Genomic DNA, 57,671 nt, shown 5'->3' on the forward strand with positions numbered 1-57,671 from the left:
AGACAATGAGAATGAAAAAGAAAGACAGCAACGCGGACACTCAGCCCGGGTGAGCCTGTGGATAAGTTGGACTTGCAGAGAAAGAGGTTGGGTATGGACGTGAGCAAACAGCAAGAGGGGGAAAGCGGGTGCAGGAGCTGTTGATTGCCCCGCTGGATCTGATGGGGCTGACCAAGCCCGGAACCATGCGCAAGGAGCAGTTCGAGCTGATGCGCCGGGAGCTGCGGCAGAAGCTGGCCTATATGAGCCAGCAGGGGCTGATGAGCCTCTGCGAGTGGTGTCAGCAGCATCCGGGCGGCAAGGAGCGGGATCGCTTCCCGATCGCGCTGCATGTGTTGGATCAGGCCCGCCGTATTGAGCCGCCAGAGGCGGGGCCATCGCCATTGATGCTAAAGGTCTTTGCCCACGAGATCGGGCAGAAGGCGATCAGCGAGGGCTGGGCGCCTGAACTGCATGTCTGGCTGAAGGGCAACCGCCAGTGGCCGGGTGCCTGGACGCTGAGCAAGATCCGCGAGAGCGCCGATGAAGGCGTGCGGCGGCTGCGGGACATCGAGAGCCGTCTGGCGCGGGTGGGGGAGGTGAGCCGGGAAGAGGAGCAATTCCGCCAGAAGCGTCGGGCTGCGATCCGCCTCTGCGAGGACATGGTTGCATCATGAGCCTGCAAGACCGAACCGTGGGCACCGAGATGGATTGGTATGCTGTGAAGCTGAAGGCGCGCCAGAATGGCGGGCGTCGGGAGACGCTGCTTGGGGTTGATTATGAGACTTACAAGGCGGGCAATGGCCGGATGGCGCGGCGCAAAGTGAAGGGCTCCGGTCAGCGGGTGTTTGTGCCGGAGCTGGTGCTGCAAAAAGCGGGGTTTGAGGTGTTCCTGCCGGTGAAACGGGAATGGCAGCGGATCAGTCGCTTTCGCCCGGAAAAGGAACTGCGGTCGCGTCCCGCCATGGAGGGATGGCTGTTTGTCGGTTGGCCCGCGGGTCAGGCGCGGTTCCATGAGCTGATGGCTCTGGATGTGGTTGCGGGAGTGATGGGGGCAGGGGGGCGGCCTGTTCGGATCTCGGACGCCAAGGTGCGTTTTCTGATGCGCAAGTTTGGTGGTGGCCGCAAGCGCCGCAGGAGCTCAGATGTCGACCAACCCCGGTTCGCTGCGGGGGATCTTGTTCGGGTTGAGGCCGGACCACTGGAAGGGCAGAAGTTTGCACTTCTGGATGTGACCGGCGGCTCTGCTCGGGCGGTCATGACCCTGCTGGGCAAGGATGTTGAGGTTGAGCTAGAGCAGGAATTTCTGGCTGCTGCCCAATGAGTTAGGTGTAAAGTTGCATGGCTTATTGTTAAGCGCAGAGCGGTGTTAAGCCGAGGCACTTAACACCGAGGCAAGTGAACCGGCAGGATCATCTGAACAGACTGCGTGAACCAGCGCTCGCCAACGGGCAATACGGCAGACTGCGATCTCTGCAAGGCCTCACCGAGACAATCCAGAGCTGATGAAGAGAAAAAGGGACCGTACCACGGTCCCTTTCCATGCGGGTGGGAAACCCCCCGAGGGTTCGGCAGTCTGACCCGCTTTGCAAAGCCTTAACACTTCAAGCCTCACTTAACAAAACGGCTTAACACTTCGATTGGAGGTTTGGCCGGATGGGATGGAGAAAGTTTGGAAATGGCGGCCAGTCAGGCCAGCGGGGAGTGAGTCGCGCTGGATTCACAATGAATCTGCACGAAGTCTCGTCGAACAAGTGGCGGCAGTTAGCCCAAGCTCGATATTCGTGCCAGGCGCAGCGCGCACTCCGCTGCGGGCACGAGTTTCCGGGGCCTCCTTCCCAGAAGCGGACGCTCAACGAGGCGGCGTGGCACCCTTCGATGCCGCGATCAGTGTAGACGTCAGCGACGCGTAGGCAGCTGACTTTTCAAAGCCTCGCGCAATCACCTAAACGGACATCCGGATAGACATTGAGGTGGGTAGCTTGAGCCCTTAGCTGCCGTCGCCGCCTGGCTTGGATGTTGCAGGTGCATTCGGCGGCTTACAGCCCTAAGCCGTCTCTCGTTGGGCACCGGCAAAGAGCCCTTTCCGAAAGCGCTGAAATTCTGCTGCGGGCGCGAAAAGTACGTGAACCCGCTTCGCCGACGATCATTCCATGCTGCGTTGCAACGACAGATTTGGTCATTCCTAAAAGCCCGGGAAGGAATCGACGACCAAAGGCCGTTCGTCGAAGATATTCCTCTGCCACTGGCAACCCGCGTTAACCAGCCGAGGAGGATGTTTTTACGGTCAATTCAGCCCAAAAGAAAAAAACGGCCGCCCCTTCCGGTGCGGCCGCAATGATGTGCCTTTTTGATTACGCCCGCGAAACGTCGGGAGTTTTCAGCACATGGGGAGTGTCATACGCCTCAAGGTCAATTTGATCTTCGGACTTCGCAATGAGCACGGTGCAGGCTGCGTCGCCGGTGACATTGAGCGACGTGCGTGCCATGTCGAGAATACGATCGATGCCTGCAATGATGGCAACACCTTCCAAAGGCAGGCCGACAGAGGTCAGAACCAGCGACAGCATGACCAGCCCGGCCCCAGGAACACCGGCGGTACCGATGGATGCCAGCGTCGACGTCAGAATGATTGTGACATATTCCGACATGCCCAGTTCTATACCAAAGGCCTGTGCAACAAAGAGAGCGGCAACGCCCTGGTACATGGCGGTTCCGTCCATGTTGATAGTTGCGCCGAGCGGCAGGGTAAAGCTTGCGACTGACCGGTTCACGCCTAGGTTCTGTTGAACCGCAGTCATGGTTACAGGTAGTGTTCCCGAAGAGGAGGTGCTGGTGAAAGCCACGATCTGCGGTTCAATGATGCCTTGAAAAAAGCGAACCGGACTTAGGCGGGCGAAGACCGAAACGAGCCCGCCATAGACAAACAACGCATGCAGGATGCAGCCGATATAGAGTGCGGCAATCACCGTCCCCAACGGAAGCAGAAGATCAAGCCCGTAGGTTCCGGCGACCCAAGCCATCAGTGCAAACACGCCGTAGGGGGCGAAACTGATCACTATCTCTGTCAGCTTGAGCACAACTGAATTCAGCGCTTCAAAGAATTCCCGCACCAGCTTGCCTGCGTCGCCAACCAGGTTGATGGCCAGGCCGAACATGATTGCAAAGAAAATGATCTGCAGAACGTTTCCGTCTGCGGCGGCGGCCACCGGATTCTTCGGGACGATTCCGATTAGCTGCTGGATAAAGGGCGGAGACGCTTTGGGTTCCATTGCAGCAGCAGTGCTCAGGTCAATGCCCGCGCCGGGTTGCATCAGCAACCCCAATGCCAAGCCGATCGTGATCGCAAATGCAGTCGTGCCGAGATAGAACACAATCGACTTCAGGCCAATACGACCCATTCGCGCCATGTCGCTGACGGATGTCATGCCGCAGACGAGCGACACGAAGATCAGCGGGACAATCAGCATTTTGATGAGCGACAGGAACAAGGTCCCGATGTTCTTGATCATGCCGGCAATGGCCTGATTGCCGGTCGCGTTCAGCAGAATGCCTGTAATCACCCCAAGGACAAGTGCGATTACGATTTGCTTCCACAAAAGCATGTTTCTCCAAGGTGCCAAAAACCCTGTTTTTTGACTGATATTCGCCATAAGGACCTCCCTTTCCAAGGCAGCCAACCGGATCGGGCTGCCGACAGTCGCAGCATGGTACCAGTTCGATGACAGGCAGCGTCGCGCAAAAAAGGAAAGGGCGTTGCAAACTTTGCAACGCCCTTTTAGCTCCCAGGAAGAAGCCGCATTTAGCCATGGTTAGGACCCTAGGCCTTTGCCAGTTGCACGCATTTACGGGCCAGCACATCGGTTGGATCAACGGCCGGCGCCCCCAGATCGCCGACGCCTGCCGTCACAAGGATAGGGAGTTCCGTGCAGCCGAGAATGACAGCCTCGGCGCCGCGCGTGACCAAGTGGGAAAACGCCCGGGTAATCTGCTCCTTGCAGAGACCTTCGGTATGCCCAGCCTTGACGCCGGCCGGGCCGTAAATGCACTCCATGACCAAGTTTTGATGCTGCTCGTCGGGGACGATGTGGCAAAGACCAGCCTCCTCAAGCGCCTGCTGATACAGGCCGCTTCGGATTGTTCCATCGGTGCCGAGAATCCCGACCGTCCGCGTCCCGGGAGAGCTTTCTCTGATGTGGTCAGTGGCTGCTGACAGAATGCTAATGATCGGTATGCCGAGATGGCGCTGGATACGGTCGACATAGGCGTGGGCGGTATTGCAGGGGATGACCAGAATATCGGCCCCGCCGCGTTCCAGCTTCTTGCAGGTGGAATAGAGGGCGACTGTCGGATCGGTTCCTGATCCCACCAGGTTTTCAGTCCGGTCGGGGATTTGCGGGTTTTGTTCGACCAGCACCTTGATGTGATCCTGATCGCAGGCGGCCTCTGTACCCTTGACCAGCTTGGCTAGAAAATCCACCGTCGCGGCAGGTCCGACACCGCCAACCACACCGACCTTGAACCGGCGCCGGCGGTCTGGTTGCGTCTCCTTCAGCGCATGTTCCGCATAAACCGCCGCCGTGTCGATTGCTGTCATCCCGTCCAGCAGGTCAAGCTGATCAAGCAGCAGGGGCAACTCGGACAGCCCGGGCACAAAAACCGCCGCCCCCTGCTCCGAAAGGCTGGAAAGGGCTGCGTTGATGGGTTGCAGCACCTCCTCCCTGCGGTTGCCTGTTTTGAAGCCGTTGCCGCCATAGACAGCCTCCATCACGGCGCTTTCTAAGTCCGCGGCAGGATAGACAACCTGCACATCCTCGCCGAACAGGTTCTCAAACAGGCCGTTTTCCCTGACAAAAGGCGTTGCGATGACGCCAATTCTGGCTGGCTGCGGATCCAGCCTAGCAACTGCGGCTGCAATTGCCTCCGTCATGCTGACTAGTTTCAGCTCCAGTTCATCTTCCAGTTCATGCAGGAAACTATGCGTGACAAAACATGGCAGAAGTGCCGCATCACATCCTTCCCGTTCCATGCGGGACAGCGTATCAAATACATAGAGTTTACGGTGTGTGGGGCTGTAGTGAGGTTCCTTGGGGGAGACTGGTTCGCGCAGTGGCTTCTGATGGAAAACCAGCTCCCTATGATCCTCTTCCGACCTGACCGGGGTGTTCTGAACAATTCTGTTCAGCAAGTCAGCCCCGGCAAGGGCGCCCAGGCCGCCGACAATTCCCAGACGCAGAGACTTGTTACTGTTCATTGGGCTTCCTCCCGCATCTTGGCCTGAAGATGTCTCAGGGCCGTCTCGGCCAATTCTTCCGGTAAGGCCGGCATTGCAGCGGATTGCAGGCTCAGCCCGTTTGCCTGCGCATATTTAGCAAGTTTGGTTGCGGCCTCATAACCGATCAGGGGGGCGAGCGCGGTCACATGCACAAGACTATTGCTCAGCAGCATCTGGCATCTTTCTTCATCTGCTGCGATGCCGTCCACGCAACGGGTTCGCAGCACATTCATTGCACTGGTTAGAGAGCCCATCGTTTCCAGTACCTTATGGATGATAACAGGCTCCATTGCGTTGAGCTGGAACTGGCCTGCTTCGGCGGCCATCGTCACGGTCAGATCGTTTCCGATCGCCTGGTAGCAGACCTGGTTCACCACTTCCGGGATAACCGGATTTACTTTCCCGGGCATGATGGAGGACCCGGCCTGCACTGCAGGCAGAATGATCTCGCCGATTCCTGCGCGCGGGCCAGAGGACATGAGGCGCAAATCGTTGCAAATCTTGGACAGTTTGATGCCAACCCGCTTAAGCGTGCTGGAAAACATCACAAAGGCGCCGAGATCAGAGGAGGCCTCTATCAGGTCCGGGGCCAGTTGTAGTGGTTCGCCCGTGATGTCCCGCAAGTGCGCAACGGCTGTTTCCCCGAAATGTTCGGGTGCATTGATGCCGGTGCCTATCGCCGTGCCTCCAAGGTTCACTTCGGTAAGAAGGCGGGAAAGGTCGCACAACCGATCGGCGTCCTCATTGATCGTTGTTGCAAACCCCCGGAATTCGGCGCCGAGCGGCATGGGTACAGCGTCCTGAAGCTGCGTACGGCCGACCTTCATAATATGCTGAAACTCGGTTGCCTTTTGGCCGAACGAATTGGTCAGCCCGTGCATTGCCTCGATAAGAGGGGGAATTCGGGAGAGGACAGCCAGACGGATTGCTGTGGGATAAACGTCGTTTGTGGATTGTGAGCGGTTCACGTCGTCATTCGGGTGAAGCCGGCTGTAGACGCCAAATTCCGCGCCAAGCTTTCTAAGCCCGAGGTTAGCAATGACTTCGTTGGCGTTCATATTGGTCGATGTGCCGGCGCCGCCCTGCATCACATCGACAACAAACTGATCGTGATGCTCCCCGGTGATAATCTCATCGCAGACGGCGGCAATGGCTGCCGCTTTCTCAGCAGGCAAAGCACCCAGATCCCGGTTTGCTAGTGCGCAGGCTTTCTTGACCGAGGCCAGCCCAGCGATCAATTCCGGATAGTGGCTGATAGATACGCCAGTTATCGGGAAGTTTATCAGCGCCCGCTGGGTCTGGCTGCCCCAAGCGGCTGCCAGTGGAACTTCCACAAGGCCGTGGCTGTCGGTTTCCATTCTATGTTTGCTCATGATCTGGGGCCTTTCTGCGGTCCGGCTGTACCCGCCTGAAGCGTGGGGCACAGAAACTGGGCTATCGTTCGGGCCAAACCTACTGCCGGGCCGTGCCCGCAACTATGACAACCAACGCAATGGCATTGCTTTTTTTGCAACCAGCCCCTAGCATTTACTCATTTCTTCAAGCGGAGGAGACAGATGGAGATCGACTGGCTGGAAGATTTTTTGGCACTGTCCGCTGCAGGGGTATTTGCCCGGGCCGCCGATGCGCGCAACATTAGCCAGTCCGCTTTCACGCGGCGGATCAAGAATCTGGAGAACTGGACCGGGACACCCCTGTTCGATAGGAGCGTGCATCCGGTCGAGCTCACTGCCGCAGGCAAGGCGTTCAAGCAAACCGCCATCGATACCGTTGCTGCGCTGAAACAAACCAAAAGCGATATCCGCGGCCTGTCCCGCCGGGAAGCCTCAGTGCTGGACTTCGTTGCGCTTCACACCCTGGCAATTTCTTTTTTTCCCACCTGGCTGACAGGTATGTCCAGCCATCTAGGCCCCATCAAGTCCAGGCTGGTCGCGGAAAACTTCTCAGGCTGCGCTGAAGCGATATTGAGCGGCAATGCAGATTTCATGCTGTGCTATTATCACCCGGCGGTGCCTACTATTTCGGATGAAAACCGGTATCCGTCCTCAACGATCGCAAAAGACCAGATAATTGCCGTCAGCTGTGTTGGCGCCGATGGGCGTGTCAAATACAGCCTGGCCGCAGACAACCCGGTTCCGTTTCTGTCCTATCCGCCCGATACTTTTCTGGGTCGGGTCTCCCAAGTTTGCCTGGAACGGGGAAACCTGGGTGACGCAGTGGAGCCCGTTTACGAAAACTCCGTTGCCGAGGCGCTCAAATCCGCCTGCCTTGCCGGGCTTGGCGTGGCTTTTCTGCCAGAAGGAGCCGCAGAACGGGAACTGCAAGACGGCACATTGCACAAGATCAGCAGGCCGGAATACGAATTGGCAATTGAAATCAAGCTTTATCGTTCAATCGAACGGTCAAGGGCAGAACTGGAGCGGTTCTGGATGCTGGCCCAGAACCTCTGAATAACTTGCCGAAACAGCCCAGCAATGTGCTAGCGTGCCGGAACGCCAGCACTTTCTGCTAGCTTCCAGAAGCGCTCAACGGATGGGCGGCTTCTTTCAATCGAGCGGTACAGTTTGATGGACATACTGCGTTCAGAAGCGTCGTCGCTGATGCGCACAAGTTTACCGTCATCTAACATCGGCAGTATTGTCATTCTGGGCAGCCAGGCCACTCCCAGTCCTTCCGCACAGGCTGCTTTCTGAGCCTCAGCCACCGAGTTTTCGCTGCGGATTTCCAGTTTTTCTGCCACCCCAGCCCGCTTGATTGAGATTTCGCTTAGCCGTCCCAGAAAGCTCTCTGGGGAATAGGCCAGGAAAGGCAGTTTACCTTGCTGGTCGAAACGGTAGAGCGCGTTGCCGGATTTGTCGGTGCCGGACACGGCTACAAGCCTGTCATCCGCGATCTTGACCGAAGGGTAACGGTCGTCATTGGACATGGTCGCAATGGACGGATGATCATAGCACAGCATGAAATCTGTAGTTCCGGCCATTAGCGTTTCCACGCAGTCAGAGAAATTCTCAACCGCAAACCTGGTGTTGATCGGGCCTATTGCGGCCGAGATTGTTTTTAGCCACGCAGGGGTGAATGAAATGGCAAGTGTATGCAGAGCGGAAATGTTTATTACGTCACCCGCACGCCTTGTAAGCTGTTTCAGGTCTTCACGGGCAAGGCGAAGGGAACACACAGTCTCATAGGCTGTTGCTCGAAAGGCTTCTCCCGCTGGTGTCAGAACCACCGGATGCACGCTTCTGTCAAAAAGGTCCGCTCCCACCCAGTGCTCCAGGTTTCTGATTCTGCGCGTAAATGCAGACTGGCTGATATTCCTGGCATAGGCGGCCTTAGCAAAGATTCCCGCCGAGGACAGCGCGAGGAAGTCTTCCAGCCAATCAATTTCCATTCCAGTTCTCCCTAGGATGCAATGGAGTGTAATGGCGAAGGAAGATGGATGGCATTGCAAACATTGCATGGAGGTTGCAAAGTTCAATCTGAGGTTTCGCCCTTTGTCCCTTTTGCGGACTAAGGGTACACCTCAAATCGCTTTCTCATTGCTGATGCATGATAGTCGGCTTTTCCAGGAACAAGCGAGGATAACGGCTGCCGCTGGCGTTTCAAGCTCCAGTCAATCCAGATCAGCAACTGATTTCCGGAAAAGTGCTCCGCGCGGATTGGACACATGGGTATAAAGAACGATATCCAGTGGCAGACGGCCGTACTCGGGGGAGAGAATGACAGCATCGCCGGAAATGATGTGGTTCTGAATGAGGGAGTGAGGCACCCAAGCGGCGCCGGTTCCTTCGAGAACCATCTGAGAAATCCCCACCGAAAACGCGCTTTCTACCGTCGACCTACCTATCCAAGCACGTTCAGCCTTGTTTTGATGCAGCGAAACAATCTGCCCGAAGAAACTACCGGAAGGATAATCAATGCAGGGAGCATCCGGCGGCAGTATCTGGCCTTCCAAGAGATCATGCCGCAGCGCGCCGCCGACGACGGGAAGCAGGGTGTCCCGCCGCCAGACATAACGGTCAACGGTATCGTCAAAAGGCACCTGTGGCAGTTCGCGGTACTCATAGCTCACAAGAACATCGGCTTCGTGGCGCAAAAACGTTGACATGGCCGATACCTGGTTTTGCGTCCGCAGCCGGATTTGCGGCGTCCGGCCGCTGGTGCGGAACTTGCGGAGAATCTCTGGGACAACAGACACTGACAGCGAGTGCTGCGTCGCCAGCACCAGCGGCTCACCAGTGCCTTCCGAGTTCTTCAGGTGCCCATGCAATTGCCGCAGATGTGCCAGCAGAGCCCGGATCTGTGGCTCGCTTTGAAGCAAGGTGGGGGACAGTTCTACCCGGTTGGCCTCGCGGATCAGCAAGTTTTTGCCAATCCAATGTTCCAAGGCCCGTATGCGCCTGGAAAAGGCCGGCTGCGTCACGTTCCTTCGGGCTGCCGCGGCAGTCAGGCTGCGTTCTTCCAGCAGGATCAGAGCATCTTCTAGAAGGCGTGTGTCCATACTTACCCATACAACTTGTATGAGCAGCCTGCAATATTTGCATTATTCAGCAGTTCCTGCAGCGGGTAGCCTTACAAAAGATACGCAAAAGGGATTAAATGCATGAACAGCGCAGTGACAGATGACACGACTGCAGCGGATGGCAACCTCATTCTGGTAAAGCGCGCACTTGAGAACTTCACGCGCGTGCGGCTGGGCCATCTGCCAACTCCGCTGGAGCCACTGGACAGACTGAGCGAAGAACTGGGCGGGCCGCGCATCTGGGTCAAACGCGACGATTGCACCGGTCTTGCATCGGGCGGCAACAAGACCCGCAAACTTGAATTCCTGATGGCCGAGGCACTGAAACAGGGCGCCGATACGGTAATCACCCAGGGCGCCACCCAATCCAACCATGCCCGCCAGACGGCAGCCGCGGCGGCCAAACTGGGGCTGAACTGCCATATTCTTCTGGAAGACCGCACGGGCTCCAATGAAGAGGCCTATAATTTCAACGGCAATGTGCTTTTGGACCAGCTGCACGGCGCAACCATCTCCAAGCGGTCCGGCGGCGCCGACATGAACGCAGAGATGGAGATCCTGGCCGATGCGCTGCAGGATCAGGGTCGCAAGATATACATCATCCCCGGCGGCGGTTCAAACCGCGTTGGCGCATTGGGCTATGTGAATTGCGCTGCCGAACTGGAGGAACAGGCCGCGGCGATGGGGCTGAAGATCGGCGCGCTGGTCCATGCCACCGGAAGCTCCGGCACCCAGGCGGGCCTGGTGGCAGGCCTTGCAGGCCTGGCCAGCGATATTCATCTGCTCGGGATCGGCGTTCGGGCACCGCAGGAAAAACAGGAAAGCATGGTCTTTGATCTGGCCTGCAAGACCATGGATTACCTTGGAATGGGGGTTGAAATCGACCGGGCCTCGGTTCGGGCGAATTGCGATTATGTAGGGCCAGGCTACGGGCTGCCGACCGAGGGCATGCGCGAGGCCCTTTTGAAGCTGGCCCGGCTCGAAGGGCTCCTGTTTGACCCGGTCTATTCGGGCAAGGGGCTCGACGGCCTGATCGATCAGGTCCGCAAGGGGTATTTCGACGGCATGGAGAACATCGTTTTCCTGCACACCGGCGGCAGCGCAGCGCTGTTTGGATACCCCGGTATTTTCGGCCTGCCGGGTTTTCAGGGCTGACAAAAGCAATAGACAAATCAACAGGGAGAAAAACATGAAACTACTGAAAACAGTGGCCGCTTTGGCCTTCGCTTTGGCCCTGGCGGCTCCGGCCTCAGCCCAGGACCGCACCGGAACCCTGGCCAAGATCGATGCCTCGGGCGAGATCGTCATCGGGCATCGCGAAAGCTCGGTCCCGTTTGCGTATCTGGATGAAAACCAGAAACCGGTCGGCTACTCGATCGACCTCTGCATGAAGGTGGTCGAAGCGGTCTCTGCGGAACTGGGCAAGGAATTGTCGGTCAAATACGTGCCTGTGAACCCGAAGACCCGGATCGCGCTGATGGCCAATGGCACCATCGATCTGGAATGCGGTTCAACAACCAACAACCTAACCCGCCAGGAGCAGGTGGAATACCTGCCCACCACCTTCATCACCGGAACCAAACTGATGGTGCGCAAAGACTCGGGTATCAGCTCGGTTGCGGACCTGGACGGCAAGGCCGTTGCCCTGGCGCAGGGCACCACCAACGAGCGCGCGGTCAAGGCAGCCATTGAAGAACTGGGCCTGGATGTGAAGGTGCTCCCGGTGCGCGACCATGCCGAGGGCATGCTGTCGCTGGAAACCGACCGTGTGGACGTGTATGCCACAGATCACATTCTGCTGTTCGGGCTGATCGCCAAGTCGAAGACCCCGGACGCATTTGCGGTCGTCGGCGATTTTCTTTCCTTCGACCCTTATGCGCTGATGGTGCGCCGCGACGACAGCGCCTTTGAACTGATCGGCAAAAAGGCCCTGGCCGAAGTGTTCCGCTCGGGTGAGATCAACGGGATTTATGCCAAGTGGTTCGATCCGCTGGATGTTGCTCAGACTGACCTGCTGAAGGCCGCATTCCAGCTTAACGCGCTGCCGGAGTAACGGTTTACCGCACATGCACGGCCGGGCCATCGCAACTCGCGGGGCCCGGCAGCTTCATCAGGGTATTGACTCATGAATTACAACTGGAACTGGGGTGTCCTCTTTGAAGAGGAGTACTTGGGCTGGCTGATATCAGGGCTGGGTTGGACCTTTGCGGTCGCACTTTCTGCCTGGGTGCTGGCCTTGGCCGTGGGTGTGCTTGTCGGCGTCGGGCGCACGCTGCCGTCACGGCCCGTTGCCGCCCTCTGCACCATCTATGTCGAGCTTTTCCGCAACGTGCCGCTTCTGGTGCAGCTGTTCCTTTGGTACTTCGTCATGCCCGAAATCGTCCCCGACGATCTCGGCCGCTGGATGAAGCGGGACATGCCCAACCCTGAGTATGTCACGGCTGTAATCGGCCTGGGCCTCTACACCGCCAGCCGCGTTGCGGAACAGGTCCGCGCTGGGATAAACGCCGTCGGCCCCGGCCTGACCAGCGCCGCCTACGCTAACGGCTTCTCCACCGCGCAGACCTACCGCTATGTGCTGCTGCCGATTTCCTTCCGGCTGATCGTGCCGCCGATGACATCCGAGTTCCTGACCATCTTTAAGAACTCTTCGCTGGCGCTCACTATCGGGCTTCTGGAACTGACCGCGCAAAGCCAGCAGATCGCCGAATACACCTTTCAGGGGTTTGAGGCCTTTACCGCTGCAACCGTCATCTATGTGGTCATTGCGCTTGGTGCGACCGTGATTGCGCAGACCCTGGAAAAATACACCCGGATCCCGGGTTTCGTCGGAAAGGGCTGAGCCATGGGTGATTTTGATCTTTCCGTCATCTGGAACAACCTTCCGTTCCTGTGGCAGGGGCTGCAGCTGTCGCTGTGGCTCACCCTTCTGGCCGTGATCGGCGGCATCATCCTGGGCACCGGCCTCGCCTTGATGCGGCTCTCCGGCATCCTCCCCCTGGCACTGGCGGCCGCAGGCTATGTGAACCTGATCCGCTCGGTGCCGCTGATCCTGGTTATCTTCTGGTTCTACTTCCTGGTGCCGCTGGCACTGGGCCGTCCGATCGGCGGCTTCTACTCGGCGCTGATCGCCTTTGTCATGTTCGAGGCGGCCTATTACTCGGAGATCATCCGCGCAGGCATCCAGTCGGTTCGCCGGGGGCAGGTCCATGCGGGGCAGGCCACCGGCCTCAGCTACTGGCAGATCCAGCGCTATGTGGTGTTGCCGCAGGCGTTCCGCAACATGATCCCGATCCTGGTCACCCAGGGCATCATCCTGTTCCAGGACACCAGCCTGGTCTTTGTCGTCAGCCTGCGCGACTTCATGACCGCCTCCTCCATCGTTGCCCGCACCGAGGGCCGGCTGGCGGAAATGTATATTTTCGCCGCCCTTGTCTACTTCACCATTTGCTTCGCCGGCTCGCTTCTGGTCCGGCGCCTTCAGAAGGCCAGAACCGCATGATCAGCATCGAAAACATTTCCAAACGCTACGGCGACTTCCAGGTGCTGACCGATTGCACCACCCATGTCGCCAAGGGGGAAGTCGTAGTGGTCTGCGGGCCGTCCGGTTCCGGCAAGTCGACCCTGATCAAATGCGTGAACGGGCTGGAGCCGGTTCAAGAGGGCCGCATCCGGGTCGAGGACGTGGAGGTCACCGCCAACGGCACCAATCTGACAAAACTGCGGGCGCGGATCGGCATGGTGTTCCAGCATTTTGAGCTCTACCCGCATATGAGCGTGCGTGAAAACCTGTGCCTGGGCCAGCAGAAGGTCCTGGGTCGGTCGCGCGACGAAGCCAACGCCAAGGCCGAGGCCCTGATCAGCCGGGTCGGCCTGCTGCCGCATATCGAGAAGTTTCCCGGCCAGCTGTCGGGCGGCCAGCAGCAGCGGGTGGCGATCAGCCGGGCGCTGGCCATGGACCCGATTGCGATGCTGTTTGACGAGCCGACATCGGCCCTTGACCCGGAGATGATCAACGAGGTGCTGGATGTGATGGTCGAACTGGCGCAGGACGGCATGACGATGATGGTTGTGACCCACGAGATGGGCTTTGCCCGCAAGGTTGCGGACCGGGTGGTGTTCATGGACGCCGGCAAGGTTGCTGAGGACCGCGCTACTGAGGAGTTCTTCGGAAACCCCGAAAGCGAACGGGCACAAGATTTCCTGAGCAAGATCCTGAAACACTAAGCTTGCCCGGCGAGATTTTACCGGCAGGTGTCTTGAGTTTTTGGGCATGTTCGAACAAGAGACTTTCTGGACAACGTCGTGAGGTTTTATGCAGAAAGGACTACTTACACCTCGTCATTTCCAGACTAGTCGCTGCGAAAAGGCCGGATTTAAGTTTGCACTTTAAGTGACTCTGGAAGACCGCTTTCATGTCAAGGGCTGCAATGCAGCGAGGAGACCGCCGCGTCTACAAAGCGATGCTGCGTCAGCGAACAGGAAGAGCCCAAGGTCGGTTTTGTCCCGCATCATTTCCTTTGACGTGCCGCAGAGTAAACAACGGGAAAGAGCCCTTTGCTGCCATCGCCGCCCAGCCTGGTTACTGCGAGTGCATTTGGCTGCTTACTGCCCGAAGCGGACATGACGCCTTATACCCCTTTTAGGCAAAAGCGGACCTTTGCGAAGACACCCGGCATAGGAGAAGTGCGGGAGCTTGCTTCCGTTTGCTGCAGCTGCAAACGTGGCAATACCCGATGACTGCTTTGCGCAGATAGCGCCCTTTGCAAAACCGAGACAGCCGAACCCCAACCAGAGCGCGATCGGCCCAAAGAGGACATCGGTGAAGTCGATGACCAATGACCGCTCCCGACCCTAACGGCCCGCCTTAGTTTAAGGGCTTTACCTCGAACTTGGTATCGTGAAATCGCGAGGAGGATCGTCTGTACGCTTGGGAGTGAAACAAATCACATGAGCTGGGTTTTGATTTCGTCACGTTTCCGGGTTTAAGTCATGCTCCAGGATCAGGTCGAGTTCTACATCGCCTCGAGCGTGTGGATCAGCCCGTTGTTGATGTGATCTTCGAGAAACTTGATCGCGGTGTCAGGATCCCGGGCAAGGGCTGCGTCCAGCATCCCTTGATGTTCGGCGGCTGCGGCCTCGCCACGAAAGGTGAAGACCAGCATCTGATACCGCAGGTATTTGTCGTAGATCTTGGAATGCAGGGACAGCAGGTTCTGTGAGTTGCACGCGCGAATAAGCGCCAGGTGGAACTCCCAATCGTATCGCTTCCAGGACTCTTTCTCGGTTTCGTCACCGGACTGCATCTGAAGCTCCATGCGGTGCAGCTTGTGATGGGCCGCAACCACATCGCCCTCCCAATCCGTATCGCCGCTTGTGATCGACAGCTGCAGGGCGTGGCGCTCCAACAAGAGGCGAAGGCTCGCGATTTCGCGCAGATCATCCTTGGACACGGGCGTCACGAAGAAGCCGCGTTGTTCCTCGGCGGCGACAAACCCGTCGCTGGCCAACCGGTTGAGCGTTTCCCGCAAGGTCGAGACGCTGGCCGAATACCGCTCTTTCAGACCATCCAGTTTCAGCTTCGATCCGGGGGCGAGCGTGCCGAATATGATGTCGCGCTTGATGCGCTCGAACGTGGAAGAGCCAACTGTGGGCGGCGGTTTGGCCATGGAAGAACCCGATCAGACAAGGATTTTCCTTTGAAATAGCATCTCTTTGATGGTCATACAATTGATCATTATTTATGGTGAAGTGAAAAATATATGATATTATTGATTTGGTCGATCATGGCGACTAGGCTCTCTGAAACGCGCGATTGATTCCCTGTTTGGCAGTGAGATCAGTCCAACTTGGGGAGGTGGCCTTTTGGCGTCATCCGAACACAGCAACGCTGCAAACGCAGCGCGCACGCCCTTGCGTCTGGCCATTGCGGGCATCGGCCTTGTGGGACAGCGTCATGCGGATGCCATTGCGCAGGTGTCCGACACGACCCTGTGCGCTGTTGTCGACCCAAGTGACGCAGGCAAGGCGGTGGCCGAGCGGCTTGGTGTTCCCTGGTTTGATGATCTGCAGGGTATGATTGTTGCACAAGCCCCGGACGGGATCATCCTGTCGACGCCAACCAAACTGCATGTCGAACAGGGGGCGGTGTGCCTGGATGCAGGTATCCCGGTGCTGATCGAAAAGCCGCTGGCAGATGATCTGGGCGCGGCCCGGACATTGGTTGAACGTGCCGAACAGGCAAATGTTGCGCTTTTGGTTGGGCATCACCGGCGTCACAATCCGCTTATTCGCAAGGCCCATGAACACATCAAACGCGGCACGATTGGGGCCGTGCGTGCGGTTCAAGCAACCTGCTGGTTCTACAAACCCGACAGCTATTTTGACGCGGCGCCGTGGCGAAAGCAGGTTGGGGCCGGGCCGATTTCCGTGAACCTGGTGCATGACATCGATTTGCTGCGGCATCTGTGCGGGGAAATCCTCAGCGTCCAGGCGCAGGCCGCTCCTTCGGCGCGCGGATACGAAAACGAAGACGTCGCCGCCGCCTTGCTGAGGTTCGAGAACGGCGCGATTGGCACGATCACCGTCTCGGACAGCATCGTCGCGCCCTGGAGCTGGGAGATGACGGCGCATGAGTACCCCATCTACCCGACAACCTCGCAAAGCGCCTATCAGATCGGCGGCAGCCAGGGGTCGTTGTCAGTGCCTGACCTGACCCTGTGGAGTCACAACGAGTGCCGCGATTGGTGGACACCCATTTCCGCCACCTCGGTGCCGCGGGATACCTCTGATCCGCTGATCAACCAGATGGCCCATTTCGCCGCCGTCATCCGCGGGGAAGAGGCCCCGCTGGTCTCGGGGCGCGAAGGGCTGCGCAGTCTGGCGGTTGTTGATGCGATCCAGAAATCGGCGAAATCCAACGCTCTGGTTCACCTCGAAGAGGCCGACGGGACTGGCATTTGTAGGGGCAAATCCACGAGCCAACTGAAAAAAACAATCGAAACGAACGCGAAAATCGCAAAATAGGCGCGCAACACGTGCCAAACTATCGTCTTGGGAGGACACGAAAATGATCACCAAACTTACACGGCGGGCCGCGCTCGCGTCAGTTGCAGCCTTTGGTCTTGCAGCCAGCATTGCAACAACGGCGAGCGCAGAGGGCATGACCTTCACCATGGCCACATCCGGGTCGGAAACCGATCAACGCTCCGTTGCGCTGGCCGATGTGTTTGCCCCGATGGTTGCGGGTTTTGCGGCATACAAACCGGGCTACAACGGCACGATGTTTGCCCAAGGTGCCGAGCTGGAGGCCATCGCGCGGGGTAACCTGACGATGTCGATCACATCTGCTCAGGAACTGGCGCAGTTCTTCCCCGAGTTTTCGATCTTTGCCACCGGGTACGTTCATCAAGACGCGGCCCATCAGGTGCGCGTTTTCAACGACCCGCTCATGGACCCGTTCAAGGCCAAGGTCGAGGATGAGCTGGGCGTCAAATTGCTGTCGGTGATGTATCTGGGCAAACGCCACGTGAACCTGCGCTTTACGCGTGACGAAAAAGACATCCAGACCCCAGCGGATCTTGCCGGTGTGAACCTGCGCATGCCCGGCACGGATGCATGGCAGTTCCTGGGCAAGGCACTTGGGGCATCACCCACACCGCTGGCCTTCACCGAAGTTTACACCGCCCTTTCGACTGGGGCTGTGGACGGGCAGGACAACCCGCTTCCCACCGTGGTCGACAAGAAATTCTATGAGGTGACAAAGCAGATCGCGTTGACCTCTCACCTGGTTGATCTGAACTATATCGCCTTTTCGAAAGAGACCTGGGACGCTCTGTCACCGGAACAGCAGTTGGTCGTTCAACGTGCCGCTGATGCCGCTGCCGCCTATGGCCGCCTGAAACAACTGGATCAGGAAAACAGCCTGGCCGAGTATATCCGCAGCCAGGGCGTTGAAATCTACACCCCGGATCTGGCAGCCTTCCGCAACCATGTTCAGGCCCAATATGTGGGCTCCGAAGCGGCGGCAAGCTGGCCCGAGGGCGTTCTTGACCGCATCAACGCTCTAGGCAACTAAAGCAGAGCCTGCGGGAGGGTCGACGTGATGAATGCATTGCTTTCCAGGCTCTCTCGCATCGCTGAATTCATCGCCGCAATGGCTTTGGCGGCGGTGTTTGCAACCTTTCTGATCCAGATCTTTTCCCGCTACGCGGCCAAGATCGCCTGGCTCGTCCCTATTCCGCCGATTTCAAACTGGATGGCATCGCTGGAGCCGATCGGCTGGACCGTGAACCTGATTTCGCTGCTGTGGGTCTGGATCGTCTTTTTTGGATGCGCCTTTATCGTGCGTTCGCGGGACCACGTCACATTTGACGTGCTCTATTTGGCGACACCGCGCAAAACCCAACGCATTTTCGCGCTTTTGTCCGCTTTGGGGCTGATCGCTGCCATGCTCTATTCGTTTCCCGCAACCTGGGATGCGATCTTTGGCAACCGATTGATGGAGCTCAAGAAAATCCAAACGCTGAGGATGCCAATCACAGGCGACAAGATCGCAATCAAGTGGCTGTTTGCGGCCTACATCCTTCTCATTGTAGCGACCATCGTCCGCTATGTTTGGCGGCTCTACTGGGTTGCGCGGCACGGCCCCCCGGAAACCGAACTAGAAGAGATCTTGTCCGACACCGCAGGCAAGGAGGATGCGTCATGAGCGTTGAGCTCCTCTTGGGTCTAATTGCCTTGTTTGGCATGGCGGCGATTGGCACGCCTGTTGCATTCTCAATCCTGGTTGGGGTAATCGTCTATTTGGGCGTGGCGGGTCAGGACCTTGCCATCGCCGGGCAGACAACGGTGCAGCGCCTGTTTGATGGCTTTTTGCTGTTGGCAGTGCCGCTGTTCATCGTCTCGGCCAATATCATGAACGCCGGGTCCATTTCCGACCGGCTGCTGAACTTCTGTATCGCAGTCGTGGGACGGTTCCGGGGCGGCATGGGGCATGTCAACGTGGTGGCGTCGCTGATCTTTTCGGGCATGTCAGGTTCGGCCGTCGCGGATGCGGCGGGGATCGGCAAGATCATCATCGAGATGATGGTCAAAAGCGGCAAGTACACATGCGGCTACGCAGCGGCCATCACGGCGGCAACGGCCACCATCGGCCCGATCATCCCGCCCTCGATTCCGATGGTGATTTATGCGCTGGTGTCCGGCGCCTCGATCAAGGACCTGTTTCTGGGCGGGATCATTCCCGGCCTGTTCATGGGGATGGTTCTGATGGGCTTGAATGTATTCATGTCGCATCGACGTGGATTTGGTCGTGAAGACCCCGTTCCTTTGAGGGATCTGCCCAAGTTGACCGTTCAGGCCACGCCCGCCTTGCTGATGCCGTTCATCCTGCTCTTTTGCCTCTACAGCGGCATCACGACCCCGACCGAGGCGGCAGCCATCGCGGCACTCTATGCGCTGGTCATCGCAGCAGGTCTCTACCGCGCGATAAAGCTCAAGACGCTGTATCAGGTCTTTGTCGACAGCGCCCGCGCCGCTGCTTCGGTCGGGCTGGTCATCGGGGCTTCGATGATCCTGACCTACATCGTCGTGCAAGAGAACATCCCCCAGGCGCTCTCGGCAACTCTGGATGGGGCCAATATTCACCCGCTTGTCTTCCTGCTATTGATCAATGTGATGGTCCTGCTGTTGGGATGTATCCTGGATGCGACGGTGATCATTCTGGTCATCGTTCCCCTGTTCATTCCCACCTGCGAAGCGCTTGGGATTGATCTGGTGCATTTTGGCGTTCTGATCGTGGTCAACTCTATGATCGGGTTGATCACGCCGCCCTATGGCATCTTGTTGTTTGTCATCAACGCGGTCACGGGCATCCCCCTGAAAGAAATCATCGGTGAGATCTGGGCTTTTCTCGGCGTTCTGCTCCTGGCCCTGCTTGTCATGATCCTGGTGCCGGACATCGTGCTTTGGCTGCCACGTTTGCTTGGATATCAGGAATGACGGGGGCATTGAAAACCTCGATCGCGACGGTCTCGATCTCGGGCAATCTGCGCGAAAAACTCGAAGCCATTGCCGCCGCCGGGTTTGATGGGATCGAGATATTCGAGGCCGATTTCATCGCGGACCATGGCAGTCCGCGGGATGTGGGAACCCTGGTGCGCGATCACGGGTTGGAGATCTTGCTTTTCCAACCGTTTCGCGACTTTGAAACCCTGCCAGAGCCTGCGCGCTCCAAGGCCTTTGACCGGGCGGAACGTAAGTTTGATGTGATGCAAGAGCTGGGCACCGATCTGGTGCTTGTCTGCTCGTCGGTGCACCCTGCGTCGCTGGGGGGGATCGAACGCGCGGCTGATGATTTCCACGACCTGGGCGAACGGGCCGCAAAACGCGGGCTGCGCGTTGGGTACGAGGCCTTGGCCTGGGGGCGGCACATCAATGATCACCGCGACGCGTGGGAGATCGTGCGCCGCGCGGACCACCCCAACATCGGCCTGATCGTCGACAGTTTTCACACGCTTGGCCGCAAGCTAGACCCTGACAGCATCCGCTCTGTCCCGGGCGACAAGATTTTCTTTGTCCAATTGGCGGATGCACCGCTGATCGAAATGGACCTGCTGTATTGGTCGCGCCATTTCAGGAACATGCCCGGAGAGGGTGATCTGGACGTCACCCGGTTCATGCGGGCGGTCATGGCGACCGGCTATGATGGCCCAATCAGCCTTGAGATATTCAACGACCAGTTCCGCGGCAGCAACCCGAGCACCGTTGCCAAGGATGGTCACCGGTCGCTTGTCGGTCTGATGGATGACGTCAGACGCGCCGAGCCGGAGCTGAGCGTTAGCATGCCTGCGATACCGGCGCGGGTAGGGGCCCAAGGCTTTTCCTTTGTCGAGTTCGCAACCCGCGGCGCTGAGGCGGCGGCATTGAAAACCGATCTGACGTCTTTGGGTTTTGAACAGGTGGGCCAGCATCGCAACAAGGCGGCGGGCCTTTGGCAGCAGGGTGATATCCGTATCGTTGTGAACGAAGAAACCACTGGCCACGCCGCAAGTAGCTGGAACGCCCGCGGGACGTGCGTGTGTGATCTGGGGATTTTGGTGTCTAACGCAAAAGCGGCAGCAACCCGTGCGTCCGCCTTGGGGGCAGAGGTGTTCGAACAACCCGCCGGTGCCGGAGAGCTTGCAATCCCGGCCGTGCGGTGCTTGTCGGGATCCGTGCTGCATTTTCTGGATGACAGCGCTGACCTCTCTCAGGTTTGGCAGGCGGAGTTTTCTGCAACCCGTGCCCCCGCAGGAGCCGGGCTGACCCACATCGACCACGTCGCGCAAACGATGAGCTATGAGGACATGCTCAGTTGGTCGCTGTTCTACACAACGCTGTTTGACATGACCAAGGCGCCCATGGTCGACGTGATCGACCCGGATGGGTTGGTCCGCAGCCAAGCGGTTGAGGCCACCAACGGCTCGGTCAGGGTGACCCTCAACGGCGCGGACAGCCACAGAACGCTGGCCGGGTCGTTTCTGTCCGACAGTTTCGGCGCCTCTGTCCAACACATCGCTTTTGCAACGCAGGACATTTTCGAAACGCTGAAACATGTGACGGCCAAAGGGTTCAAGACGCTGCCGATCTCTGCGAACTACTATGACGATCTGGTGGCCCGCTTTGATCTGAGCGACGACCTAGTCCGCAGAATGCAGGAGCAGGGCGTCTTGTACGATCACGAGGGCGGCGCGGATTTCTTCCAGGCCTATTCGCTGTCGTTTGGTGGAAGTCTGTTCATTGAGATCGTTCAACGGGACCAAGGCTATACGGGATACGGTGCCCCCAACGCGCCGTTTCGCATCGCTGCTCAAAAACGGTTGTCTCGGGTGAAGGGCGTTCCTAGAAGGTGACCCCTATCGGGTTGATCCGGTGCCATCCCGCCTAAGCGTCGTTCGCGAAACACGTGAGGAGTTCGTGGATAGATTGCTTAGTCACCCTTAAGCCTCGCCACCACCCAGCGAAGCTTCAGGTGCCCATTTCAGCGCATAACCGCCGTTGAATCAACTTGCAGCGAATGACAGCTCTCCGCCCCTCTTGCCTAGAGGCTTCGATGCTGCGAGCGCAAAGATCATGTCCGCTTTGGGCTGGCTCGAGCCGATCACGGGTAGCCAAGAACGCTGTCACGGCGGACAGCCCGGCGCTGCGTCGCCGCAAGGCGGCAGTGAGCCCATGTTGACCAATGCTGCAACCTGCACAAAAGGAAGCGCTGCGCAGTCAAGCGGACATGATCAGAATCCCGCTAAGCCTTTAAGCTTGCGGGCGTCTGTGACCATTCGAACCCTAATAAACTCGATATCAAGCGTTTTCACCGAGAACGTGTTTTCAGGGCTAGCCCCATGACTTTACAGCGCGAAGGATCACTTCATTCAGCAGCAACTGGTTTGGACCAGTCTTCCCATTCTGCGCCCGTCGCGAATAGCGGGCCGTCCCAGTTAAAGGGGATTTGGTGAATAATTGTCTCGCGCCCTTGGATCAAAAGGACATGGTAAGCTGGGTCCATGGGGCCGCCCGACAGCAACTTGGGCTCTTTCATATCTGGGTAGGATTGATTGCAGGTCGAGGGCACGCTTGAGAATGGGATGCCGCAATAGGTCCCGTGGATCGGGGCATGCACATGGCCGAAGTGGATATAGTCGATTTTGGCGTTATGGGATTCAAGCAACTCCCGGAATCGTGGTCGATCTTCCGCAACCAGCGCAATCTGATCTTCCGCCGGAAGTTTAATTTCCATCGGGTTGTGATGCAGGAAAATGCGCGCGTGTTCTGCTTTTTCAAGTTCGGCTTGCAACCAAGCGCACCGATCAGCACCAAAGTGGCCCGCATGGGTCTGGGGCTGAGTGCTGTCGAGATAGATAAAAGTGCTGTCCCCAACCACTTCTGAATGGTTCACAAAACCAAACGCATCGGTTTCTTGCTCAGGAAAAACCGACAGGAATGTGTCACGATCGTCGTGATTGCCGATCATCAGTCGCACTGGCAAGGTTTGCTGCAACAACACCTCACGCAGGGCTTCGTATGCCTCACGTTCCGCCCAATGGGTCAGATCGCCTGTAATGACAATGCGTGTAGCGTCGGAGTGATTGTCGTTCACATCAGCCAGTGCTCGGGCCAACCGCTTGTGCGGGTTTAGGCCGCCCATACGCTCGCCGGGAATTGTAAAATGGATGTCTGAAATATGGATTATTTTCATTTGCTCAGGCCCGAAAATAGAATGCGACCGCCAACAGAGGCTGGCGGCCGCTGTTTGAAATTAGCTGTTAGGCAGCAGGTCGTTGACTTCTTCGACCAGCTCTTCTTGCAGCTCTTTCATGTCAGTCGCGTCGCCGGTCACGATACGCTCGATGCCATCGTAAATGACCTGAGTGATCGCCAGACCGTTGTCACCCGGATAGGCCAGCCAGTCGCGCAGCAGCGGCAGCTGATCAACTGCGGTCTGTTTGTTTGGGTTTTGATCGTAGAAATCAGCCAGAATAATTTCGTTGGCAGCTTTGTTTGGCGGCATGTATCCGGTTGTTTTCGCAACTTCTGCAGCTCCGTCACCAGAGGTAATGAACTTCAGAAAAGTCCACGCCGCCGCTTGAACCGCAGGGTCCTCGGACGTGGATGTCAACATCGCCGCATTGCCGCCTGCAGGCAGACCTTTTGGTGTTTCACCCAGCCCAGGGAAAGGGCCTGTTTTCAGAACGAAATCACCCTGAGACCGCTCCACTGCGCCCAAAGCAGACGTCGACCAGAACATCATGCCGATTTCGCCAGCCGAGAAGGAAGACAGAGCTGCTTTCCATTCCAGGTTCTGCATCTCACATTTGGTGAAAATCTCGTGCATCTGTTCCAACGCGATCAGAGCTTCCGGGCTGTCCAGAGTGACTTTGCCCTCTTCGACAATTGCTTTGTCCTGAGACCACATCAGCGCCTGCATGAACCAGTTACCGGTGATGTTCCAGCCCCAGAAAATTGGGTTTTCAACACCGTTTGCGTTCATGGTTTCACAAGCTGCTATCACTTCGTCCCACGTGGTTGGCATTTTGTCGATACCCGCCGCGTTCAGAACGTCCATGTTGTAGTAACCCACCGGCAACGAAACAGAAAACGGCAGGCCGTGAACGTCATCACCGAATGTGGACAGGGACAGCATCGCGTCGTGGTAGCCGTCCTTTTCAAAATCTGCTTCGCCCGCGATGAACGGTTCCAGAGATTTGGCAATGCCTTTTTCAACAAGGATCTGCTGGCGGTTCAGACCCTGCATGGTGACGTCAGGTAGGTTGCCAGAGACAGCTTCGCGCAGAATGGTATTGGTGCCGTCCTCGTAGGACTCGTAGGTTGCCCGGAACTTAACCTCGATGTTTGGGTGCGCCTCTTTGAATGCAGGCATCATCGCTTCGTAAGTGACGTCAAACAGGTGGCTGTAGGGATACGCAAATTCGATGGTCACTTTGTCGTTTGCCAATGCAGCAGAGGCAGACACGACAAGCGCCATTGCGGAAGTTGTGAATTTCATGTTTTCTCTCCAAATGTTGACCGCCTTTGGTTTGGCGACTAGGACGGTCTTCCCAATTCATCCCTGTTGGGATTGCGTTGGTAAGCTGGGCGATTGCCCAGCTTACTTCATTCCGGATAGGGTGATCCCTTCGATAAAGCGGCGCTGCGCGACCAAAAAAGCGACGATTAGCGGTGTGACAATGACGGTGGCCGTAGCCATCATGGGACCAAAGAAGCTCCCGTCGCCATCGCCTTTAAACTCGCGCAACCCCAGAGGAGGCGTGAACAGATCCCGGTTGCCGGTCACAACGATGCGCGGCCAGAAATAATCGTTCCAGTGAGCGACGATCGAGAAAATGGCAAAGGCCAAAAGTGCTGGGATTGCCGTGGGCAGCATGACGCGCCAGACGATGGCGAACTCTCCCATGCCGTCCATGCGCGCCGCGTCAATCAAATCATCTGGCACCGTCATAAAGAACTGTCGCATCAGGAAAATTCCAAAGACAGAGATCGTCCAAGGCACCACAAGCGCAGCATAGGTGTTGGTCAGTCCTAGCTTTGCCAGCATAATATAAAGCGGCAGCGCAATGGCGTGTACTGGGATCAGAAGGCAGAAAAGAACCAAGGAAAAGACCGCCTCGCGGCCCCAGAATTTGAGCTTGGCCAGCGCGTAAGCCGCAGGGAGGGCCACCACAATCTGGATCAAAAAGATCGACGCGGTCACGATCACACCGTTGAGCAAATAGCGCAGCAGCGGCGCTTCGATAAAGGCTTTGGAGTAGTTGAAGACAATCGGGCGCATCTGGCAGTCGGCCACGGCTTCGGCCACCAAAGCATCTCGAATTTGACTGTCCGTTTGGTTTGGGAACCGGGAGGCAGCGGCTGCAACGTCATCACGGTCAGGGTCGCGCAGCTTCACACAGCGTTCGTCGACCATCATCTCTTGGTGACCAAAAAAGCCGCCTTCCCCCCGGTCGATTTCCCCCGGAGATTTGAACGAATAGCTGACCATCATGTAAAATGGTGCAATTACGACGAGTGCGCCCAGGATTAGGATGAGGTGTTTCCAGAGATCGCGTGTCATCAGTAGTGCACCTTTCGTTCGACCAGCCAGCGCTGGATCAGGGTCAGGAACATCACAAAGATCAGGAACATAACAGTGATGGCGGACCCGATCCCGATAAGGTTTTGTTGAATGCCTTTTTCAAAAATCGCGAACATCATCACATAGGTTGACTTGTTCGGCCCGCCGCCTTGGGGCCAGAAGGCTTCGATGGTGTCAAAGACTTGAAAGGCGCGAATGCAGGAAATGGTCACAACAAAAACTGTCGTCGGTCCAAGTGCGGGCCATGTCACCAAACGGAACCGTTCCCAACCGGATTTGGCCCCATCCATTTCAGCAGCGTGATACAGCTCGCGGTGCACACCAGTCAGGCCAGCAAGATACAGCACCATGTTAAAGCCAAACCCCTGCCAGACCCCGATAAAACAGATCACCCAGATCGCATAATCTCGGTCCCCAAGCCAAAGTGGGAAGCGATCCGCACAGCCGTTTTTCAAGAACGGAATGATTTCCAAAACGGTGCCACAGGACATTTCCAGCGTGCGGTTGACCATACCGATTGACGGATGCAGCATGAATTCCCATGCAATCGCCATAGCCAGCAAGGTCGCCATAACCGGCAGGAAATAAATGGTTTTGTAGATGTCGCCGATCCGGCCCATCGAGTTAATCAAAAGCGCAGCACCAAGGCCCAGACCGACGGACAAAGGCACCACTGTAACCACGTAGGTAAACGTGGCGATGAACATCTTTTCATAGGTAGAGCGTGAAAATAGACGGTCATAATTTTTCGCGCCAACCCAATTAAAGCTGTCGTTGCCCAGCGAGTAGTCTGTGAAAGACAGAATGCAAGCGATCAAGACCGGCACTAAAAGGATCAAAACCATCAGAACAAGCGCCGGGGCCGTGAGCCACCATGCAGTGCGGCGCTGCGTTGTTTCTGCAGAGGCACCTTTCGGCGTATGCGTTTCGACGACGGCCATGTTATGCGACTTCGCTTTGCGCAGCGGCCAGCTGCGGGTTGAACACACGCTTACCGTTGGGGCCGAAGAGAAGTGCGGCATTGCCGTCAAAGGCCAAGCCAATGGTTGCCCCGACACGCAGTGAACTGCGCTGAACTGGCGCGGTGCGCATTGTCACGCGGCCATCGTGACCAGCTAGACTGATCTGTGCGAAGATTTCGGACCCGAGGTTCTCAACATGAACGATTTGGCCCGTCAGCACTGCGTCCTCAGCGGCAAGGCGCAGCGCCTCGGGGCGCAGGCCAATCCGAACAGGACCATTCAGCGCCTTGGGCGCGACGGTGGGCAACACCACGTCGCCAAACCTCAGCACTCCATTCGAAGCTTCGACAGGCAAGATGTTGATCTTCGGTGAACCAATGAATTCGGCAACGCGAATGTCCAGCGGGTTGTCATACACTTCGTCAGGCGCGTCGCATTGCAGGATTTCCCCGCCCATCATTACTGCGATACGGCTGGACATTGTCATCGCTTCAACCTGGTCATGGGTCACATAGACAAAAGTTGCGCCAAGGCGGCGGTGCAATTCAGCAATTTCAGTGCGGGTTTGAACGCGAAGCTTCGCATCCAAATTTGACAGTGGCTCATCGAGTAAAAATGCCGCCGGTTCCCGGACCAAGGCGCGCCCCAAAGCCACGCGTTGACGCTGTCCACCAGACAGTTGGCCTGGCTTTCGATCAAGGAGCCTGTCTATTTCAAGTGTCTGCGCGGCGTGTTTGACCGATGCAGAAATTTCTGCGTTCTTGTCACGTGCCCCCGGCATAAACGACCCAACCACCGGAAGACGTTGCAAGGAACTCAGGTGACGCATTCTCAATGGCACCGAAATATTTTCTGCGACCGTCAAATGCGGGTACAATGCGTAGGATTGGAACACCATCGACAGGTTACGGTCTGCCGCGCGAACACCCGAAACGTCCTGTCCATGAATGCGAATAGCACCAGAACTCTGGCTCTCGAGCCCGGCAATGATGCGAAGCAACGTGGATTTGCCACAGCCAGATGGGCCGACAAGTGACACGAATTCCCCATCAGAAATATCCAAAGAAATCCCTTTGAGCACCTGCGTGTCGCCAAAGGTTTTGGTGACATGATCAATCTGTAGATCGGCCATCTGATTCCCCCATCAATTGGCCGAACACCTAATGGGCCAAGGCGAAATCCCTATGACGTCATATTAGTGAAACCGATAGCTGGTAGCGAAACGACGGGAGGAGAGATCGATGCGCCCGAACCATCACCAGTTTATCGCCTTCTCATATGTTGTGCGCGAAGGGAGCTTTTCCGCCGCCGCACGACGTCTCGGCGTCACACAGTCTACTGTGACGCAACATGTATCAAAACTGGAAGAGCTTGTTGGCTCAGAACTCCTTCTGCGTGGTCGTGACGGCGTATCCTTGACCCCGACCGGTCGCGATTTTTTCGGATTGGCGGACCGGCTTGTGACGCTGGATAGCGAAATCGGGGAACGTCTTCGTGGCTATTCGTCTCTCAATGAAGGGCGGCTAAAGGTGATCGCGAACGCGCCGCAGCCTGCACTCCAAGTGATCGCGACGTTTAATGACCGCTTTCCCAATGTACAGATTGACTTCCGCCTCTGCGACTGGACAACAGCCAGCCAGCTCATCCGGGACCGCGTGGCTGATGTCGGCCTGATCACGGATGCGCCAGAGCGCGATGATTGGGATCGGGTTGTTCTGCAAAAAACGCGGTATGTCTTGTATTGCCGTTCTGACCACGCTTTGGCAGATCGAGATAGTGTCGGTATGGAGGATCTGCTCAACCAGACCATTATCCTGCCGGAACAAGGCTCGCTAACGCAGCGGGTTGTTCGTCAGAAACTTGCTGAACGCGAAATTGAGTTGCCTCAACTCATTACAATGACGACGTTTCCGGTGATGTGCGAAGCGGTTAGACAAGGTCTCGGCGCTGCAATATTCTTAAAAAACAGCAGTCACATTTACGATGACTTGGTTGAAATCCCGTTGCGTGATTTTCAACAGGAGCATCAAACCTGGCTCGTGGCACCCAAAGATCGAGCGCGCCTGAAATTGATCAATGAATTTCGTAACGCAGCACTCGCAATCACTATCCAATAGCTGGTTGGCAAGGCTTAACGACATCAGCACATCTATTCGAATTGGTCTGTGCAGCGCAAAAAGCGGCGAACGACTGCGCGCGCTTTATACCTTATAACGTCACGTCCGCTTTAAAGCCCAAAAGCAGTCGTTCGCCGTAAATCCACTAACGGCAGCTTAGTCGGCATCCCGTCCTTTCGATGATGATCGGTGGCTGCACTGGCAGCGAAGGTCAGCTCTTTCCAGTGCTGATGCAGCGTAGGATCGCCACTTGGCTGTCAGATCTCGCGACTTTGCAAAGGTCACTTCCTGCGCAAAGCAGTCATCGGGTATTGCCACGTTTGCAGCTGCAGCAAACGGAAGCAAGCTCCCGCACTTCTCCTATGCCGGGTGTCTTCGCAAAGGTCCGCTTTTGCCTAAAAGGGGTATTAGGCGTCATGTCCGCTTCGGGCTGGAAGCAGCCAAAAGCACCTGCAGCATCCAAGCAAGACGGCGATGGCAGCTAAGGGCTCCAGGCCGCCTTGCGGCGCTGCAGCAGCAAGGTCGCAGCGAATTCGCACCAGATCCAAGCGGCCAGATGACGCCAGCCAGCCCAAACGAGACATTCGAACTAGGGGCAGCGGGCACTCTGCCGCAAAGGCAAAAGATCTCGCAGGATTTCCCGGAAGCGGACATTTCAGGCTTCACGATCTGCCATGCCGATGCTGCGCCTCGCTCAACCGTCAACGAAGCGCAGATAGCGACCTTTGCAAAACCGAGGCCGCCGAACCCCAACCGGGGCGCGATCGGCCCAGAGCTGCCGTTGGGTGGCACCCTAAGATGCTGCGGCAGCACCCGATTTCCGGACATTCGCTGCAAACCCGAAAATGGATCATTGACCAAACGGTCCTTTGTTGCCCTCCGATCACTAAATTTGATGCTGCGAATGCGATCTAACAAGCCGACATTCACTGCGCCTGTGGCATTTTGCAACGGACAGCTTTAGGTTGCCAAGACGAGCGCTTGCTTTCGAGGCGACGTTATGGAGACTGATCAATAACCTGGGAGAGCATTGAAAGCGATGAAGTCTGTCATTGTGTTGGCCCGCGCATTGGGAGCTTTGACGCCAGCTCTAATTGGTGTCACCGTAGGTATCATCCTTACACTTGGCTTTTTATTTCGCGCGGAGTGGTTGTTAGAAAGAAGCGTTTGGGTAGGATTTGCGGGAGCAACCTTCGCGTTGTTCCTTTTTGCAGTCTTTAGAGGCATGACACGCTCATTTTCGGGTTTGCGAAGCAGCTCGGAAAGCAAGTCAGATCAAGACATCTTTGAGAAACTCTTAGGGGAGATCCTGCCAAAGTCCTCCGAGTTTTCAGTTTCCCGAGATGAAATGCTGTCACGAGTGAGAGCTATTTCGAAAACCGTCATGAACTTTTGGGGAGCGACGATAGCAATTGGCTTCTGTTTCACCGCAATAGGCGCTGTAATTGCTACCATCACTGCGTTGGCGGCGATCCGGCAGGTTGACAGGCTCGACAAACAAAACAAGTTGATCGACTTGCAGATATCGATAGCTAAGTCGGCCAGAAGTTCAGCGGTTTTTGCGGCGCAGCTGCCCAGCCTATTGGACGAAATTTACCGCGAACGGGCAGACCAGAGCTTATGGACACCAAGTCAAAGCCTACAGGCTAGGATCCAAGCGCTAGTTTTCTCTGTTGAACCATATCAGATAGACAACCAAGTCGCCGCAACCTTTGACCAGATGCAATTGAGTGTGGAGACAAATGAACGAAGCGAAACGCTGCAAAGTTATCTGGAAACAACTGTGGAGCAAAATCCAGGGGTTTCAACTTTTAGTCCTGAACGGGGTCAATTGCTGCAACTTCTAATATCCGCGGGGGTGAATTTCGACGAGCTGTCCGTGCCTTTGCAGCTCCCTTACGCCGATCTCAGCTCTCGCGAGCTTGTTGGCAATGTAGATCAAAATCAGGGAGAACTTCGCAGCCTAGGAAGGACTATTCTTGCTGGCGCAAATCTTCGAGGTACAGATTTTGTTGGGATCGATGCAACTGGCGTCGACTTTTCGGGATCAGTATTTTCTAGCATCGATCTACTCGCGACAATTTCATCGCCTGGGTTCAGTACTGATCGTGCTACCTTTGAGCGAACAGGTGGTCCAACGCTCAGAAACATTGTTGTTATCTCAGACGACAAGGATGACGCGAATCACATCATGAACGGTCTACACCGTACTTGGGCTGACTGGAGCGACGACGAATATCGAACTAATGTACAGCTCTTACCTGTTGCCGAAGATGTAAACTTCAACTCTTGGATACACCCGTATGATGACGCCACCGCCTCTTTGTCATTCTTGTTCTGGGAGAAGGTCTTAAGTTTCGAAAATGCTGCAAGACAGACAGTTTATCTCTTCGGCGATATGAATTTCTATCCTACCCCCTTTGATGTAGCGTATCGATACCAACAAGAAGCAAGCCAGTCAGAGAGCGGTTGTGCGGAGACCTCGTGGGCGTACTGGTATTTGTGGGCTAGAGGTCAAACTGATCAGCCATTGTTAGCCCCGAACGGTGAACACATACTAACAGGCACCCGGTTTCCACTCTCCGAGCACCAGATTGAATGTCTAAATTCTGATTTCGAGCGTACCGACGGCGCTATGACAAACTATCAATGGGTCAGGGATTACGATGAGTTCGAGGTTGAGCGGCCCGCTCCCGACGGTTACGGGGAATGAGGCCATAGCCTAGCTCAATTCTTTGGTGCGCAGCTGCAGAATTAGGCGTCCGGTCCAATCCGGACATTGATCCAACCATACGTCGCCGCGCCGCAGCTTCCCCGAAGCGATCATTGGAACAGTTGCGCAGCATTTTAGCCCGTTCGATGTCGCCTATGCGGACGAAGCGGCCATTGGTGCTGGGAACCCAATGACCGCTGTCTACAGGATCGACAGCTCGCAGCCCTGTGTCTCGCTCACCAAATCAAGTGATCAATCTTGATCCGCCATAATAGCCCGGAACAGGCTTGGGTCAGTTATGCCTTCGGAGCCAATAATCATCGCGCGACTCTCGGAGCCTAGTTTCATCTCATCTCGCAAAGAGGGACTTGTTGCGCCACAGATCAAACCAATCAAGCCCGCCACAGCACTCTCGCCGACTTCAATTCGGCAGTCCCCACTTTGCCCATTTGCCAGCATTCGTACAGCCGGTGCGACCAGAGTTTCGGGTATTGTCATGAAACCATGAACGGACTTTTCAAGAATTTCCCAGGCGATCTGAGATGGTTCACCGCACGATAGTCCGGCCATCAGTGTCTCTGCTTCAATTTTAACAGATGTCGGCGCCCCTGCCTTAGCGCTGGCAAAGAGGCAAGGTGCCAGCTCAGGCTCAACAACAATGTTGCGCGGAGCGACCTTGCCCCATTCTTGATGAAAAGCCGCAATCACCGATGCTGCAAGACCGCCTACCCCCCCTTGAAGGAACACATGCGTCGGCGGTTCCGAGAGCTCTCGCACAATCTCTCTCGCCATCACCCCATACCCTGCCATCACGTCAAGAGGAGCCAAACGGTAGCCTGGCCAAGACGTATCAGACACAATGATCCAGCCGAATTTCTCTGCGTCACCGCGGGTTTGCGCGACCGTCGCGTCATAGTCCCCGTTGACCCGTATTACCTCCGCCCCCAATTTCTGCATGGCTTCAGCGCGGAATGCACTGACTTCTGCATGGATGTAGATTCGACATTTCGCTCCAAACCGTTGAGCACCCCAGGCGACAGATCGCCCGTGGTTGCCATCAGTCGCAGATATGATGGTCATTTCAGATATCTGAGACGCAAAATGCCCATTCCGGATCTCTTCGACAGTGATCTTGCGCCCTTCGGCATCCGACAATTCGCGCTGAATGCTGCGCAGAACTGCATAGGCTCCGCCCAAGGCCTTGAAGCTACCGAGCCCGAACCGCGGGCCTTCATGTTTGTAATAGACAGCCTTGAGGCCCAGAATGTCAGCAAGTCCAGTAAGGTGAAAAATAGGTGTAGGTTTGTATCCCTCCCAGGCCGTGATTTCGGCCTCGGCCTCATCAAAGCTGGTTCGCGAGAGAGTTTCAATGACTTCAGACCCAAACCTTGGTTGGGCGGCACCAAAGTCGGTTTTTGCGGTTTCATATTGCTTGAGCATCGGAAGTCCTTTCTGTGCTTGCCCGCAGAAATACTTCAACTTTACCGTGCAAAGAGCTCTATTCTCTGGCTATATGCGATGAAATTTTGCATATTTATGCCATGGCACGAGAGTATTCATCATCAAGACTAGACGCCTTTGATCAGGCGATTCTCAAACTTCTTCAGCAAGATTGCACGCTGCCGCAGCGCCAGATCGGCGAGGCTGTAAATCTTTCGACCGCTTCCGTGCAACGGCGGATCAAGCGGATGGAGAGCGACGGGACCATCTCTGCGCAAACTGCCCAGATCAATCCAAAGGCCGTCGGACTGCCACTGACCATTGTTGTGGAAGTTGAATTGCGGGCCGAAACCTCAGGCCGGATTGATGACATAAAACGCATTTTCCACGAAGCGCCAGAAATCCAGCAGTGTTACTATGTCACCGGAGAAGTAGATTTCATTTTGATCGTGATCGTTGGAGACATGTCTGAATATGAAGACCTGACACAGCGTCTTTTTTTTCCGAATGATAACATCCGGAAGTTTCGAACTTTTGTTGCTATGGATCGCACCAAATCTGGCATGCGCGTAAATATTTGAGTGCGCTCTACCGAAACATCAGGTGCGGACGATTCTGCAACTCCCAGCATTCGGTACTTTGGGCTCATACTGCCAACCTCAATGTCTATCCGTATGTCAGCTTCAGTGACTGCGCCAGGCTTTGCAAAGTCAGCTGCCTGCGCGTTGCTAACGTCTACACTGATCGCAGCATCGCCTTGATCAACTGAGTAGCCCTTAAGGTCCGCATTTGGGTGGCCAGCGCGATCGCAGCGGTGCCCTAGCAGCCTCACGCACAAGTGTCGTGTCTGGGCTGAGAGTGGTCTGGTGCGGTTGCAACATTTGGACATGACGTGAACGGCTGCTCAGGGCTCTATGCCGCCATCGGAGGCGGCGCAGCAAAACGCCTTGTCTCAAGGTCTCGAAAGTCCGCTTCCGCCGTAGTTCCTTAGCTGCCTCGCATTTGCGGCGAAAGTCCACTTCCCGCCCCTCTTGCCTAGAGGCTTCGATGCTGCGAGCGCAAAGATCATATCCGCTTTGGGCTGGCTCGAGCCGATCATGGGTAGCCAGGAACGCTGTCACGGCGGACAGCCCGGCGCTGCGTCGCCGCAAGGCGGCAGCGAGCCCTCACTTTCCGCATTGCGAAAATGCAGCTAATGTCGGCTTTCGTGCTTATGGTTTCGTCATTCAAGCAAAGAAAAATCACTCCGCATTGTCCGGGACAAGAGCATCCCTTAGGATCGCTTGAAACCTGGGGCATTCGAGGTGCGAGGGCGCCGAACACGCCGCAATATGATCCAGCAGGTCCGCAGTTACTTTCAATTCTTGTGCTTGGCTTCGAAGTTTCGTTGCTTGGTCGTGCAACTCTTGACGGCTGAGTTCCAATTTTCCGCCTTGGGGGCGAAACAAGTCACCAATCTCATCGAGGGTAAAGCCTGCCCGGCGGCCAAGAGCGATCAACGCTAGTCGTGTGAGCACACCGTCATCATATTCCCGCCGCAGCCCACGCCGACCATCTGAAGCGATCAATCCGCGCTTTTCGTAATAGCGTAAAGTCGATGGGTTCAAACCGCTGCGCTGAGCGACCTCTGCGATATCAAGTCGGTACATCTTGACCTAAACCTCACTTCAAGTTGCAGAAACAATGTGAGATTCGTTGAGAAAAGGAAAGCATATGAGTTTCGTTGAGTTGTTAGTCTTAGGTGCAACAGCCGGTTTGGGAGCGACGATTATTGCCGATATCGTCGCTGTATTGCGTCAGGGCTGGGCCCTTACACACGGGTTCTACTGCTTGGTTGGACGTTGGGTTGGTGCGCTCCCTCAGCATGGCCTCTTCCACAATGACATCCGCACGTCTACGCCCGTCCAAAGAGAGGCAATGCTGGGTTGGGCCGCTCATATTTTGCTCGGGGTGATTTATGGGGTCGCCTTCGTGTTGGTATTTGGCTCGTCGGCAATCATCACACCCGAACTTTGGCAGGGCCTGGGTTTTGGGCTTGCTACCGTCTTGGTACCATGGCTTATTTTTCAACCGCTTTTCGGGTGGGGTATTGGAATGTCGAAGGCTCCAGAACCCTGGAAAATGCGCATAAAAGGTGTGCTCAATCATACAGTCTTCGGTTTGGGGATCTGGTTGACCATCACGCTCTTGAATGGGTTTTTCGTGCCCTAATGGATTTCCCTGCATCATCAAAACAGCCATTTGTGCAGCCGCAGCGAAAGCTCAGTTCCTCCGCATCCCGTCCTTTCGATGATGATCGGTGGCTGCACTGGCAGCGAAGGTCAGCTCTTTCCAGTGCTGATGCAGCGTAGGATCGACACTTGGCTGTCAGATCTCGCGACTTTGCAAATTTCGCTATCTGCGCAAAGCAGTCATCGAGTATTGCCGCGTTTGCAGCTGCAGCAAACGGCAGCAAGGTCCGCATCTTGCTCCTAAGCTACCCGCGCGGCGAAGGTCTGCTATCGTAAACGCGGGCAAAGTGCCTCGGGCCTTGTATCCCCTTCAGGCTTGCTGGCGTTATCTGGCGGCGCTGGCCATATCGGGACGCGCTGCAATCCTGTAGCCACGCGGCCGCTTGACCGCTTTCCGGACGAAAGCTCCTGTTGGGGATACATAGCGGAGAGTGCAGAGTCGATCGATGTTGATTCTTGGATCTGATTTCGACCTAGAAAAGGAAGTTATCGGCGTCCATGATCGCGTCAATTTCAGAGACCCGAAACAGGATCGAGCTGTTACCAAACAGGACTTTGACATCCTCTCCATGGTTTTCGAACGTCAGGTCCGCGAACGACGTTGCCCCCGAGGTGATGTGAACACTATCTTCACCGGCGACAAAATCTCTGACGACGTCGTTACCTGAGTTGGCCCCAAAGACAAAGGTATCATTGCCTGCTCCGCCAAAGAGCCTGTCACGGCCTCCGCCGCCATTCAGAGTGTCGTTTCCAGATCCGCCGCGCAAAACGTCCATACCTCTTTCGCCGAAGAGTTTGTCGTGACCAACGCCACCGTCGAGGGTATCGTTGCCAGACCCGGCCCGTAGAATGTCGCGACCATGGTTCCCAAGCAGTTTGTCGCGCCCAATACCCGCGCTCAAGGTATCGTTTCCTGATCCACCGCGCAGGACATCAAGGCCATGGTTTCCGAATAGTTTGTCGTGGCCAAGGCCCCCATCAAGGGTGTCGTTTTGTGCGCCGCCAACCAGTGTGTCCAGGCCTCTCCCGCCACGTAGCGCGTCATTCCCCGTGTAACCTGCAACACGGTCATTGCCTAAGCCTCCATTCAGATTGTCTCGAGCTGCGCCGCCGTTGATAGTGTCGCCAGCCTCAGTGCCGACACGTACAATGCCTGCTTCATTGCGAACCGAAATATTCGCGCCATAAAAAGACAGAGGAATTTCTGCGATTTCCATGGTGTCGTCGTAGAACTTGATGCCGTGAACAGTCTCGTTTTCCGCATCAAGGATGTTGTAAAGGTAAGGGGATGATCCGATTTCGTAGTCTGCCGTGACCGGGATGAAATGCCCGCCAGTGTTCAGATACGCAATAGGGCCATTCATCGGAGCGCGGTTGGTCACGATGTCCATAAGTCCATCATCGTTCACATCCATGAAATCAAAGAATTCCACCCAACGGTTTCCATCCTCGATCCCCTGAGTGAAACTTTGGGTGGCATCAGAGAACTCTCCGTCGTCCCCCTGAAGCAGAACTTGAAATCCAGTTTGATTGTCTTCGGTGTCTGTCTGGGCAAGTACGAGATCCAACCGCCCGTCATTGTTCAGATCAGCGGATTTGACATCATTCGAAACCGTCAGCTTGCCAAACAGCCCGTTTGGCAGTTCAGCAGTCAAGCTGTAGCTGCTTTGCTCGGGGTCAAAGCTGAAAATGCGTGTCGGCGTTCCAGCATTGCCACCTACAACCAGATCCATCTGTCCGTCGGCATCAAGATCGACCAGATGGGATGAAATATACTGCGCGACTTCGGTATCGAAATACGCGGCATCGATGTCTAGCCGAGTCAAATTTCCGCTGCCATCATTCAGCAAGACATAAGAGGGATGCGGGGGCTGCCCGAAGGTATTGCCCATGTGAACATCTAGGTCGCCATCCCCGTCAATATCCGCAACCGCTACAGAATGGGTGAAGTCATTCGGTTGTCCGAGATTGCCCCTCGCGTCGGTGAACCCGCCGTTCCCATCGGACAGAAGCAGCATGTTGGTCTCACCGGGGAAAGGTTCCGTGTCATAGCCATGCCCGATGATCACGATGTCGGTGTCACCATCGCCATTGATGTCACCAAAGGCCAGTTCGCGAGGGTGCATCATTCCTTCGCCTGCCAAAGACAGAGGAAGACGCGTGAAGTTTCCGTTGCCGGTGTTCATCAGAATGACCGGATCGGAGGAAATTGGATCTCCTGGGGGGAAGGAACCGGAAACAAAGACGATATCAGTCAGGCCGTCACCATTTAGGTCTGTAGCACCTCCCATGGTTAGCCCATTGGTTGGAAGCCCCAGGTCGTGCAAAATGGTGGTCGGTGTAATCTCTGTCGTCATCTGTTCAATCCGGTCGGTGGGCAGCAAAATTGACTTTTAGTATGCTGACACATCAATGACTCTTGCGTGCGTTCGCAAGTGGTTTGAGAGACAAACAATGAGACGTACACTTTCTGTCGCTGAACTGAGGCAACAGAAACACATTGGCTGATTTGGTGAGCAATCGCTTGGCCGAGAAGTATCGCCCCGTGCTTTGCAGGTCAGACATGTTCATGGAGTGATATGGGATGCCTCCAAAGGTCCTACCAGGGGCGAAAGATGGAAACTCATGCTGTCAGCAACATTGCAAAAGAAGGCTGAACCAATTTCGACAATCCTGCTGAAATTTGTGTTTCGCATGTTCCATTTATGTTCATGATTTGTCCGGGGAAATTTTCAAGTCATGTAGCTGGAATTATTCAGTTTTCGCGCGCTTTGAAAACCGTTGAACGTGAGAGCGTTCCCAGGGTTCGAATCCCTGTCTCCCCGCCACTCAACTTTCAAACGTGATGAACTGCCGCCTGATTTGTGCCTGGGACGCCTGTGTCTGGCCTGTAGGGCTGGCGTGCTGGGGCGAGCGGAGGGTGGCGTCCGGGCGATGCCTTACTGGTCGGTCTTGCGTCGGCGCAGCTCTGATCCGAACCTGTCGGTAAAGATCCGCAACAGATCTGTTTCGAATTTCCGGGTCGAAATCGGGTGGTCGTGCTGGATCGCAAAATGCCCGATGGCCTTGCCGGAATGGTCGTCAATTCGCACGCCAAGATATGAATCCAACCCTTCTGCCCTGAAATGCGGCTGCATGGGAAAAGCATCCGCCAGGCCCGTCTGAAGCCGGAACTCCTGTGCGGAGGCAAGGTGTTCGCAGGGCGTGCCCTCATAGGGGACGGCTTGGCCTTCCAGTTCAGAGACGAGTGTCCCGCCATTGCAGTAGGCCAGAATGTTGAAATGCTGGTCACTGACGGGCGAGCATTCCGCAACAAACACCGTGCGGGCTTTGAACGCCTGCTGCATCTGTTGGGCAATGAGCCGGAAAATACCGGTTGAGCCCGGCTCTTCGCTGCCACGCGCCAAAGCCGCCAGAATGCGCGTGGCATGCAGGTTCTCCAATTCGCTCGCCAGCCGTTTGGAATAATCGGCGATGACATCTAGGATTGGCTGGGTTTCTGCGTCAGTGGTCTCATGACGCCAGGCAAGTTGGACAAGCCCTGCGATTTCGCCGTGCTGGCTCAGGAGCGGGACGCCTGCATAGCTGCGGATGCCTTGCTCCTGAAAAAAGTCGTCCTTGGGGTAGGCGCTTTGCGCGTTTCCGTGAACGACAACAGGATTTGCCCCTTTGATGACTTCGAAACAGGGGGTGACGCAGGCGTCATATTCGAAATCTGCCAGATCGGTTTCATCCATCTGGCCTGCCAGAACGTGAATGCGTTCCTCTTCCATGATGCGCAATTCGCTGATGGCGACCATATCGACGTCGACCGCATCTTTGAGAGTGACGACAAAGGCCCTCAGAAACTCAGGGCCGACCGTACTCGACAGAAGCTCTGACTCGCTTGAAAACCCATCTTCAAAAACAGAACCGGGCTGTGGAACCGGAAACGGATCGGTATCGTCTTGCTTACTCACTATAGGCCCCATTTTCTTGCGCCGGTGTCCGAGCGTCACTTGTACGGGTCGTTGGGCAGCCATGTCACAACAAGCGTGAACGCTTGAACTTTGCTTTAATACACGAGCCTTGGTCAACCTTTCGTAAACAGGGGCACTGTCCGTTTGGGGCTCAGCTGCGGCGCATCAGGTAGATGTCCATCAGCCAGCCATGCTCTGCCCGCGCCTTGGCACGGGTCTCGATGATCTGCGCGCCGACCTCGCCAAGGGGGCCAGTGATCGAGATCTCGTTCTCCATGCCCGCATAGGCCGTCCACCAGATCGTGGTGCCCTCGGGGGCAAGGGACTGGAACGAACAGGCCCCATCCAGCATGACCACGACGGTATCGGCACTGGCAGGCCAGCCACCATCGCGCAGCTGCCTGCCGGTGGTGATGGTGAAGGGGCCGTTGATCTCGTTGATCGGAATCGCATGTGCGGCTGTCAGCGCCTGGATAGAGGTGATGCCGGGGATGACGTTCAGCCGGATATCAGCGCGCGCCTTCAGGCGCTCTGCGATGCGCATGGTGCTGTCATAAAGCGATGGATCCCCCCAGACGAGAAAACCCACGCGCCCGTCCTCTGGCAGGTTGGCACAGATCGCCTGCCACCAGATCGCGGCAATTGCGTCATGCCAGTCATCGACCCGCTGGCGATAATCCTGCGTTGCTTCATCGCGAACCGGAAGGTCGAACTCGACAATCCGGGGCGGGGTGGCACAGCCGTCCAATGCGCGCGCGCAGATGTCATGGCGCAGCCCCGCCAGATCGTCCTTGCCCGCGCCCTTGTTGGGGATCAGGATCAGATCCTGCGCCGACAAGGCCTGCACCGCCTGCAGCGTCAGATGCTGCGGGTTGCCGGTGCCGATACCGATCAGGGTGAGGTCAATCATGGCGGGTCTTTCTTGTAACTTGGGTCGGGCCGGTGGTCCGCAGGTGGGGCGCGATGGCTGGATCAGCCGTGCGGCAGATCCTGATCTGCCAACGGACCATATAGGATCAGCACAGGGGCCGTGGTCTCCATCTTGCGCAGGACGGTGGGCAGCTCGCCCACGGTATGGCAATGCAGCGACTGTTCGGGCGTCGACACCCCAAGCGCTACCAGCGCATGGGTCTGCGGGGGCAACCCCGCCTCCAGCAGCTTTTCCGCCAGCGACGCAAAGGTGCGTTTGCCCATATAGACCACGGTGGTCGCATCCGGATCGGCCAGCGCAGCGAGGTTCAGCTGATCGGGCAGACCGCCGGTGACATCGTGGCCGGTGATGAACTGCAGGCGCCGCGCCGTCAGACGACGGGTCAGCGGGATATTCGCCGCCGCCGCCGCAGCAGAGGCCGCCGTCACACCGGGGACGATCTCAAACGGGATGCCCGCCTTGCGCAGGGCGGTGATTTCTTCTTCCAACCGGCCAAAGACACCAGAGTCGCCGGATTTCAGCCGCACCACATGCAGGCCGCTTTGGGCATAATCCACCAAAAGCTGGCTCACGTGGTCCTGTTTGGGAGAGGGCCGTCCCGCGCGTTTGCCGACGCCCACCAGATCCGCGTCCGCGCGCGCGTGGCTCAGGATCGGGCCGGCAGACAGATCATCAAACAGCACCGCATCCGCCGCCTCCAGGCGTTTCACGGCCTTCACGGTCAGCAGTTCCGGATCGCCGGGACCAGAGGACACAAAGGAGACAAAACCGCTCATGCGCGCTCTCCGGTGATGAGGTGGAAGAACGTGCCAGTGACATGGCCCTTGATAGAGCCGGTCTCGGGCACCGGGTTGCCGTCCGCGTCCATGACATTGGCCAGGGGTGCGTCGGGTTCTTCCAGGATGGTGGAATAATGGAACTCATGGCCGCGCAGGGCGGTGCCGGCCTCGAAGCCCGGCATCCCCGCCTGCAGAATGGCGCGGCGGTAGCCAAGGTGGAACTTGCGCTTTTCGTAGGACGTGACCAGCCCCAGAAGGCCCAGCATCTGGTGGCGGTTGCCCTCCTTGTCGATCAGCGCCTCGCCGAGGGCCATGTAGCCGCCGCATTCGCCATGCACGGGCTTGGTCTCGGCGTGTTTGCGCACACCGGCGCGGAAGGTCTCTGCCGCCGCAAGTGTCCCGCCATGCAGCTCAGGGTAGCCGCCGGGCAGCCAGACCAGATCGGCGTCCGCCGCGGGCGCCTCGTCAGCAAGCGGCGAGAACGGCAGGATTTCGGCCCCCGCCGCGCGCCAGCCGCTCAGCAGATGCGGGTAGGTAAAGGAAAACGCCGCATCGCGCGCCAGCGCAATCCGCTGCGCGGGCGGTTTGGGCAGGCTGGCAGGGGCGGGCGCCTGGCCCGCCAGCGCCGCGGCCTTGATCGCCTCCAGATCCACATGCGCGCGCAGGAATTCTGCATAACCTGCAATGGCCGCCTCAAGGTCGGGATGTTCTACCGCCTGAATAAGGCCCAGATGCCGCTCCGGCAGGGCCAGATCGCCACGCCGGGGCAGGGAGCCCAGCACCTTGATGCCGGCCTTTTCCATGCCAAGGCGCGTCAGCCGCTCATGGCGCGGGCTGGCAACCCGGTTCAGGATGACACCCGCAAAGGGCAGGTCAGGATCGTAATTCTTGAACCCCAGCGCGGTGGCCGCAGCCGACTGCGCCTGACCGCCCACATCGACAACCAGCACAACGGGCCAGCCCATCCGCTTGGCCGTCTCGGCAGAAGAGCCAAAGCCCGACTGCCCGCGCGTAGCAACACCGTCATAAAGCCCCATGGAACCTTCGCCGACGCAGATTTCTGCGCCTGCAGACTGGGCCGTGACCGCATCCAGCAGACCGCCATCCATCGCCCAGGTATCAAGGTTGAAGCTGGGGCGTTTCGCGGCCGCCAAGTGAAACGCCGGATCGATGTAATCCGGCCCGCTTTTGTAGGGCTGCACGGTCAGCCCGTCCTCTGCCAGCGCCCGCAACAGGCCCAGCATCACGGTGGTCTTGCCGGTGCCCGAAGAGGGCGCCGAGATCATCAGACCAGGAGGGTTCAGGTCGGTCATGGCCTCAGTCATCGCCGTGGCTCCAGCTCGACCAGGGGCTGTCCGCAGTCTGCGGGCGGTAGCGGCGGTCGTAGTCGGTGGAATAGAGACAGCTTTCGTCAAAGCCTTCGCCCTTCAACACCGGCCCCACCAGGATCAGCGCGGTGCGGGAGATTTTCTCGTCCAGCGTCTCCTTAAGTGTTTCCAGGGTCGCGCGGTGGATCTGCTGATCCGGCCAGCTGGCGCGGTAAACCACCGCCACCGGGCAGTCCGCGCCGTAATGCGGCGTCAGGCTCTCGACCACATGGTCCAGATTGCCAATCGACAGGTGGATCGCCAGCGTGGCGCCCGTGCGTGCGAAGTTCTCCAGCGATTCACCTTCCGGCATCGAGGATGCGCGCCCCGGCGTGCGGGTCAGCACCACCGACTGGCCCAGACCCGGTAGGGTCAGCTCGGTCCCCAGCGCCGCAGCTGCCGCCGCAAAGGACGGCACACCGGGGGTGACGCTGACGGGGATGCCCTCGGCCTTCAGGCGGCGCAGCTGCTCGCCCATGGCGGACCACACCGACAGGTCGCCGGAATGCAGCCGCGCCACGTCCTGACCTGCCTCATGTGCTGTCTTGATCTCTGCCACGATGGCATCCAGATCCATCGCAGCGGTGTTCACGATTTTGGCGTCTGCCGGGCAGTGGCTCAGGATCTCCTCCGGCACCAGAGAGCCCGCATAGAGGCACACCGGGCAGGACGCGATGATGTCGCGCCCGCGCAGGGTCAGAAGGTCGGCAGCGCCCGGTCCGGCGCCAATGAAGTGAACGGTCATGGCTCAAGTCTTTCTGCTATGGCCGCGGTGGCAAGCCCATCCGCGGTGACAACTCTGGTGGCAAGAAGGCGCGCACGTGCACCCGTTGCCCCATGGCGCGCACCCGCCAACGCCGCGGCTTCCGCCAGCGACCCGGTGCCGAACCGCGCCTTGATCCTGGGTGAGCACGTCAATGTCTGCTCCCCGGCAATATCTGTTTCCTGCAAGGCAATCACCCGCAAACCGCTGAGGCGTGCGAATTCCTGCATGGCAGGGGCATCGGCCTTGGCCGCGATGGAGGCGACGGCATCCACGCCCTGATCACACAACGCCAGCGCCGCTGCGATATCGGCTGCTGTGGCCGCCTCGCGAAATCCGATGCCCGCCACTTTCATCGCGTGACGCTCCACTGAATGACAGGCCGCGCCCGTCGCCAGTCGCGCATCGACCCCAGCGGGCCTGCTTCGGCAATCTCGGCCTTCAGCAGATGCCCGCCGCGCGCCGCATGGGCCTGCATCAGCAGTGTTTCGGTTTCCAGCGTGACGCCATTGGCCACCAGCCGCGTGCCTGCGGGCAGGATGTCCCACAGGTGATCCAGCAACGCCTGCGAGCCGCCGCCGCCGATGAACACACAGTCAGGCAGGGGCTGGCCCTGCAGCACATCCGGCGCCTTGCCCAGCACGGCCTGCATCCGGTGATCCAGACCAAAGGCCGCCGCATTGGCGCGGATGTTCTCCAGCCGGCTTTCGCGCGGCTCAAAGGTGATGGCCCGCGCGCCGCGTGCCGCCAGACACCACTCGACCGAGACCGAGCCAGAGCCGCCGCCGATATCCCACAGCAGCTCGCCCATGCGCGGTGCCATTGCCGACAAGGTCAGCGCCCGAATGGGGCGTTTGGTGATCTGCCCGTCGCTGGCAAAGAGATCATCCGCCAGCCCGGACGCCTGCGGCAGGCCCTTATGGCCCGCGGCCTCAACGGCCACGGCAACAGGGGCCTGAATGTCTTGCAGATCAAACGCTTCGGCAGTGGCAGAACGCACCCGCTGCCGCGGCCCGCCCAAACATTCCATCACGGTTAGCTTGGAGGCACCAAAGCCCGCAGTAGTCAGCCATTCCGCCAGCTCCGCGGGCGCAGCCCCATCCCGCATGGTGCAGATCACCCGCGTCCCGTTTCCAAGCAAAGGGCGCAACCGCGCGTAAGGGGTCGCGTGCAGGCCGAGGCACAGCACCTCTTCCAGCTTCCAGGCCAGGTGGTTGGCCGCCAGCGCAAAGGTCGACGGCACCGGATGGGACAGCCACTCGCCCGCCTCCAGATGCCGCGCCAATGATCCGCCCGCGCCATGCCAGAACGGGTCGCCCGAGGCCAGAACAACAACGCGGCGACCGCGCGCAGCCAGCACAGGGGCAATGGTAAACGGCACTGGCCAGGGTTGGCCCTTGCTGCCGGCATCCACCAGCTCCAGATGCCGCGGACCGCCGAAAATCACCTCTGCCTCAGCGAGCGCCTTCCGGCTTGCATCGCCCAAGCCTTCCAGTCCATCTTCCGCCAGACCAACGATCGTAAGCCAGTGTTTGGAAAGGCTATCAGACATGACACGCATCCTCTTGCTGGGCGGCACAACCGAAGCCTCGACGCTGGCCAAGACCTTGGCCGAGGCGGGTCTGGATGCGGTGTTTTCCTACGCGGGCCGCACGGCCAAGCCCGTCAGCCAGCCGCTGCCGACGCGCATCGGCGGTTTCGGCGGTGCCGAGGGGCTTTCGGCCTATCTGAAGGCCGAAAACATCACCCATGTGGTCGACGCCACCCATCCCTTTGCAGCACAGATGAGCACCAACGCAGTGCAGGCCTGCGCGGCGGCGGGCGTGGCGCTTTGTGCCTTTGAACGTCCGCCCTGGCAGGCGGGCGAAGGCGACCACTGGCTGCATGTGGACAGTATCGACGCTGCCGTTGACGCGCTGCCAGATACGCCCGCGCGGGTGTTTCTGGCCATCGGCAAGCAGAACCTCACCCAGTTCACCGCCAAGCCCCAGCACCATTACCTGCTGCGGCTGGTGGATGAACCGGAGGCGCCCCTGCCGCTGCCGCACACGACGGTCGAAATCGCCCGTGGCCCGTTTGATGTCGCGGGCGACAGCGCGCTGATGCAGCGCCACGCCGTCACCCATGTTGTGGCCAAGAACGCCGGCGGCGCGGGGGCCGCGGCCAAGCTCTCTGCCGCGCGCAGCCTGAACCTGCCGGTCATCATGATCGGCAGACCCATGGTGCCCGCCCCAGCAGGGCAGCGCCCCATCAAGGGCAGCGTGGCAGAGGTGATGGCCTGGCTGTCGCATCCCGCAGATTAATCCTCGGCTGCGTAGCGGGGCGTATAGACGTAGTTGCCCACCCGCCGCGTGTCACGGTTGCCGACAATCACCACGGTGCGCATGTCCGCCATCTCGGGCGTTGCGTCCTTTAGCGGCACCGTCAGCAGTTCCTGCCCCGGCTTGGTCACGTCGCGGGCAAAGGTAATCAGCGTGTCCGCGCCGCAGGCCTCGCGCAGGATGTCCAATGCGCGGGCAAACTGATGCGGCCGCGACTTGGAGCGCGGGTTGTAGAATGCCATCGCCAGACCGGCCTCACCCACCAGCTGCAGGCGCTTTTCAATGAGGCTCCAGGGCTTCAGGTTGTCGCTGAGGTTGATGGCGGCAAAGTCATGCCCCAAGGGCGCGCCGATGGCGGCAGCAGCAGCCAGCATGGCGGTGATGCCGGGCAGCACCTTGATGTCGAGATCCAGCCAGTCCGGGTGGCTTTCCGCATTGTTTTCCAGCGCTTCGAACACGGCAGAGGCCATGGCGAACACCCCTGGGTCACCAGAGGACACCACCACAACCCGCTTGCCTTCAGCCGCCATTTCCAGCGCATGGGTGGCGCGGTCGACCTCAACCCGGTTGTCAGTGGCGTGCAGGGTCAGGCCCTCACGTGGCGCGATGCGTTTGACATAGGGAATATAGCCAACAATATCGGTGGCGTCGGCGATGGCGTCGCGCACTTCCTGTGTAACCAGCGCCTCGTTGCCGGGGCCAAGGCCCGCGATCACGACCCAGCCGTTTCCTGTGTTGCTCATGGTCGGCGCCCCTGTCCGTGAACCAATACGATGGAGAAGTAAGGCACCTCGCCTTCGATCTCCGACAGTTTCTGCACGGTCTGGCCGGGCATGGTGCCGCGCTCGACCAGCCAGGCGTCATCGGCGCGGCCCGCGCGTTCCAGCGCGCGGCGCAGCTTGGGCAGGTTGCGGCCGATCTTCATGACCACCAGCGCGTCGGTTTCCGCCGCGCGCTTGGCCAGTTCATCCTCGCTGAGGGTCGCCATCGCCACCGTCAGCACATCGTCCCCCCAGGTAATCGGCTGGCCAGAGGCGGTCCAGCAGCCGGACATGCCGGTGATGCCGGGAATGATCTCTTGTTCGGCGCGGCCCTGCAGACGGGTATAAAGGTGCATGTAAGACCCATAAAGGAACGGGTCGCCCTCACACAGCACCACCACGTCTTCTGTCTGCGCGATCTCGGCCAGCGTGTCGGCCCATTGGTCGTAGAACGCCGCAAGCACCCGGTTGTATTCGGGGTCGGAGAAGTGGATTTCGGTGGTGACCGGATATTCCATCGCGTGTTCGGTGACGCCCTCGGCCAGCATGCCCTCGACAATGGCGCGGGCCTGACCCTTGCGGCCGGCCTTGCGGAAATAGGCGATGTGACGCGCGCCGGAAATCATCCGGTGCGAGCGGACGCTCATCAGATCGGGATCACCGGGGCCGAGCCCCGCGCAGATCACTTTGCCCTTGGACATGGTCATCTCTTACTCTTTCCAGCTCGCCAGCGCGTTCACCGCCGCAACGGTGATGGCAGAGCCGCCAAGGCGGCCTTTCACGATCATCGACGGCACCGGCAGGTCTTCCATCAGCGCGTCCTTGGATTCCATCGCGCCGACAAAACCCACAGGGCAGCCGATGATGGCGGCAGGGCGCGGGCAGGACGGATCCTTCAGCATGTTCAGCAGGTGGAACAGCGCGGTGGGGGCGTTGCCGATGGCCACTACAGAGCCCTCCAGTTTCGGACGCCACAGTTCAAGTGCTGCGGCAGAGCGGGTGTTGGACATTTCCTTGGCCAGCTCCGGCACCTTGGGGTCGCGCAGGGTACAGATCACTTCGTTATCCGCAGGCAGGCGCGGGCGGGTGATGCCCTCGCTGACCATGTAGGCATCACACAGGATCGGTGCGCCGTTGGCGAGTGCTGCGCGGGCGGTCTCGGCCATGCCCTCGGAGAAGCGCACGTGCTCTTCCAGCCCCACCATGCCGGCAGCATGGATCATGCGGACGACGACGCTTTCCTCGTCCTTGTTAAAGCGCGCCAGATCGGCCTCGCGGCGGATGGTGGCAAAGCTTTCGGCGTAGATCGCAGCGCCATTGGTTTCGTAGGTGTGGAGCATGTCAGCTGCCCTCTGTCAGTAGGTCGGGAGCGGCGCGCAACGCGTCGGCGCTCAGGGAGGTGTTTAGCGGGTGATCGGCGGCAGTGCCATTGCGGATCAGATCGAATGTGTCCTCGTCGGTGGCCGTCAGGACCAGATCGGCGGGGCGGGGGTGGGCGCAGCCCTTGGCGCAGCCTGACAGATGCAGATGCTGGCCCATTGGCACCGATGGGGCCAGGTCGCGGGCCAGATCGCGCGTCACCGCGCGCGCCTGCGGGCACCCGGGGGCTCCGGTGCAGGCGCTCACACGCAGGCGGGGATCTGTTGCATCAAGGATCAGGCCGGGCAGGGGCGGAAGGTCGCGCGCGCCTTCAACCAGCAGCATCCGCCAGGGGGTCAGCCGCAGCGCGCCGTGATCGGCCAGCGCAGCCAGTGTTGTTGCAGGCATCTGGCCGAATTCCAGCGCCACCAACAGGCCAGAGGCGGTCTGGTCGGGATGCTGTGTCTCCCCTTGGGGGGCAATTGGGGCGGGGGCCACATGCGCTGTCGGTCGTGCGCGGCGCGCAAGGAGCTGGTGCATTCTGCCACGGCCCTCTGGCGCGCCGCCCTGATCAAGGAACCAGCGGGCAAGGGCAAGCGCCTCGCCAGCGGCATCCCTTACCGTGACGGGCAGGCCGCTGTCGGCACCATCAGCCCGCAGGATCAGCCCGTCCGGGCCGCGTTCAATCCGAATATCGGCAGCGGTATCCTGCAGGACGGGCGTTTCGCCACAGTCGATGGCAAATCCGAACTTGCCCGGTAGGTCCAGATCTTCGGCCCCACGCAGGGCCTGCGCCAGATCCTGTGCGATCTGATGGCTGTCGTCGCCCGCGCGCCAGAACGGGGTGAGCGTGATGTTGCGGCGCGCCTCTGCGCCTGCGTCCTCATCCACCAGCCCCAAAGCGCGCAGCCCGTCGATCAGTGCTGCGTGGGCGTCTTCGCGAATGCCGCGCAGCTGCAGGTTTGCGCGCGCCGAAATATCCACCAGACCGGAACCATGCGCCTGAGACAGATCCGCCAGACCGCGCGCCTGTTCAGGGCTGAGCCGCCCCAGAGGTGCGCGCACCCGCACCACCAGCCCGTCGCCCGACATCATCGGGCGCAGCGCGCCGGGGCACCAGCCATAGACCTTGGGTGTGGCGGCGGTGCTCACGCGGCGCCCTCCAGCTCGGCCATGATCGAATTGCGCCTTGTGCTCCACAGGCCCGCCTCAAACAGCGCGCGGAAGCGGTCGCGCATCGCGGCGAGCGCTTCGGGGTTTTCACGCTCCATGAACTCCACCAGATCGTCACGGCCCAACGTGGCCTCGAAATAGAGATCAAAGAGATGCGGCTGCACCACCTGTGCCAGATGGGCAAAGGCCGCCATGTGATCGAGCGTGGCGGCGATTTCCGCCGCACCACGAAACCCGTGGTTCATCATCGAGGTGGCCCAGTCCGGATTGGCGGCGCGGGCGCGGGTCACGCGGGCGATCTCCTCGCCCAGGGAACGCGCCTGCGGCCGGTCGGGCCGGGTGGCGTCCATATGATAAAGCGCAGGCGCGGACTGCCCCAGACGAGCCATGGCTGCGGCAAAACCCGCCTCATGGGCGGCATAGTCGGAGGCCACCAGCAGATCGGTTTCCGGCAGATCCTGCAGGTGCACAAAACTGTCGGCGCCCTGCAGGCGCGCCTCCAGCGCATCGCGGGCGTCGTGGATTTCACCCTTGGCATCAATCGCGTGAGACGAGGCATTGATCCATGCCTCGCCTGCTGCGCGACGGGCTTCATCGGAATACTCATCCAGATGCGGATTCATCGACAGGCCGTATTGGCCGGGCTTGGGGCCAAAGACGCGCGGGGTCTGGGTCAGGTAGGGATTGTCGCCTGTGCTTTCCTCGCGCGCCGCCAGTGCCGCGGCGGCGGCCTCGAACATCTGGGCAAGACCGGGAAAGACATCGCGGAAGAGACCGGACACCCGCAGGGTGACATCAATGCGCGGGCGGTTCAGCATGGAGAGCGGCAGCACCTCGAAGCCGGAGACCCGTTCGGAGTTTTCGTCCCACTTTGGCGCAAGCCCTGCGAGGTGCAGCGCCATGGCGAATTCTTCGCCTGCGGTGCGCATGGTGGCCGAGCCCCAGAGGTCGATCACCAGCCCCTTGGGCCAGTCTCCGTGATCCTGAAGATGGCGGCGCAGCAGCTCTTCGGCCAGTTTGACACCTTGGGTATGCGCCGCGCGCGACGGCACCGCGCGGGGGTCCGTGGTAAAGAGGTTGCGCCCCGTGGGCATCACGTCAGCGCGGCCCCGAAAGGGAGAGCCGGACGGGCCGGGAGAGACCATCTGGCCATTGAGCGCAGCAATCAGCCCGGCGCGTTCCTCTGCCCCGCACTGACCGGTGCCGAAGATGTGCAACCCCTCGCCATATTGGCTTTCCTTGATGTCGCAGACAAAGGCGTCGATCCGCGTGATCGCCTCGGCAGCACAGCTGTCCGGCGTGAGCCCCAGGTCGGCCTCGACCCCGGTGCCCTGCGCCTCGGCGCGGATATCATCAATCAGCCGGTCGCGGCGGGCGGGATCCAGACCGTCGGCGGTGGAATATTCATCCAGCAGGCTTTCGAGCCGGGTCATCCCCTCGGGCAGGTTGGTCTGCGCCAGCGGTGGCGGCAGGTGGCCAAGGGTGATGGCCCCGATGCGGCGCTTGGCCTGGGCGGCCTCGCCGGGGTCGTTCACGATGAACGGATAGGCAACCGGCAGCGGGCCGGTCAGCACCTCGGGCCAGCATTGCTCTGACAGGGCAACGGCCTTGCCGGGCAGCCATTCCAGCGTGCCGTGGGCCCCGATATGCACAAGGGCGTCGGCCTGGCTTTGCAGCCACAGATAAAACGCCACATAGGCATGGCGCGGGGTGCGGTCGAGATCGTGGTAATCATCGACGCGGGTTTTCACCTCGCCCCGTTCAGGCTGCAGCGCGACCAGCGCGTTGCCTGTGCGCAGGGCCTTGAATTGGAAAGCGCCATCGCGGCAGTCCTTGTCTTCCTCCGGAGTGCCCCAAGCCTCGCTCAGCGTGGCCTGCAAATCCTGCGGCAGGGCGGCAAGCGCGCTCTTGTAGGTCGCGAGCGGCAGCTGCAGGGTTTCCTCCATCAGACGCAGGCCCGTGTTCTCGAGCGCGTCCACACGATAGCCCTGATCTGCGAGCTCCTGCAGGATCACATCGCAGGAGGCCAGCGCATCCAGTCCGACCGCATGGGCCAGGTTATGGTCGCGCCCCGGATAGGTCGACAGCACCAGCGCCAGCCGCTTGTCGCTGTTGCGCAGTCTGGCCAGACGCAGCCAGCCTTCAACCCGGTCGATGGCGGCGCTGATCCGGCCGGCATCGGCACGGTGGCCAAAGCGGGAGTATTGCAGGTCCGGGTCTTTCTTGCCGGGCGCCTTGAAGCTCACCAACCCCGCAAATATCCGTCCGTCCACTTCGGGCAGAACCACATGCATCGCCAGATCGGCAGGCGACAGGCCCCGGTCCGCCTCGGCCCAGTCTTTTCTGCGCGCGGTGGAAAGCGCGACCTGAAACACGGGGCAGCCGGTGGTGGACAGGGGCGAGGCGCGCCCGTCCATGCCCTGTGCGGAAAAGGCGGTGGCGTTGATGATCGCGGCCGGAGCGATCTCGGGCAGGGTGCTGCGCAGCCAGTCTGCGGCCTCGGGTGCCTTGAGGCTGGCGGCAAACACGCCATAGGCGGCATAGCCCCGCTGACGCAGCTCGCCAATCAGCGCGTCGATCGGGGCCGTATCCGCCGAGGTCAGATAGGACCGGTAGAAACTGACAAGCAGCAGGGGTTTGTCCGGCTGGTTCAGCTCTGCTGCGGGCAGAGCAGGGATCACGCCCTTTTCCGGGTCATACCAACCATGCTGCGGCATGGATTTTGTGCCGATGACAGGCCCCGCATAAAGCCCCGCTGCAAGCGACAGCTGCGCCAAGGCGGCCTGTGCGGCAACCGCGCCGCCCGCATCACAAAGCGCCTGCAGGCGGCGCAGCGTGGAAACCGGCAGGGTCGACAGCTCATCCAGACGCGGATCTTCGCGCCCATCTGCTGGCAGCACCGCCAGCGCCAGCCCCTTGCGGCGGGCCATATCCTGCAATGTGGCAAGCCCATAGGACCAATAGCTTTCGCCACCAATCAACCGCACCAGAATGCCCTTGGCACCTTCCAGTGTCTGTTCGGCGTAAACATCCACCGACAGCGGGTGTTTCAGCGCAACCAGATTGGCAAGCCGCAACGACGGCAGCCGATCCTTTCCGCGATGCCAGCCAGCCGCAAAGGCGCCGAGGTCGCTGTCGGAAAAGGACAGCACCACAAGGTCCGCAGGCGTTTGCCCCAGATCCTGTGGTGTATCGGTCTCGTCAAGGCCGTGGCTTTCGCGGAAGACGACGTGCATGGGCTTAGTTCCTGTTGGGATCGCCACGAAGGGCGGTGCCCGTCCCGGCGGGGAGGGCGAGAAGCGCCCGCCCCGTTTTGCCGAAGGCAAACCTTCGGTTTGACGGGGGCGGGACGGGCGCTGCCCGGCCTGCCGGCCGGGCAAAGCATCCCAATTTACGCTTCTCTGTCATCATTTCGGCTTACGCCCCCAAGGCCGCGCGGATGGCCGCTTCGTCGATATTGTCGTGCTCGGCAATCACCACCAGCTGGGTGCGCCGGGGCATGTCGCCCCAGGGCTGATCATACTGCGCGCGCAACCGTTCGCCGACGGCCTGAACCAGCATCCGCATCGGTTTTCCTTCCACCGCCACATAGCCTTTGACGCGCAGGATGTTGCGCTCGCGGGCCAGTTTCACGATGGCATCTTGCAATGCTTGCGGATCGGAAACTTCGCCGAGGTCGACCACGATTGTATCAAAATCGTCATGGCTGTGGTCATGGTGGTGGTGATGATCGTGGTCGTGATCGTCGTCATGGTGGTGATGGTGGTCCTCGTGATGGGAAGGACGCGCATCCAGATCATCCTCTGCGGCGGCCTCAAGCCCCAGAATGACGCGCGGGTCGATCACGCCTTCGGACATCGACAGGATCGGCAGCTTGCGGGGGGCTTCGGCCTCGATCACGGCGCGGGCCTTGTCCAGACCTTCCTCACCGGCGAGATCGGCCTTGGACAGCAGGATGATGTCCGCACAGGAGATCTGGTCCTTGAACAGCTCCGACAGCGGGGTTTCGTGGTCGATGCCTTCGTCGGCCTCCCGCTGGGCCTGCACCGCATCCAGGTCGGTTGCGAACTGACCTCTGGCAACCGCTTCGGCATCTGCCAGCGCAACCACGCCATCAACAGTGATGCGCGAACGGATTGCAGGCCAGTCAAACGCCTTCAAGAGCGGCTTGGGCAGGGCCAGGCCAGAGGTTTCGATCACGATGTGGTCGGGCTTTTCCGGCAGGTCCATCAGCTGTTCGATGGTCGGAATGAAGTCGTCGGCCACGGTGCAGCAGATGCAGCCATTGGCCAGTTCCATGATGTTTTCCGCCGGGCAGTTTTCATCTGCGCAGGATTTCAGGATCTCGCCGTCCACACCGGCGGTGCCGAATTCATTGACCACCACGGCCAGACGCTTGCCCTGCGGGTTTTGCATCAGATGGCGGATCAGGGTGGTTTTGCCCGCACCAAGAAAGCCGGTGATGACGGTGACGGGGATCTTGTTCAGAGTGCTCATGGATCAATCCTTGGACAAGGAGGGAGGAGTGGGGGCAGCGTCTGCATCCGTCGAGGCCGAGGCCGAGGCCGGTACCGGGGCAGGGGGGATGCGCGCAATCGATTGCTTGCGAAACACCACCGGGCGTTCGCGCCAGGGCACCAGCCCGTCGGTAGTGGTGGCATAGGCGCTGGCGCCTGCGATGATCTCTTCGACATGGGTGTCGGGATCAAGATCGCCGTAAATATAGCTCCAGCGGGCGTCGCCGCCGCTCAGCACCATGGAACAGCCACGGGTGCAGGCCGACAGGCATTCGACGCCGCGCACATTGATGCCCTCTGGCAGCTCGGCCTCCTGCAGGGCGGCAAACATGCGCGCACCGGGGCGCGGGGCCTCCGGGTCGGTGACTTCGCCACGACGGCAGGTGGTGCAGATCGTCAGTGTTACCTCGGCCATATGCGCCCTTTTTGGTTGTCGCATCAGGGGGCTCGTGCCAGCGGGGGCACGTCTTGCGCGCCAGTCCCAGCCGGTCGCGGAACACCCCGTCCGCCCGTTGCGTTTCGTCTGCTGGCAGGTCTCCCGGCTTGCGGATGCCAGGGCAGGCCCTGACGGTCATCCCGCCTTCCCGAGCGCTTGTGACACAAGCGTTCTCAGTGGCGTCGGAGACCTCTCCGGTCACGGTCGCGGGGGCGGCTGTGCTTGACCGAACGGACGCTTGTCATGCGCCCAAATAGCTGTCACATTCCCTCTTCGCCTGCCATATGGCAGGAACCAACAAAACCCCCTTGCGCCATCGCCCCCGTCTTTGTCAAGACATGGGGCCAACAGTTAGGAGAGCCCCGTGAGCGACAAGTCTGATACCGACATTTCCGAGGAAGAAGCGGCACGTCACGCCGCCAAGATGGCCAAGAAGAAAGCCGCCCGTGATCGCATGATGCAGAACAAGGACGGCGAGAAGGGTCTGATCATCGTGCACACCGGTCCCGGCAAGGGCAAATCCAGCTCTGGTTTTGGCATGATCATGCGCTGCATCGCCCATGGCATGCCCTCGGCCGTGGTGCAGTTCATCAAGGGGGCCTGGCAGACCGGCGAGCGAACCCTGATCGAAGAGAATTTCTCGGATCTGTGCCAGTTCTATGCAATGGGCGAAGGCTTTACCTGGGAGACCCAGGACAAGGCCCGCGACATCGCCGCCGCCCAGAAGGGCTGGGAAAAGGCCAAGGAGATGATCCGCGACGAGCGCAACACGATGGTCTTGCTGGACGAGATCAACATCGCCCTGCGCTATGACTATATCGACATTGCTGATGTGGTGGACTTCCTCGAAACCGAAAAGCCGCCGATGACCCACGTTGTCCTGACCGGCCGCAACGCGAAGGAAGAGCTGATCGAAATCGCCGATCTGGTGACCGAGATGGGCCAGATCAAACACCCGTTCCGCCAGGGCATCAAAGCCCAGAAAGGCGTCGAATTCTGATCCGCCAGATACGGAGCAGACAGAAAAGCCCCCGCAAGAATTTGTGGGGGCTTTTTGTTAGGGGGTTGCTGGCTCCATCTGATTGTTGAGGCACTCCACGACCTCAACGCGGGCAGGGCGCCGAAGAATTTTGGCGTATTTGTATTTGAAAGGACCGCTGGAGAGGTCCACGATCTGACTGGAAACCCAGTGAGGATCCAGCATCGTGCTCGTGTCTTCACCTGATCCGTCCCAGAAGGCTGTGGCAATCCCGGAAGGAGCCACCACAAGAACCTTGCCCAGGTCTGGATCGCGGGCGAGAGAGGCTCCCAACATGCCCATCGCTGCTTTGGTTGCTGAGTAGGCTGGCTCGCGCTCACGTGGCGTGTATTGGGAGCTCGATGAAATCAAGATGACTTTCAGCGGTCCGATGGCCTCTCTTTTCAGTCTCTGGACCAGCAGCATGGGGGCCAGCAGACCCGTGTTGACCATTGTGGCAAGGTCATCGTCTGTCAGATCGTCGATATGTCCGCGTTGCAAATATCCGGCGGCAAAGATCAAAGTGTGCAACTTCCCGATGTCTGCCAGAAGGAGGTCGAGGTCTTGCGCCAGTTGTTTCGGGTCATCCGAAATGTTGAGCGGCAGGAAGGTGGCTTCTGTCTGCTCAGGTCGCCTACGGCCAGTGATCCAGACGTCGTGGCCTGCGTTGACGTAGTGCTTGGCAAGTTCTGCACCGACCCCGGATGTGCCGCCGATGATGAGAATACGTTTGTGCAAAATGAAATCTCTCGATTGATCGGAAAAGAGGGAGCTGGAAAAAGGCTCGGTTGTGACCACAGCAGTCTGTGAGGCACAGGTCAACGCCCAGAATTACGCGTCTTAGTCGCGTCTGAACCACGTCAGCCCCTCTGACCAAATGTTTCGCGTGCGAAACAATCGGGCAGAGGGGCTGATACTTTTTGTGGGCGTTGCGTGGGGTGCGAACGCATAGGGGTTGGGTGTGTTGCGGCAGCGTTAAGCCGCCGCGCGCGCCAGGCGGCGCTTATGCAGCAGGGCCTGCCAGTTGGGCGCGGATATAGCTGTCGACCGTGGCGCGTTGATCTTCGCTCAGGCGCAGGCCGAGTTTGGTGCGCCGCCACAGGAAGTCTTCGCCCGCGCGCACCCATTCATGCGCGATGGTCCAGTCCAGTTCCCGCGCCGTGATGGTCGCGCCGAAATCCTGACCCAGATCCGCAGCAGAGGTGGCATCGCCCAGCACGTCCCAGGCTTCGGTGCCATAGGCGCGGATCAGGCGGCGGGTCGCATATGGGCTGAGGAACGGGTAGTCCTGCGCCAGCTTTGCCGTCAGCTTGGCCACGTCACCCACGGCAAAGTCTCCGCCCGGAAGGGCCACGCCTGCCGTCCAGTCATCTTTGAGGTCTGGAAAGACGGTGCCGATTTTTTCGAGCGCGGCCTCGGCCAGTTTGCGGTAGGTTGTGATCTTGCCGCCAAACACATTGAGCAGCGGCGCAGCGCTGTCATCCAGCGTCAGCACGTATTCCCGTGTCGCTGCCGTCGCAGAGCTCGCGCCGTCATCATAAAGCGGGCGCACCCCAGAGTAGGTCCAGACGATGTCGTCGCGGCTGATGGGGCTTGCGAAATACTGCGAGGCGAATTTGACCAGATACTCCTGCTCTTCCGGGGTGCAGGTCGGTGCCGTTTCGGGGTCCGGGTGATCGGCGTCGGTGGTGCCGATCAGCGTGTAGTCTTCCTCGTAGGGGATCGCAAAGATGATGCGCCCGTCGGTGCCCTGGAAGAAATAGCAGCGCCCGTGGTCAAAGAGCTTGGGCACAACGATATGGCTGCCGCGCACCAGCCGGACGCTTTCGCGGCTGTTCTGGCCGAGCTTCTGACGCAGCACATCGGCCACCCAGGGGCCGCCTGCATTGACCAGCATACGGGCGCGACGTTCAAAGGTCTCTCCGGTTGAGAGATCCTTGAGCGAGATGACCCAGTGATCATCGAGGCGTTGCGCGCCTGTGACCTGCGTACGGGTCATGATTTCGGCGCCGCGGGCCTCGGCGTCGCGGGCGTTCAGCACCACCAGGCGGGCGTCTTCGACCCAGCAGTCGGAATATTCGAAGGCGGTTTTGAATTTCGGGTCCAGCGGGCGGCCTGCGGGATCTGCCGCCAGGTCGAGCTTCGCAGTGCCCGGCAGGATGCCGCGTTTGCCGAGGCTGTCATAGAGGAACAGGCCAAGACGAATGAGCCAGGCGGGGCGGCGGCCCTTCATCCAGGGCATGACGGTGGTCAGAAGGCGCGAGGTCGGCGTTTCGCTGTCAAAACGCATGTCCTTGTGAAACGGCAGCACGAACCGCATCGGCCAGGAAATATGCGGCATGGCTTTCAGCAGGACTTCGCGTTCGATCAGCGCTTCGCGGACCAGGCGGAATTCGAAGTACTCGAGATAGCGCAGACCGCCGTGGAACAGTTTGGTGGAGGCCGAGGAGGTGGCCCAGGCGAGGTCTTTCATTTCCGCCAGCGAGACAGAGAGGCCCCGACCGACAGCGTCGCGGGCGATGCCGCAGCCATTGATGCCGCCGCCGATGACAAAGAGATCGGTGATGTGATCTTGAGCGTGTGTATCAGACATTTTCGTCGCTTTCGTTTTCGCGCGTCCAGAGGATTCGCGTGTCTGCGGCCTCTGCCGCGCGGGAGAATTCGGCGGGGACGGGTCGGTCGGTGATGACCACATCCAGATCCGCCACATCGCAGATGCGCACCGGAGCGGCGCGCTCGAACTTGGTGCCGTCGCAGACCAGAATGCGGCTGCGGGCGTTTTTGAGAATGGCGCGGGCGACCGAGACTTCGCGGGCGTCGTGGTCGAGGATGGCACCGTCAGCATCCAGGGCCGAGGCGCCGATGATGGCAAAGTCGACCTTGTAACGGGCAAAGAATTCCACCGCGTCTTCCCCCACGATTGCGCCGTCGCTTTTGCGGATTGCGCCGCCGGCCAGGATCAGATCCTTGCTGTCGTCTTCCATCATCATGTTGATAATGTTGATATTGTTGGACAGGACGGTCAGGCCGCGGTGACTGGAGAGCGCGCGGGCCACCATCTCGGTCGAGGTGCCGATATTGAGCGCAATGGAGCAGTTTTCCGGGATCACTTCTGCGGCGAGCGCGGCCATCGCGCGTTTGCTGTCTGCGTTCAGGCTGCGGCGTTCGGCGTAGCCACGGTTGGCGGCAGAGGCAATGCGCACGGCGCCCCCGTGGACGCGGCTCAACTGGCCCCGTGCTGAGAGGTCGCGCAGGTCGGTGCGGACCGTCTGAAGCGACACGCCAAAGCGGCGCGCGAGGTCTTCGACCTCGACCCGATCCTGCGCGGTCAGCAAGTTCATGATTTCGTTTTGACGGTCGTTTGCGTCCATTGGCTTTCCTTTTCATGGATTGATATAGGTCAGCCTGGGCGTTTTGTCATGT

50 protein-coding genes, 1 tRNA gene and 1 riboswitch are annotated in these 57,671 nt (G+C 58.9%); of the genes, 20 read left to right on the forward strand and 31 right to left on the reverse strand.

The window, feature by feature from the left end:
• Positions 1-128 precede the first annotated feature (128 nt).
• Positions 129-656, forward strand: coding sequence for a hypothetical protein (locus KUV39_RS16770; RefSeq protein ID WP_222460404.1), 528 nt, complete (start codon positions 129-131; stop codon positions 654-656).
• Positions 653-1,303, forward strand: a complete 651-nt coding sequence (gene nusG, locus KUV39_RS16775) for a transcription termination/antitermination protein NusG (protein WP_222460405.1) — start codon at positions 653-655, stop codon at positions 1,301-1,303. Before KUV39_RS16770 ends, nusG begins: the two co-directional genes overlap by 4 nt.
• Positions 1,304-2,333: 1,030 nt before the next feature.
• Here nusG and KUV39_RS16780 read toward each other — a convergent pair.
• From KUV39_RS16780 to KUV39_RS16790, 3 genes are all read right to left on the reverse strand, one after another.
• Entirely contained in the window at positions 2,334-3,584 is a 1,251-nt protein-coding gene (locus tag KUV39_RS16780) for a dicarboxylate/amino acid:cation symporter (RefSeq protein WP_222460406.1), read from the reverse strand.
• A gap of 215 nt (positions 3,585-3,799) precedes the next feature.
• The gene (gene cuyB, locus KUV39_RS16785) at positions 3,800-5,233 is read right to left on the reverse strand and encodes a cysteate racemase (protein ID WP_222460407.1); all 1,434 of its coding nucleotides are present in this window, start codon (positions 5,231-5,233) and stop codon (positions 3,800-3,802) included.
• Positions 5,230-6,612, reverse strand: a complete 1,383-nt coding sequence (locus tag KUV39_RS16790) for an aspartate ammonia-lyase (RefSeq protein ID WP_244998433.1) — start codon at positions 6,610-6,612, stop codon at positions 5,230-5,232. The genes cuyB and KUV39_RS16790 overlap by 4 nt, the downstream gene beginning before the upstream one ends.
• 198 nt (positions 6,613-6,810) lie before the next feature.
• Between KUV39_RS16790 and KUV39_RS16795 the strand changes: the two genes are divergently transcribed.
• A complete protein-coding gene (locus KUV39_RS16795) occupies positions 6,811-7,704 on the forward strand; it encodes a LysR family transcriptional regulator (RefSeq protein ID WP_222460409.1) in 894 nt (297 codons plus the stop codon).
• A 29-nt stretch (positions 7,705-7,733) separates the two neighbouring features.
• On the opposite strand, the gene KUV39_RS16800 is transcribed toward KUV39_RS16795, so the two are convergent.
• Complete coding sequence (locus KUV39_RS16800; RefSeq protein ID WP_222460410.1) at positions 7,734-8,642, reverse strand: LysR substrate-binding domain-containing protein; 909 nt, start codon at positions 8,640-8,642, stop codon at positions 7,734-7,736.
• 222 nt (positions 8,643-8,864) lie between these two features.
• Positions 8,865-9,752 carry a LysR family transcriptional regulator gene (locus KUV39_RS16805; RefSeq protein ID WP_222460411.1) on the reverse strand — a complete coding sequence of 296 codons (888 nt, stop codon included), beginning with the start codon at positions 9,750-9,752 and terminating at the stop codon, positions 8,865-8,867.
• Between the two features lie 102 nt (positions 9,753-9,854).
• On the opposite strand from KUV39_RS16805, the gene cuyA reads away from it, so the two are divergent.
• The 5 genes from cuyA (at position 9,855) to KUV39_RS16830 (ending at position 14,000) form a co-directional block, all read left to right on the forward strand.
• A complete protein-coding gene (gene cuyA / locus KUV39_RS16810; RefSeq protein WP_222460412.1) occupies positions 9,855-10,928 on the forward strand; it encodes a D-cysteate sulfo-lyase in 1,074 nt (357 codons plus the stop codon).
• Positions 10,929-10,962: 34 nt separating this feature from the next.
• Positions 10,963-11,826 carry an amino acid ABC transporter substrate-binding protein gene (locus tag KUV39_RS16815; protein ID WP_222460413.1) on the forward strand — a complete coding sequence of 288 codons (864 nt, stop codon included), beginning with the start codon at positions 10,963-10,965 and terminating at the stop codon, positions 11,824-11,826.
• Positions 11,827-11,898: 72 nt separating this feature from the next.
• The gene (locus KUV39_RS16820) at positions 11,899-12,615 is read left to right on the forward strand and encodes an amino acid ABC transporter permease (RefSeq protein WP_222460414.1); all 717 of its coding nucleotides are present in this window, start codon (positions 11,899-11,901) and stop codon (positions 12,613-12,615) included.
• Between the two features lie 3 nt (positions 12,616-12,618).
• Complete coding sequence (locus KUV39_RS16825; protein WP_222460415.1) at positions 12,619-13,275, forward strand: amino acid ABC transporter permease; 657 nt, start codon at positions 12,619-12,621, stop codon at positions 13,273-13,275.
• Positions 13,272-14,000 (forward strand): amino acid ABC transporter ATP-binding protein, encoded by a 729-nt coding sequence (locus KUV39_RS16830; RefSeq protein ID WP_222460416.1) that lies wholly within the window; start codon positions 13,272-13,274, stop codon positions 13,998-14,000. Before KUV39_RS16825 ends, KUV39_RS16830 begins: the two co-directional genes overlap by 4 nt.
• A 788-nt stretch (positions 14,001-14,788) precedes the next feature.
• Here KUV39_RS16830 and KUV39_RS16835 read toward each other — a convergent pair.
• The gene (locus KUV39_RS16835) at positions 14,789-15,442 is read right to left on the reverse strand and encodes a GntR family transcriptional regulator (protein WP_222460417.1); all 654 of its coding nucleotides are present in this window, start codon (positions 15,440-15,442) and stop codon (positions 14,789-14,791) included.
• Between the two features lie 196 nt (positions 15,443-15,638).
• On the opposite strand from KUV39_RS16835, the gene KUV39_RS16840 reads away from it, so the two are divergent.
• From KUV39_RS16840 to KUV39_RS16860, 5 genes are read left to right on the forward strand one after another with little or no spacing between them, the layout of a single operon-like run.
• Positions 15,639-16,799, forward strand: a complete 1,161-nt coding sequence (locus tag KUV39_RS16840) for a Gfo/Idh/MocA family protein (protein ID WP_244998434.1) — start codon at positions 15,639-15,641, stop codon at positions 16,797-16,799.
• 43 nt (positions 16,800-16,842) lie between these two features.
• Positions 16,843-17,850, forward strand: coding sequence for a TRAP transporter substrate-binding protein DctP (gene dctP, locus KUV39_RS16845; RefSeq protein ID WP_046212089.1), 1,008 nt, complete (start codon positions 16,843-16,845; stop codon positions 17,848-17,850).
• Positions 17,851-17,877: 27 nt separating this feature from the next.
• A complete protein-coding gene (locus KUV39_RS16850; protein ID WP_046212090.1) occupies positions 17,878-18,483 on the forward strand; it encodes a TRAP transporter small permease in 606 nt (201 codons plus the stop codon).
• Positions 18,480-19,775, forward strand: coding sequence for a TRAP transporter large permease (locus KUV39_RS16855; RefSeq protein WP_046212091.1), 1,296 nt, complete (start codon positions 18,480-18,482; stop codon positions 19,773-19,775). Before KUV39_RS16850 ends, KUV39_RS16855 begins: the two co-directional genes overlap by 4 nt.
• An 8-nt stretch (positions 19,776-19,783) precedes the next feature.
• On the forward strand, positions 19,784-21,667 hold the full coding sequence (locus KUV39_RS16860; RefSeq protein WP_222460473.1) for a bifunctional sugar phosphate isomerase/epimerase/4-hydroxyphenylpyruvate dioxygenase family protein: 1,884 nt from the start codon (positions 19,784-19,786) through the stop codon (positions 21,665-21,667).
• Positions 21,668-22,179: 512 nt separating this feature from the next.
• On the opposite strand, the gene KUV39_RS16865 is transcribed toward KUV39_RS16860, so the two are convergent.
• The 5 genes from KUV39_RS16865 to KUV39_RS16885 form a co-directional block, all read right to left on the reverse strand.
• Positions 22,180-23,007, reverse strand: coding sequence for a phosphodiesterase (locus KUV39_RS16865; protein WP_046210428.1), 828 nt, complete (start codon positions 23,005-23,007; stop codon positions 22,180-22,182).
• 60 nt (positions 23,008-23,067) lie between these two features.
• Positions 23,068-24,315 (reverse strand): ABC transporter substrate-binding protein, encoded by a 1,248-nt coding sequence (locus KUV39_RS16870; protein WP_222460418.1) that lies wholly within the window; start codon positions 24,313-24,315, stop codon positions 23,068-23,070.
• A gap of 102 nt (positions 24,316-24,417) precedes the next feature.
• Positions 24,418-25,380 (reverse strand): carbohydrate ABC transporter permease, encoded by a 963-nt coding sequence (locus tag KUV39_RS16875; protein WP_082095518.1) that lies wholly within the window; start codon positions 25,378-25,380, stop codon positions 24,418-24,420.
• Positions 25,380-26,342 (reverse strand): carbohydrate ABC transporter permease, encoded by a 963-nt coding sequence (locus KUV39_RS16880; RefSeq protein ID WP_222460419.1) that lies wholly within the window; start codon positions 26,340-26,342, stop codon positions 25,380-25,382. Before KUV39_RS16880 ends, KUV39_RS16875 begins: the two co-directional genes overlap by 1 nt.
• 1 nt (position 26,343) lies before the next feature.
• The gene (locus tag KUV39_RS16885; protein ID WP_222460420.1) at positions 26,344-27,495 is read right to left on the reverse strand and encodes an ABC transporter ATP-binding protein; all 1,152 of its coding nucleotides are present in this window, start codon (positions 27,493-27,495) and stop codon (positions 26,344-26,346) included.
• Positions 27,496-27,604: 109 nt separating this feature from the next.
• Here KUV39_RS16885 and KUV39_RS16890 point away from each other — a divergent pair, with 109 nt between their 5' ends.
• A complete protein-coding gene (locus tag KUV39_RS16890) occupies positions 27,605-28,480 on the forward strand; it encodes a LysR family transcriptional regulator (protein WP_222460421.1) in 876 nt (291 codons plus the stop codon).
• A 1,039-nt stretch (positions 28,481-29,519) separates the two neighbouring features.
• Positions 29,520-31,193: a pentapeptide repeat-containing protein gene (locus tag KUV39_RS16895; RefSeq protein ID WP_244998438.1), complete on the forward strand. Its 1,674-nt coding sequence runs from the start codon at positions 29,520-29,522 to the stop codon at positions 31,191-31,193.
• A gap of 252 nt (positions 31,194-31,445) precedes the next feature.
• On the opposite strand, the gene KUV39_RS16900 is transcribed toward KUV39_RS16895, so the two are convergent.
• Positions 31,446-32,633, reverse strand: a complete 1,188-nt coding sequence (locus tag KUV39_RS16900) for a diaminopropionate ammonia-lyase (protein ID WP_222460423.1) — start codon at positions 32,631-32,633, stop codon at positions 31,446-31,448.
• Between the two features lie 86 nt (positions 32,634-32,719).
• Between KUV39_RS16900 and KUV39_RS16905 the strand changes: the two genes are divergently transcribed.
• Positions 32,720-33,214, forward strand: a complete 495-nt coding sequence (locus KUV39_RS16905; protein WP_222460424.1) for an Lrp/AsnC family transcriptional regulator — start codon at positions 32,720-32,722, stop codon at positions 33,212-33,214.
• A gap of 660 nt (positions 33,215-33,874) precedes the next feature.
• On the opposite strand, the gene KUV39_RS16910 is transcribed toward KUV39_RS16905, so the two are convergent.
• Positions 33,875-34,282, reverse strand: a complete 408-nt coding sequence (locus tag KUV39_RS16910) for a helix-turn-helix domain-containing protein (protein ID WP_222460425.1) — start codon at positions 34,280-34,282, stop codon at positions 33,875-33,877.
• Positions 34,283-34,346: 64 nt separating this feature from the next.
• On the opposite strand from KUV39_RS16910, the gene KUV39_RS16915 reads away from it, so the two are divergent.
• Positions 34,347-34,844, forward strand: a complete 498-nt coding sequence (locus KUV39_RS16915) for a DUF2938 family protein (protein ID WP_222460426.1) — start codon at positions 34,347-34,349, stop codon at positions 34,842-34,844.
• 493 nt (positions 34,845-35,337) lie between these two features.
• On the opposite strand, the gene KUV39_RS16920 is transcribed toward KUV39_RS16915, so the two are convergent.
• Positions 35,338-37,248 (reverse strand): FG-GAP-like repeat-containing protein, encoded by a 1,911-nt coding sequence (locus KUV39_RS16920; protein WP_222460427.1) that lies wholly within the window; start codon positions 37,246-37,248, stop codon positions 35,338-35,340.
• 338 nt (positions 37,249-37,586) lie between these two features.
• Here KUV39_RS16920 and KUV39_RS16925 point away from each other — a divergent pair.
• Positions 37,587-37,692, forward strand: a tRNA-OTHER gene (locus KUV39_RS16925).
• Between the two features lie 111 nt (positions 37,693-37,803).
• On the opposite strand, the gene KUV39_RS16930 is transcribed toward KUV39_RS16925, so the two are convergent.
• From KUV39_RS16930 to cbiE, 7 genes are all read right to left on the reverse strand, one after another.
• Positions 37,804-38,823 (reverse strand): GAF domain-containing protein, encoded by a 1,020-nt coding sequence (locus tag KUV39_RS16930; protein ID WP_008560053.1) that lies wholly within the window; start codon positions 38,821-38,823, stop codon positions 37,804-37,806.
• A 151-nt stretch (positions 38,824-38,974) separates the two neighbouring features.
• Positions 38,975-39,733 (reverse strand): precorrin-6A synthase (deacetylating), encoded by a 759-nt coding sequence (cobF, locus tag KUV39_RS16935; protein ID WP_222460428.1) that lies wholly within the window; start codon positions 39,731-39,733, stop codon positions 38,975-38,977.
• A gap of 62 nt (positions 39,734-39,795) precedes the next feature.
• On the reverse strand, positions 39,796-40,530 hold the full coding sequence (cobA, locus tag KUV39_RS16940) for a uroporphyrinogen-III C-methyltransferase (RefSeq protein WP_008559015.1): 735 nt from the start codon (positions 40,528-40,530) through the stop codon (positions 39,796-39,798).
• Positions 40,527-41,846: a cobyrinic acid a,c-diamide synthase CobB gene (locus KUV39_RS16945; RefSeq protein WP_222460474.1), complete on the reverse strand. Its 1,320-nt coding sequence runs from the start codon at positions 41,844-41,846 to the stop codon at positions 40,527-40,529. Before KUV39_RS16945 ends, cobA begins: the two co-directional genes overlap by 4 nt.
• 4 nt (positions 41,847-41,850) lie before the next feature.
• Entirely contained in the window at positions 41,851-42,645 is a 795-nt protein-coding gene (gene cobM / locus KUV39_RS16950; RefSeq protein WP_222460429.1) for a precorrin-4 C(11)-methyltransferase, read from the reverse strand.
• Complete coding sequence (locus KUV39_RS16955) at positions 42,642-43,019, reverse strand: cobalamin biosynthesis protein (protein WP_222460430.1); 378 nt, start codon at positions 43,017-43,019, stop codon at positions 42,642-42,644. The genes cobM and KUV39_RS16955 overlap by 4 nt, the downstream gene beginning before the upstream one ends.
• Complete coding sequence (cbiE, locus tag KUV39_RS16960; protein WP_222460431.1) at positions 43,016-44,215, reverse strand: precorrin-6y C5,15-methyltransferase (decarboxylating) subunit CbiE; 1,200 nt, start codon at positions 44,213-44,215, stop codon at positions 43,016-43,018. The genes KUV39_RS16955 and cbiE overlap by 4 nt, the downstream gene beginning before the upstream one ends.
• Here cbiE and KUV39_RS16965 point away from each other — a divergent pair.
• Positions 44,214-44,966, forward strand: a complete 753-nt coding sequence (locus KUV39_RS16965; protein WP_222460432.1) for a cobalt-precorrin-6A reductase — start codon at positions 44,214-44,216, stop codon at positions 44,964-44,966. The genes cbiE and KUV39_RS16965 overlap by 2 nt on opposite strands.
• Here KUV39_RS16965 and cobJ read toward each other — a convergent pair.
• From cobJ to KUV39_RS17000, 7 genes are all read right to left on the reverse strand, one after another.
• On the reverse strand, positions 44,963-45,727 hold the full coding sequence (gene cobJ / locus KUV39_RS16970) for a precorrin-3B C(17)-methyltransferase (protein WP_222460433.1): 765 nt from the start codon (positions 45,725-45,727) through the stop codon (positions 44,963-44,965). The two genes, KUV39_RS16965 and cobJ, sit on opposite strands and share 4 nt — an antisense overlap.
• Complete coding sequence (locus tag KUV39_RS16975) at positions 45,724-46,452, reverse strand: precorrin-2 C(20)-methyltransferase (protein WP_008562436.1); 729 nt, start codon at positions 46,450-46,452, stop codon at positions 45,724-45,726. Before KUV39_RS16975 ends, cobJ begins: the two co-directional genes overlap by 4 nt.
• 3 nt (positions 46,453-46,455) lie before the next feature.
• Entirely contained in the window at positions 46,456-47,085 is a 630-nt protein-coding gene (locus KUV39_RS16980; protein ID WP_222460434.1) for a precorrin-8X methylmutase, read from the reverse strand.
• A 1-nt stretch (position 47,086) separates the two neighbouring features.
• Positions 47,087-48,256: a precorrin-3B synthase gene (cobG, locus tag KUV39_RS16985; RefSeq protein WP_222460435.1), complete on the reverse strand. Its 1,170-nt coding sequence runs from the start codon at positions 48,254-48,256 to the stop codon at positions 47,087-47,089.
• On the reverse strand, positions 48,253-51,513 hold the full coding sequence (cobN, locus tag KUV39_RS16990) for a cobaltochelatase subunit CobN (RefSeq protein ID WP_222460436.1): 3,261 nt from the start codon (positions 51,511-51,513) through the stop codon (positions 48,253-48,255). Before cobN ends, cobG begins: the two co-directional genes overlap by 4 nt.
• A 181-nt stretch (positions 51,514-51,694) precedes the next feature.
• Positions 51,695-52,774: a cobalamin biosynthesis protein CobW gene (cobW, locus tag KUV39_RS16995; protein ID WP_046212078.1), complete on the reverse strand. Its 1,080-nt coding sequence runs from the start codon at positions 52,772-52,774 to the stop codon at positions 51,695-51,697.
• Positions 52,775-52,777: 3 nt separating this feature from the next.
• Positions 52,778-53,209 carry a DUF1636 family protein gene (locus KUV39_RS17000; RefSeq protein WP_222460437.1) on the reverse strand — a complete coding sequence of 144 codons (432 nt, stop codon included), beginning with the start codon at positions 53,207-53,209 and terminating at the stop codon, positions 52,778-52,780.
• 96 nt (positions 53,210-53,305) lie between these two features.
• Positions 53,306-53,544, reverse strand: a riboswitch (cobalamin riboswitch).
• 50 nt (positions 53,545-53,594) lie between these two features.
• Here KUV39_RS17000 and cobO point away from each other — a divergent pair.
• Positions 53,595-54,230, forward strand: coding sequence for a cob(I)yrinic acid a,c-diamide adenosyltransferase (gene cobO, locus KUV39_RS17005; protein WP_008559740.1), 636 nt, complete (start codon positions 53,595-53,597; stop codon positions 54,228-54,230).
• A 57-nt stretch (positions 54,231-54,287) separates the two neighbouring features.
• On the opposite strand, the gene KUV39_RS17010 is transcribed toward cobO, so the two are convergent.
• The 3 genes from KUV39_RS17010 to KUV39_RS17020 form a co-directional block, all read right to left on the reverse strand.
• A complete protein-coding gene (locus KUV39_RS17010) occupies positions 54,288-54,986 on the reverse strand; it encodes an SDR family NAD(P)-dependent oxidoreductase (protein ID WP_222460438.1) in 699 nt (232 codons plus the stop codon).
• 265 nt (positions 54,987-55,251) lie between these two features.
• Complete coding sequence (glpD, locus tag KUV39_RS17015) at positions 55,252-56,841, reverse strand: glycerol-3-phosphate dehydrogenase (protein WP_222460439.1); 1,590 nt, start codon at positions 56,839-56,841, stop codon at positions 55,252-55,254.
• Complete coding sequence (locus KUV39_RS17020; RefSeq protein ID WP_046212075.1) at positions 56,834-57,619, reverse strand: DeoR/GlpR family DNA-binding transcription regulator; 786 nt, start codon at positions 57,617-57,619, stop codon at positions 56,834-56,836. Before KUV39_RS17020 ends, glpD begins: the two co-directional genes overlap by 8 nt.
• Positions 57,620-57,671: the final 52 nt, after the last annotated feature.

The organism is Phaeobacter italicus, assembly GCF_019801785.1.
GTDB classification, from domain to species: Bacteria; Pseudomonadota; Alphaproteobacteria; order Rhodobacterales; family Rhodobacteraceae; genus Phaeobacter; species Phaeobacter italicus.

Coding starts and splice junctions, on each gene's coding strand:
- nusG (WP_222460405.1), top strand. CDS start 653: ATGAGCCTGCAAGACCGAACCGTGGGCACCGAGATGGATTGGTATGCT.
- KUV39_RS16780 (WP_222460406.1), bottom strand. CDS start 3,584: ATGCTTTTGTGGAAGCAAATCGTAATCGCACTTGTCCTTGGGGTGATT.
- cuyB (WP_222460407.1), bottom strand. CDS start 5,233: ATGAACAGTAACAAGTCTCTGCGTCTGGGAATTGTCGGCGGCCTGGGC.
- KUV39_RS16790 (WP_244998433.1), bottom strand. CDS start 6,612: ATGGAAACCGACAGCCACGGCCTTGTGGAAGTTCCACTGGCAGCCGCT.
- KUV39_RS16795 (WP_222460409.1), top strand. CDS start 6,811: ATGGAGATCGACTGGCTGGAAGATTTTTTGGCACTGTCCGCTGCAGGG.
- KUV39_RS16800 (WP_222460410.1), bottom strand. CDS start 8,642: ATGGAAATTGATTGGCTGGAAGACTTCCTCGCGCTGTCCTCGGCGGGA.
- KUV39_RS16805 (WP_222460411.1), bottom strand. CDS start 9,752: ATGGACACACGCCTTCTAGAAGATGCTCTGATCCTGCTGGAAGAACGC.
- cuyA (WP_222460412.1), top strand. CDS start 9,855: ATGAACAGCGCAGTGACAGATGACACGACTGCAGCGGATGGCAACCTC.
- KUV39_RS16815 (WP_222460413.1), top strand. CDS start 10,963: ATGAAACTACTGAAAACAGTGGCCGCTTTGGCCTTCGCTTTGGCCCTG.
- KUV39_RS16820 (WP_222460414.1), top strand. CDS start 11,899: ATGAATTACAACTGGAACTGGGGTGTCCTCTTTGAAGAGGAGTACTTG.
- KUV39_RS16825 (WP_222460415.1), top strand. CDS start 12,619: ATGGGTGATTTTGATCTTTCCGTCATCTGGAACAACCTTCCGTTCCTG.
- KUV39_RS16830 (WP_222460416.1), top strand. CDS start 13,272: ATGATCAGCATCGAAAACATTTCCAAACGCTACGGCGACTTCCAGGTG.
- KUV39_RS16835 (WP_222460417.1), bottom strand. CDS start 15,442: ATGGCCAAACCGCCGCCCACAGTTGGCTCTTCCACGTTCGAGCGCATC.
- dctP (WP_046212089.1), top strand. CDS start 16,843: ATGATCACCAAACTTACACGGCGGGCCGCGCTCGCGTCAGTTGCAGCC.
- KUV39_RS16850 (WP_046212090.1), top strand. CDS start 17,878: ATGAATGCATTGCTTTCCAGGCTCTCTCGCATCGCTGAATTCATCGCC.
- KUV39_RS16855 (WP_046212091.1), top strand. CDS start 18,480: ATGAGCGTTGAGCTCCTCTTGGGTCTAATTGCCTTGTTTGGCATGGCG.
- KUV39_RS16865 (WP_046210428.1), bottom strand. CDS start 23,007: ATGAAAATAATCCATATTTCAGACATCCATTTTACAATTCCCGGCGAG.
- KUV39_RS16870 (WP_222460418.1), bottom strand. CDS start 24,315: ATGAAATTCACAACTTCCGCAATGGCGCTTGTCGTGTCTGCCTCTGCT.
- KUV39_RS16875 (WP_082095518.1), bottom strand. CDS start 25,380: ATGACACGCGATCTCTGGAAACACCTCATCCTAATCCTGGGCGCACTC.
- KUV39_RS16880 (WP_222460419.1), bottom strand. CDS start 26,342: ATGGCCGTCGTCGAAACGCATACGCCGAAAGGTGCCTCTGCAGAAACA.
- KUV39_RS16885 (WP_222460420.1), bottom strand. CDS start 27,495: ATGGCCGATCTACAGATTGATCATGTCACCAAAACCTTTGGCGACACG.
- KUV39_RS16890 (WP_222460421.1), top strand. CDS start 27,605: ATGCGCCCGAACCATCACCAGTTTATCGCCTTCTCATATGTTGTGCGC.
- KUV39_RS16895 (WP_244998438.1), top strand. CDS start 29,520: ATGAAGTCTGTCATTGTGTTGGCCCGCGCATTGGGAGCTTTGACGCCA.
- KUV39_RS16900 (WP_222460423.1), bottom strand. CDS start 32,633: ATGCTCAAGCAATATGAAACCGCAAAAACCGACTTTGGTGCCGCCCAA.
- KUV39_RS16910 (WP_222460425.1), bottom strand. CDS start 34,282: ATGTACCGACTTGATATCGCAGAGGTCGCTCAGCGCAGCGGTTTGAAC.
- KUV39_RS16915 (WP_222460426.1), top strand. CDS start 34,347: ATGAGTTTCGTTGAGTTGTTAGTCTTAGGTGCAACAGCCGGTTTGGGA.
- cobF (WP_222460428.1), bottom strand. CDS start 39,733: ATGATTGACCTCACCCTGATCGGTATCGGCACCGGCAACCCGCAGCAT.
- cobA (WP_008559015.1), bottom strand. CDS start 40,530: ATGAGCGGTTTTGTCTCCTTTGTGTCCTCTGGTCCCGGCGATCCGGAA.
- KUV39_RS16945 (WP_222460474.1), bottom strand. CDS start 41,846: ATGACCGACCTGAACCCTCCTGGTCTGATGATCTCGGCGCCCTCTTCG.
- cobM (WP_222460429.1), bottom strand. CDS start 42,645: ATGACCGTTCACTTCATTGGCGCCGGACCGGGCGCTGCCGACCTTCTG.
- KUV39_RS16955 (WP_222460430.1), bottom strand. CDS start 43,019: ATGAAAGTGGCGGGCATCGGATTTCGCGAGGCGGCCACAGCAGCCGAT.
- KUV39_RS16965 (WP_222460432.1), top strand. CDS start 44,214: ATGACACGCATCCTCTTGCTGGGCGGCACAACCGAAGCCTCGACGCTG.
- cbiE (WP_222460431.1), bottom strand. CDS start 44,215: ATGTCTGATAGCCTTTCCAAACACTGGCTTACGATCGTTGGTCTGGCG.
- cobJ (WP_222460433.1), bottom strand. CDS start 45,727: ATGAGCAACACAGGAAACGGCTGGGTCGTGATCGCGGGCCTTGGCCCC.
- KUV39_RS16975 (WP_008562436.1), bottom strand. CDS start 46,452: ATGACCATGTCCAAGGGCAAAGTGATCTGCGCGGGGCTCGGCCCCGGT.
- KUV39_RS16980 (WP_222460434.1), bottom strand. CDS start 47,085: ATGCTCCACACCTACGAAACCAATGGCGCTGCGATCTACGCCGAAAGC.
- cobN (WP_222460436.1), bottom strand. CDS start 51,513: ATGCACGTCGTCTTCCGCGAAAGCCACGGCCTTGACGAGACCGATACA.
- cobW (WP_046212078.1), bottom strand. CDS start 52,774: ATGAGCACTCTGAACAAGATCCCCGTCACCGTCATCACCGGCTTTCTT.
- KUV39_RS17000 (WP_222460437.1), bottom strand. CDS start 53,209: ATGGCCGAGGTAACACTGACGATCTGCACCACCTGCCGTCGTGGCGAA.
- glpD (WP_222460439.1), bottom strand. CDS start 56,841: ATGTCTGATACACACGCTCAAGATCACATCACCGATCTCTTTGTCATC.
- KUV39_RS17020 (WP_046212075.1), bottom strand. CDS start 57,619: ATGGACGCAAACGACCGTCAAAACGAAATCATGAACTTGCTGACCGCG.